Origin of the sequence: Wenyingzhuangia aestuarii (assembly GCF_011927765.1) — a bacterium.
GTDB lineage: Bacteria > Bacteroidota > Bacteroidia > Flavobacteriales > Flavobacteriaceae > Wenyingzhuangia > Wenyingzhuangia aestuarii.
Map to the genome: position 1 here is coordinate 1 of NZ_JAATJG010000018.1, position 47,572 is coordinate 47,572.

48 protein-coding genes are annotated in these 47,572 nt (G+C 32.0%); 27 read left to right on the plus strand and 21 right to left on the minus strand.

All coding sequences use genetic code 11. The features are described from left to right. Positions 1-112: 112 nt before the first annotated feature. The 7 genes from aroA to GGR97_RS14110 all read right to left on the minus strand — a co-directional run bounded on the left by aroA (position 113) and on the right by GGR97_RS14110 (position 5,239). On the minus strand, positions 113-1,342 hold the full coding sequence (gene aroA / locus GGR97_RS14080; protein ID WP_167899175.1) for a 3-phosphoshikimate 1-carboxyvinyltransferase: 1,230 nt from the start codon (positions 1,340-1,342) through the stop codon (positions 113-115). 1 nt (position 1,343) lies between these two features. Beyond that, positions 1,344-1,604 carry a hypothetical protein gene (locus tag GGR97_RS14085; RefSeq protein WP_167899176.1) on the minus strand — a complete coding sequence of 87 codons (261 nt, stop codon included), beginning with the start codon at positions 1,602-1,604 and terminating at the stop codon, positions 1,344-1,346. After that, positions 1,604-1,930, minus strand: coding sequence for a nucleotide pyrophosphohydrolase (locus tag GGR97_RS14090; RefSeq protein ID WP_167899177.1), 327 nt, complete (start codon positions 1,928-1,930; stop codon positions 1,604-1,606). The genes GGR97_RS14085 and GGR97_RS14090 overlap by 1 nt, the downstream gene beginning before the upstream one ends. Positions 1,931-2,020: 90 nt before the next feature. Further along, a complete protein-coding gene (locus tag GGR97_RS14095) occupies positions 2,021-3,025 on the minus strand; it encodes a radical SAM protein (protein ID WP_167899178.1) in 1,005 nt (334 codons plus the stop codon). 21 nt (positions 3,026-3,046) lie between these two features. Next, positions 3,047-3,688, minus strand: a complete 642-nt coding sequence (gene aat / locus GGR97_RS14100; protein WP_167899179.1) for a leucyl/phenylalanyl-tRNA--protein transferase — start codon at positions 3,686-3,688, stop codon at positions 3,047-3,049. A gap of 71 nt (positions 3,689-3,759) precedes the next feature. After that, positions 3,760-4,122, minus strand: a complete 363-nt coding sequence (locus GGR97_RS14105) for a DUF3127 domain-containing protein (protein WP_167899180.1) — start codon at positions 4,120-4,122, stop codon at positions 3,760-3,762. A gap of 82 nt (positions 4,123-4,204) precedes the next feature. Further along, positions 4,205-5,239 carry a glycosyltransferase family 9 protein gene (locus tag GGR97_RS14110; protein WP_167899181.1) on the minus strand — a complete coding sequence of 345 codons (1,035 nt, stop codon included), beginning with the start codon at positions 5,237-5,239 and terminating at the stop codon, positions 4,205-4,207. An 84-nt stretch (positions 5,240-5,323) separates the two neighbouring features. Here GGR97_RS14110 and GGR97_RS14115 point away from each other — a divergent pair, with 84 nt between their 5' ends. The 9 genes from GGR97_RS14115 to GGR97_RS14155 all read left to right on the plus strand — a co-directional run bounded on the left by GGR97_RS14115 (position 5,324) and on the right by GGR97_RS14155 (position 13,447). Next, positions 5,324-6,232, plus strand: coding sequence for a DMT family transporter (locus GGR97_RS14115; RefSeq protein ID WP_167899182.1), 909 nt, complete (start codon positions 5,324-5,326; stop codon positions 6,230-6,232). 55 nt (positions 6,233-6,287) lie between these two features. Further along, on the plus strand, positions 6,288-7,145 hold the full coding sequence (locus GGR97_RS14120) for a YicC family protein (protein WP_245229516.1): 858 nt from the start codon (positions 6,288-6,290) through the stop codon (positions 7,143-7,145). Beyond that, a complete protein-coding gene (gene gmk / locus GGR97_RS14125; RefSeq protein WP_167899183.1) occupies positions 7,145-7,717 on the plus strand; it encodes a guanylate kinase in 573 nt (190 codons plus the stop codon). Before GGR97_RS14120 ends, gmk begins: the two co-directional genes overlap by 1 nt. 3 nt (positions 7,718-7,720) lie before the next feature. Continuing rightward, positions 7,721-8,299, plus strand: coding sequence for a nicotinate (nicotinamide) nucleotide adenylyltransferase (gene nadD / locus GGR97_RS14130; protein WP_167899184.1), 579 nt, complete (start codon positions 7,721-7,723; stop codon positions 8,297-8,299). Between the two features lie 66 nt (positions 8,300-8,365). Next, positions 8,366-9,406 (plus strand): M23 family metallopeptidase, encoded by a 1,041-nt coding sequence (locus GGR97_RS14135; protein WP_167899185.1) that lies wholly within the window; start codon positions 8,366-8,368, stop codon positions 9,404-9,406. A gap of 2 nt (positions 9,407-9,408) precedes the next feature. After that, positions 9,409-10,902, plus strand: coding sequence for a GH3 auxin-responsive promoter family protein (locus GGR97_RS14140; RefSeq protein ID WP_167899186.1), 1,494 nt, complete (start codon positions 9,409-9,411; stop codon positions 10,900-10,902). 16 nt (positions 10,903-10,918) lie between these two features. Further along, positions 10,919-12,400 (plus strand): M43 family zinc metalloprotease, encoded by a 1,482-nt coding sequence (locus GGR97_RS14145; protein WP_167899187.1) that lies wholly within the window; start codon positions 10,919-10,921, stop codon positions 12,398-12,400. A gap of 51 nt (positions 12,401-12,451) precedes the next feature. Beyond that, positions 12,452-13,117, plus strand: a complete 666-nt coding sequence (rsmI, locus tag GGR97_RS14150) for a 16S rRNA (cytidine(1402)-2'-O)-methyltransferase (protein WP_167899188.1) — start codon at positions 12,452-12,454, stop codon at positions 13,115-13,117. Positions 13,118-13,129: 12 nt separating this feature from the next. After that, complete coding sequence (locus GGR97_RS14155; protein ID WP_167899189.1) at positions 13,130-13,447, plus strand: Dabb family protein; 318 nt, start codon at positions 13,130-13,132, stop codon at positions 13,445-13,447. A 3-nt stretch (positions 13,448-13,450) separates the two neighbouring features. On the opposite strand, the gene GGR97_RS14160 is transcribed toward GGR97_RS14155, so the two are convergent. Then, positions 13,451-14,269: a hypothetical protein gene (locus GGR97_RS14160; RefSeq protein WP_167899190.1), complete on the minus strand. Its 819-nt coding sequence runs from the start codon at positions 14,267-14,269 to the stop codon at positions 13,451-13,453. Positions 14,270-14,490: 221 nt separating this feature from the next. Here GGR97_RS14160 and leuC point away from each other — a divergent pair, with 221 nt between their 5' ends. Beyond that, the gene (leuC, locus tag GGR97_RS14165; RefSeq protein WP_167899191.1) at positions 14,491-15,897 is read left to right on the plus strand and encodes a 3-isopropylmalate dehydratase large subunit; all 1,407 of its coding nucleotides are present in this window, start codon (positions 14,491-14,493) and stop codon (positions 15,895-15,897) included. A gap of 12 nt (positions 15,898-15,909) precedes the next feature. Further along, entirely contained in the window at positions 15,910-16,509 is a 600-nt protein-coding gene (leuD, locus tag GGR97_RS14170) for a 3-isopropylmalate dehydratase small subunit (RefSeq protein WP_167899192.1), read from the plus strand. A 100-nt stretch (positions 16,510-16,609) separates the two neighbouring features. Here leuD and GGR97_RS14175 read toward each other — a convergent pair whose 3' ends face one another. After that, positions 16,610-17,479, minus strand: coding sequence for a hypothetical protein (locus GGR97_RS14175; RefSeq protein WP_167899193.1), 870 nt, complete (start codon positions 17,477-17,479; stop codon positions 16,610-16,612). Between the two features lie 441 nt (positions 17,480-17,920). On the opposite strand from GGR97_RS14175, the gene GGR97_RS14180 reads away from it, so the two are divergent. From GGR97_RS14180 to GGR97_RS14190, 3 genes are all read left to right on the plus strand, one after another. Then, the gene (locus GGR97_RS14180) at positions 17,921-19,438 is read left to right on the plus strand and encodes an alpha-isopropylmalate synthase regulatory domain-containing protein (protein WP_167899194.1); all 1,518 of its coding nucleotides are present in this window, start codon (positions 17,921-17,923) and stop codon (positions 19,436-19,438) included. Positions 19,439-19,478: 40 nt separating this feature from the next. Then, positions 19,479-20,534, plus strand: coding sequence for a 3-isopropylmalate dehydrogenase (leuB, locus tag GGR97_RS14185; protein WP_167899195.1), 1,056 nt, complete (start codon positions 19,479-19,481; stop codon positions 20,532-20,534). A 143-nt stretch (positions 20,535-20,677) separates the two neighbouring features. Next, positions 20,678-21,457 (plus strand): T9SS type A sorting domain-containing protein, encoded by a 780-nt coding sequence (locus tag GGR97_RS14190; RefSeq protein WP_167899196.1) that lies wholly within the window; start codon positions 20,678-20,680, stop codon positions 21,455-21,457. Between the two features lie 40 nt (positions 21,458-21,497). On the opposite strand, the gene GGR97_RS14195 is transcribed toward GGR97_RS14190, so the two are convergent. Next, the gene (locus GGR97_RS14195; RefSeq protein ID WP_167899197.1) at positions 21,498-22,580 is read right to left on the minus strand and encodes a hypothetical protein; all 1,083 of its coding nucleotides are present in this window, start codon (positions 22,578-22,580) and stop codon (positions 21,498-21,500) included. A 27-nt stretch (positions 22,581-22,607) separates the two neighbouring features. Continuing rightward, a complete protein-coding gene (locus tag GGR97_RS14200; RefSeq protein WP_167899198.1) occupies positions 22,608-23,546 on the minus strand; it encodes an endonuclease/exonuclease/phosphatase family protein in 939 nt (312 codons plus the stop codon). 144 nt (positions 23,547-23,690) lie between these two features. Between GGR97_RS14200 and hflX the strand changes: the two genes are divergently transcribed. After that, positions 23,691-24,914, plus strand: coding sequence for a GTPase HflX (gene hflX / locus GGR97_RS14205; protein WP_167899199.1), 1,224 nt, complete (start codon positions 23,691-23,693; stop codon positions 24,912-24,914). A 6-nt stretch (positions 24,915-24,920) separates the two neighbouring features. Further along, positions 24,921-25,370 (plus strand): YhcH/YjgK/YiaL family protein, encoded by a 450-nt coding sequence (locus GGR97_RS14210; protein ID WP_167899200.1) that lies wholly within the window; start codon positions 24,921-24,923, stop codon positions 25,368-25,370. Positions 25,371-25,432: 62 nt separating this feature from the next. On the opposite strand, the gene GGR97_RS14215 is transcribed toward GGR97_RS14210, so the two are convergent. The 5 genes from GGR97_RS14215 to GGR97_RS14235 all read right to left on the minus strand — a co-directional run bounded on the left by GGR97_RS14215 (position 25,433) and on the right by GGR97_RS14235 (position 28,299). Beyond that, on the minus strand, positions 25,433-25,942 hold the full coding sequence (locus GGR97_RS14215; protein WP_167899201.1) for a DUF3124 domain-containing protein: 510 nt from the start codon (positions 25,940-25,942) through the stop codon (positions 25,433-25,435). 132 nt (positions 25,943-26,074) lie between these two features. Next, the gene (locus GGR97_RS14220) at positions 26,075-26,917 is read right to left on the minus strand and encodes a DUF3078 domain-containing protein (protein ID WP_167899202.1); all 843 of its coding nucleotides are present in this window, start codon (positions 26,915-26,917) and stop codon (positions 26,075-26,077) included. A 3-nt stretch (positions 26,918-26,920) separates the two neighbouring features. Continuing rightward, positions 26,921-27,433 (minus strand): DUF2480 family protein, encoded by a 513-nt coding sequence (locus tag GGR97_RS14225; protein WP_167899203.1) that lies wholly within the window; start codon positions 27,431-27,433, stop codon positions 26,921-26,923. Between the two features lie 101 nt (positions 27,434-27,534). Beyond that, on the minus strand, positions 27,535-27,855 hold the full coding sequence (locus tag GGR97_RS14230; RefSeq protein WP_167899204.1) for a DUF59 domain-containing protein: 321 nt from the start codon (positions 27,853-27,855) through the stop codon (positions 27,535-27,537). Positions 27,856-27,873: 18 nt separating this feature from the next. Continuing rightward, positions 27,874-28,299 carry a SufE family protein gene (locus GGR97_RS14235; protein WP_167899205.1) on the minus strand — a complete coding sequence of 142 codons (426 nt, stop codon included), beginning with the start codon at positions 28,297-28,299 and terminating at the stop codon, positions 27,874-27,876. A 103-nt stretch (positions 28,300-28,402) separates the two neighbouring features. On the opposite strand from GGR97_RS14235, the gene GGR97_RS14240 reads away from it, so the two are divergent. The 3 genes from GGR97_RS14240 to GGR97_RS14250 all read left to right on the plus strand — a co-directional run bounded on the left by GGR97_RS14240 (position 28,403) and on the right by GGR97_RS14250 (position 32,127). Further along, complete coding sequence (locus tag GGR97_RS14240; RefSeq protein ID WP_167899206.1) at positions 28,403-29,323, plus strand: PfkB family carbohydrate kinase; 921 nt, start codon at positions 28,403-28,405, stop codon at positions 29,321-29,323. Between the two features lie 59 nt (positions 29,324-29,382). Further along, positions 29,383-31,257, plus strand: coding sequence for an amidophosphoribosyltransferase (locus GGR97_RS14245; RefSeq protein ID WP_167899207.1), 1,875 nt, complete (start codon positions 29,383-29,385; stop codon positions 31,255-31,257). 318 nt (positions 31,258-31,575) lie between these two features. Further along, positions 31,576-32,127, plus strand: coding sequence for a hypothetical protein (locus GGR97_RS14250; RefSeq protein ID WP_167899208.1), 552 nt, complete (start codon positions 31,576-31,578; stop codon positions 32,125-32,127). Positions 32,128-32,317: 190 nt separating this feature from the next. Here GGR97_RS14250 and GGR97_RS14255 read toward each other — a convergent pair whose 3' ends face one another. From GGR97_RS14255 to GGR97_RS14265, 3 genes are all read right to left on the minus strand, one after another. After that, positions 32,318-34,909, minus strand: a complete 2,592-nt coding sequence (locus tag GGR97_RS14255) for a phosphoenolpyruvate carboxylase (protein WP_167899209.1) — start codon at positions 34,907-34,909, stop codon at positions 32,318-32,320. A 125-nt stretch (positions 34,910-35,034) separates the two neighbouring features. Continuing rightward, on the minus strand, positions 35,035-36,330 hold the full coding sequence (gene tilS / locus GGR97_RS14260) for a tRNA lysidine(34) synthetase TilS (protein WP_167899210.1): 1,296 nt from the start codon (positions 36,328-36,330) through the stop codon (positions 35,035-35,037). A gap of 29 nt (positions 36,331-36,359) precedes the next feature. Beyond that, positions 36,360-37,643, minus strand: coding sequence for an anthranilate synthase component I family protein (locus GGR97_RS14265; protein ID WP_167899211.1), 1,284 nt, complete (start codon positions 37,641-37,643; stop codon positions 36,360-36,362). A gap of 123 nt (positions 37,644-37,766) precedes the next feature. On the opposite strand from GGR97_RS14265, the gene GGR97_RS14270 reads away from it, so the two are divergent. Together GGR97_RS14270 and GGR97_RS14275 are read left to right on the plus strand one after the other, a co-directional pair. Then, on the plus strand, positions 37,767-38,492 hold the full coding sequence (locus tag GGR97_RS14270; protein WP_167899212.1) for an NRDE family protein: 726 nt from the start codon (positions 37,767-37,769) through the stop codon (positions 38,490-38,492). A 3-nt stretch (positions 38,493-38,495) separates the two neighbouring features. Next, a complete protein-coding gene (locus GGR97_RS14275; RefSeq protein WP_167899213.1) occupies positions 38,496-39,485 on the plus strand; it encodes a DUF6695 family protein in 990 nt (329 codons plus the stop codon). On the opposite strand, the gene apaG is transcribed toward GGR97_RS14275, so the two are convergent. Beyond that, on the minus strand, positions 39,478-39,864 hold the full coding sequence (apaG, locus tag GGR97_RS14280) for a Co2+/Mg2+ efflux protein ApaG (RefSeq protein ID WP_167899214.1): 387 nt from the start codon (positions 39,862-39,864) through the stop codon (positions 39,478-39,480). The genes GGR97_RS14275 and apaG overlap by 8 nt on opposite strands. 50 nt (positions 39,865-39,914) lie before the next feature. Further along, entirely contained in the window at positions 39,915-41,147 is a 1,233-nt protein-coding gene (locus GGR97_RS14285; RefSeq protein ID WP_167899215.1) for a type IX secretion system plug protein, read from the minus strand. Between the two features lie 220 nt (positions 41,148-41,367). Between GGR97_RS14285 and GGR97_RS14290 the strand changes: the two genes are divergently transcribed. From GGR97_RS14290 to nqrF, 6 genes are read left to right on the plus strand one after another with little or no spacing between them, the layout of a single operon-like run. Next, positions 41,368-42,720, plus strand: coding sequence for a Na(+)-translocating NADH-quinone reductase subunit A (locus GGR97_RS14290; RefSeq protein WP_167899216.1), 1,353 nt, complete (start codon positions 41,368-41,370; stop codon positions 42,718-42,720). Beyond that, positions 42,720-43,862 (plus strand): NADH:ubiquinone reductase (Na(+)-transporting) subunit B, encoded by a 1,143-nt coding sequence (locus GGR97_RS14295; RefSeq protein ID WP_167899217.1) that lies wholly within the window; start codon positions 42,720-42,722, stop codon positions 43,860-43,862. Before GGR97_RS14290 ends, GGR97_RS14295 begins: the two co-directional genes overlap by 1 nt. Before the next feature lie 2 nt (positions 43,863-43,864). Continuing rightward, positions 43,865-44,563, plus strand: coding sequence for an NADH:ubiquinone reductase (Na(+)-transporting) subunit C (gene nqrC / locus GGR97_RS14300; protein ID WP_167899218.1), 699 nt, complete (start codon positions 43,865-43,867; stop codon positions 44,561-44,563). A gap of 2 nt (positions 44,564-44,565) precedes the next feature. Beyond that, positions 44,566-45,240 (plus strand): NADH:ubiquinone reductase (Na(+)-transporting) subunit D, encoded by a 675-nt coding sequence (locus GGR97_RS14305; RefSeq protein ID WP_167899219.1) that lies wholly within the window; start codon positions 44,566-44,568, stop codon positions 45,238-45,240. Between the two features lie 14 nt (positions 45,241-45,254). After that, positions 45,255-45,869, plus strand: coding sequence for an NADH:ubiquinone reductase (Na(+)-transporting) subunit E (gene nqrE / locus GGR97_RS14310; RefSeq protein ID WP_167899220.1), 615 nt, complete (start codon positions 45,255-45,257; stop codon positions 45,867-45,869). A gap of 21 nt (positions 45,870-45,890) precedes the next feature. Then, complete coding sequence (nqrF, locus tag GGR97_RS14315; protein ID WP_167899221.1) at positions 45,891-47,186, plus strand: NADH:ubiquinone reductase (Na(+)-transporting) subunit F; 1,296 nt, start codon at positions 45,891-45,893, stop codon at positions 47,184-47,186. Positions 47,187-47,572: the final 386 nt, after the last annotated feature.

Consider the following 47,572-nt stretch of genomic DNA (forward strand, 5'->3'; position numbering starts at 1 on the left):
AGTCATACATTCTTTTTTAAACTCAATACTAAACTTTACCTTTCTATACATAAAATGCCCCCAAATTGTGTCTAACTTTTTGGGGGCACTGTATTTAGCTGGCTTTTTTATGTTATTGAAATCTTTCGTAATCTTCCCAAAAACTAGGGTACGATTTTGATACCACTCCAGCATCATCAATATTAATATTCGTTTTTAACAATAGTGGAGCAAAAGCCATAGCCATTCTATGATCGTTGTAGGTAGCAATGTGTACATCACTATTTATGGTTCCGTTAAAAGCTTTTACCGTTAAGGTTTCGTCCGATGTTTCTATGGTTGCACCTAGTTTTGTTAGCTCGTTGTTTAAAGCTACAATTCTATCGGTTTCTTTAATTTTTAAGGTATGTAAGCCCGTCATATGACATTCTACACCTAACCCTAAAGCGGTTACTGCAATAGTTTGTGCAATGTCTGGAGCTTTTACCAAATCAAATTCTACACGTTTAGGAAGTGTAAAGTTTGGTGTTTTTTGTAAGGTGATGGTGTGGTCGTTAAACGTAGTAGTCACTCCAAATTCTTTGTAAATTTCTTGTAAAACAGAATCTCCTTGTAAGCTGTTTTGTTTGTATGATGAAATTTCTAAAGTTCCGTTTTCTGTTAAAGCCACAAAACCATAGGCATAAGAAGCAGAACTCCAATCAGATTCTACGGTAAAGTCTGTGTTTTTAATTTTTTGTGTAGGAGCAACGGTTATAAATTGACCTTCAAATTTTGTAGTCACTCCTAAATCATTTAATAAACTTAAAGTCATTTGAATGTATGGAATAGAAGTAATTTTTCCTTCAAATTCAATAGTTAAACCATTAGGTAGAGTAGGGGCAATTAATAATAAAGAAGAAATGTATTGGCTACTTACGCTACCATCAATCTTAACCTTGTTGTCGGTTAAAGTAGTTCCTGTAATTTTTAAAGGAGGATAACCATCATTGTTAACATATTCAATTTTGGCACCTAAAGAACGCAAAGCATCCACCAAAATTTTAATAGGACGTTCTTGCATTCTAGCAGATCCTGTTAAAATAATTTCTGAGTTAGGTTTTACGGCAAAATAACTAGTTAAAAAACGCATGGTAGTACCTGCGTGGCCTATGTTAATTTCTTTTTCTGATGAATTTAATGCGTTTAACATTAGGTTCGTGTCATCAGAATTAGACAAGTTGCTAATTTCTATACTAGGGTATAATGCTTGTAAAATTAATAAACGATTACTTTCACTTTTAGATCCTGTAATTTGAAAAGCATCGTTTACCGATCCGTTGTATTGTTTTAGGAATTTAGTTCCTATATCTGCATGTGCCATTTTATAAAGTGTTTTTAGCTTTTCTTTTGGTTAAAAAAGCCATTACAAATCCATATCCTGTAATAATTGCCAACCTAATTCCAACAAAAGTAATCCAAGTTCCATCTTTAAAACTTTGTGAAACTGCGTTTAAATTTCCGTTTCTAAATAATTCGGCAGCAGTTAATACAATTGCCAAAATAAATCCAAAAGAAATCATAAATCTAAGGGCAAGTTTCCAAATTGGAGTAATTGCTACTTTTTGTATTTTTTGATTTGCCATTATTTTAATTTTTGATTGTTGTGATGACGATCGTGATCACGTTTTGTTTTTAAGTCTAATTTAGCATCAAAAGCAGCTTGTAAATCTACTCCTGTTTGATTGGCTAAACACAAAACAACAAATAAAACATCAGATAATTCTTCACCTAAATCTTTGTTTTTGTCGCTTTCTTTTTCTGATTGTTCTCCGTATCTACGAGCAATAATTCTAGCTACTTCTCCAACCTCTTCGGTTAGTTGAGCCATATTGGTTAGTTCGTTAAAGTAACGAACACCGTGCTCTTTAATCCACTTGTCTACGTCAAGCTGTGCATTTTTAATATCCATGTTGCTATGTTTATTCTTTGGTTTTACTCTTTTGAGTTAAAAACGGCTCAAAGATAAGGGTTTGAGTTGAGAAACAAATCTCTAGAGTATTTAATTAATGTCGTAGTTTAAAGACTTGTTTTGTAGTGCTTGAATAGTAGCGTTTTTAGCGAAAATTAATCGAATCATTTGGGAAGTAAATCCTGTTCTTTTACAATATTGATTGTAGGTTTCTTGTTTCCAATTAAAGTCTTTATGCCAAAAAACTAGCGGAGAAATGTAGCAATAGGTAAAAGGTCTAATTACACTGTTCATAGACTGTTTGTAATTTAATCTGTCTAGTTTTGGTGCAATTAAAATAGTGTTGTGTTCTATTGCTTTTTTATTTACAAGGGTGTATACTTCGTTATAAACAGGAAGAATTTTTTCTAAAGAAAAGTTGTTGTATTCTGTGTTTCCAATTTTATCAATAGGTCTAATTTGTAGGTAGTCTATATTGATGTCTTTAAAAGTTTTCCAAAAGTCTTTTAGTTCTAAAAAGTTGTCTTCGTTAAAGGTGTAGTTTATTCTTAATTTAAAGTCGGGAAATTCTTTTTTAATTTCTGTTATGTATTGCAATGAAAGTAGAAATCTATCAAAATTACCTTTGCCCATAAAATGTTCATAACTCTCTTTGGTTACTCCGTGCAACGAAACCGTAATTTCATTTAATCCGTGTAGAACCCAATTTCTAAGCGTGTCTTTTTCTATTAAATTTGCATTAGTAGTCATAGATATGTATGGTACTTTTGCTTGCTGAGCTAGTATAAAAATATCATCTAAATTTTTATATAAAGTAGGCTCTGTTCCACAGCCAACTTGTAGTTTTGCAGCTCTTTTTAAAACCGCTTTAGAAAGTAGAGGAAGTTCTTCTTTAGGAAATAATCCTTTTAGTTTTTTAACGTAATCTTTGTCTGTAAAATAACACATTTTACATCTTAAATTACAGGCATTTACAGGGTCAAACTGAACTGAAATGTATCGTTTCTTTAAAATATGGAAGCATAATAAACCTAAGAATTTTAATCTAGGATTCTTAATTAGGTTGTTAATTTTAAGAAGACTGTAGTAGTTCATAGTTAAATGCTGTACTAAATGTTATTTTTTCTGCAAGATATTTAAATATTCTTGCCTAGGAATTTCATAAGCTCCTAAACTTTCTAAATGATCATTATGAACTTGACAATCTAGTAAATCATAGTTATTTTCTACTAAATAGTTACATAACCAAGCAAAAGCAACTTTAGAAGCGTTACTTACTTTGCTAAACATACTTTCTCCGCAAAATACATTGTTTTGGTCTACTCCATACAATCCGCCAACTAAGGTATTGTCTTGCCAAACTTCTACAGATTTTGCAATGCCTAATTTGTGTAATTCAATATAGGCATTTTCCATATCGTTGGTAATCCAAGTACCTAACCCATCTTGTCTATCAATAGATTTACAGTTGTAAATTACTTCTTTAAAGTTTTGACTAAAAGTAACGGTAAAGGTTTCTTTTTTAAGAGTTTGTTTTAAACTTTTAGAAGGAGTAAAATGTCTAGGATCAATAACCATTCTCCAAGTTGGACTGTACCATAAAATAGGTTCTCCTTCGCAAAACCAAGGAAAAATCCCTTTTTCATAAGCAGCCATTAATCTTTTTGTAGACAAATCTCCACCAACAGCTAGTAAACCTTCTTCGGTAGCTAAAGATGGATGTGGGAATTCTATTGAATTTGGATCTAGAAAATACATAGGTGTAAAATTAAAAAACGCTTTCAAATAAAGATTGAAAGCGTTTTAAATATGGTTGAAATTCATCTTTCTTAGAAAGGTAAATCATCTGGTTCTTCGTTTTGTGCTATAGAAGTAGTTTCAAAAGTAGCAGGTGCTTCTCCTCCTTGTGCAGCAGGTGCAGTCGCTTCAATTCTCCAACCTGTAATAGAGTTAAAATATTTAGCAACTCCTTCTGGGTTAATCCATTCTCTACCTCTTAAGTTGATAGAAACAGTAACATCTTGTCCTACTTTGTAAGCATCTAAAAGATCTACTTTATCTTGTACAAATTCAATCATTAACATCTGTGGATATTGTTCATCAGTAGTTACTACTAACTCTCTCTTTCTAAATCCGCTAGCTCCAAATGTTTGCGTTTCGTTAATTAATTTAATTTTTCCTGTTACTTGCATATCTTCATTTATTTATTGAGGTTCAAAATTAAAGAATTGTATTAAAAAAGTACCTATATGATTAAAAACTTTATTAACAAATCTATTTTAATAAAGATAAAGCTTTTTGAATGATTATTTTAGGGGCAATAGAATACATAACACGTTGGTAATTAGGAATTATTTTATTCCCGTAAACAGATGTAGGTAGCAAAGGAAATTGCTCTCTGTTGGCACAAATGCAATTTTTATCTTGTAGAAAAGGAGTAAAGCCTGCGTAAGGATGTGTAGCACCCCAAATACTAATAGTAGGAACACCAAATAATGCAGAAAAATGACCATTTCCACTGTCCATACTAATCATAAGAGCTAAGTTGCTAATAAGAGAAAGTTCCTCTTTTAATTTTACTTTTCCTGCAACGCAAAATGTGTTTTTATATTTTTTACTGATTTCTGTTAAAGCAGTTGTTTCTGATGCACCTCCTCCAAATAATAAAATTTTGTAGTTTTTAGCTAGTTCGTTAATAACTTCTTCCATTAGTTCTAATGGATACTTTTTACCCTCGTGCGCAGCAAAAGGAGCAATTCCAATAATTTTTTCTAAAGGCTGATAATCAATTAGTGCTTTTAATTCTTTAGATAATTCTTCTTTTTCTTTTAAAGAAGACGAGGTAGAAAGATTTATAGCGTAGCTTAATTTTGCAAACACATCTGCATAACGTTGATGAGTGCTTTTTAAAGGTTTAAAAACTTTGTTTTTTAACGCGGTTAATGCTTTTTTTTCGGCTCTTCCCTTGTCAATAAAAGCAGTAGGAGTTCCGTCTATTTTAAATAGAGTTCTTAACAATTTAGAACGCAAAACATTGTGTAAATCCGCAACGGCATCAATCTTTAATTTTTTTAATTCTTTGTAAAGTTTGTAAATACCAATGGTTCCTTTGTGTTTTCCGGTTGTATTGGCTGCGTAAAAATCTACATTTTCAATACCATCAAAAAGAGGTCTTAAAAAAGCTTTGGAAACTACAGTGAATTTTAGGTTTGGATGCTGAGACAACAATGTTTTAATTACAGGAACTGTCATTGCTACGTCTCCCATGGCAGACATACGAATTACTAAAAGGTGCTTTTTGTTTTGCATGCAACGAATTTAATTATTTTCTGCGGATGTTTAAGCCTAGCTATCGCAAATTTCTTAGCATCTTTGTGGTAGATTTAAATCATTATGAGTAAAAGGAATCTAGCTTTATTAGCTGTTTTTAGCACGGCAATTTTTTATGGAATAAATTATACGTTGGTAAAAGAAATAATGCCAGGTTGTATGTCTTCCTATGCTTTGGTGTGGATTCGTATTTGTGCAGCCACTCTTTTATTTTGGATTACTTCGTTTTTTATAAAATCATCACCCTTAGAAAAGAAGGATTTTTTACCCGTTGCTTTGTTGTCTATTATAGCTATTGTTATTAATATTTTGTCTTTTTTTAAAGGGCTTAGTTTAACAACTCCTATAAACGGAGCGGTTATTATGGTAACAACTCCTATTCTAGTATTTGTGTTTTCTTTATTTATTCTAAAAGAAAAGTTAAATTGGAAAAGAGCATTGGGAATTTTAATTGGTTTGTTAGGAGCTTATTCTTTAACAACTTCTGGAGCGCAAAATTCAGTAAATGCAGTAAATATTCCTTTGGGGAATTTGTTGGTGTTTGTAAATGCATCGGGCTATGCATTGTATTTAATTTTAGCTAAAAAAATGATTGCCAAATACCATCCTATTGTTTTTGTAAAATGGCTGTATACTTTTGGCTTGTTGTTTATGACTCCGTTTGTGTTTCACGAGGTTTTAGAGGTGGAATGGCAAGAGATTCCTGTAAATATTTATTGGACAATTGCTTATGTAGTAGTTTTTGCTACTTATTTTAATTTTCTGTTTAACCTTTATGGGTTAAAACAATTAAAGCCAACTACGGTTAGTGCTTTTATTTATACACAGCCTGTAATTGCTAGTTTGTTTGCATTGTCTGTAGGTGCTGATGAATTATCTATAGCAAAAGTATTAAGTTCTTTAGCTGTTTTTTTAGGAGTTTATTTGGTGAGTTCACAGCCAAAAGAAGCGCAAAAGAAACTTAGAGAGTAGCAGTAAGGCTATCCGCCTTAAAATACGTATTTTTACAGCCAAATTTTTTGGATACATGATACAGTCTATGACAGGGTATGGGAAAGCAATTGTGCAATTACCAACCAAAAAGGTAACAATAGAGGTTAAATCTTTAAATAGTAAAAATTTAGATTTAAGCGTTCGTATGCCTCAATACTATAAAGAAAAAGAAATTAATGTTCGCAAAACCATTGCTAATAGTGTGGTTAGAGGAAAGGTAGATTTTTCTATTTATGTAGAAATGACAGCGGAGGTATCTCAAACAAAAGTAAACGTAAATGTGGTGGCTGATTATATGAATCAGTTAAAACAAATTGCAACAGGTTCTGATGTTGAATTGTTAGAAATGGCTATGCGTTTGCCAGATACTTTAAAAACCGAACGTGAAGAATTAGATCCTGCAGAATGGGGAGTTATTGAAACGGGAATTAACGAAGCTTTAGAAGCTTTGGTACAATTTAGAAAAGATGAAGCGGCTTCTTTAGAGTTGGATTTTAGAGAGCGTATTCAGAATATTCAAAATTCATCTGTAGAAATCAATCAACACGATGAGGATAGAATGGCAGCTGTAAAGGCAAAATTACGCAAGGCTATTGATGATTTACAAGTAACTGTTGATGAAAATAGATTTGAACAAGAACTAATTTACTATTTAGAAAAATTAGACATTAACGAAGAAAAAGTTCGTTTGACAAATCACTTAGAGTACTTTTTAAAAGAATTGGATAATGAAGTTTCTGATGGTAAAAAATTAGGATTTATTGTTCAAGAAATAGGAAGAGAAATTAATACTACAGGTTCAAAATCTAACTACGCTCCCATGCAACAGGTTGTTGTGCAAATGAAAAATGAGTTAGAAAAAATTAAAGAACAAATTTTAAACGTATTGTAATGGCTTCAGGAAAATTAATTGTGTTTTCTGCACCTTCTGGTTCTGGAAAAACCACCATTGTAAGGCATTTGTTATCAGAAACAAATTTGCCTTTAGATTTTTCTATTTCAGCAGCTTCTCGTGAGCCAAGAGTAGGAGAAATTCACGGAAAAGATTATTATTTTTTATCTGCTGCAGATTTTAAAGCTAAGGTAGATGGAGATGCTTTTTTAGAATGGGAAGAAGTTTATAAAGACAATTTTTACGGAACTTTAAAGTCTGAAATTACAAGAATTTGGGCAGAAGGAAAGCACGTTATTTTTGATATTGATGTGGTTGGAGGATTGAATATTAAAAAACAATTTCCAAAAGAAACGTTGGCAATTTTTGTACAACCACCTTCTTTAGAAGAAATGGAACGAAGATTGAGAGGAAGAGCTACAGAAACCGAAGAGAAAATTAAAATGCGTGTTGCCAAAGCCGCTCAAGAAATGGACTTTGCAAAAAAGTTTGACACTGTTTTAATTAACAACGATTTGTCTGTAGCAAAACAAGATGCCTACAATATGGTTTCTGAATTTATAAAAAAGTAATTCATGAAAATTGGTTTGTATTTTGGAACATTTAACCCAGTGCATGTTGGACATGTAATACTGGCAAATCATATGTTGCATTATACCGATATGGACGAGGTTTGGATGGTGGTTACACCTCACAATCCTCATAAAAAGAAAAGTACGTTGTTAGAAAATCATCATCGTTTAGAAATGGTTTACAAAGCAACGGAATCTTATGAGCATGTAAAACCAACGGATATTGAATTTAAATTAAAACAGCCAAATTATACGATTGATACTTTGGTGCATATTTCAGAAAAATATCCAACACACGAATTTGCCATTATTATGGGAGAGGATAATTTAAAATCTTTTCACAAATGGAAAAACTACGAGGTTATTTTAGAAGAATATGAAGTGTATGTGTATCCAAGAATTGGAAATACAATCAAAGAAAATAGCTTAGCTACACATCCTAAGGTACATATAGTACAAGCTCCGGTAGTAGAAATATCATCTACATTTATTAGAAATGCCATTAAAAACAATAAAAGTGTAAAACATTTGTTAACACCTCAGGTTTGGGAATATATAGATTTAATGAATTTTTATAAATAAACAAGATAATAGTACATTTGCTCGTTAGAATTTTAGGGCATTATAAAAGTCTTAGATTTAAGATACATGAAAGAAAAAAGAGGAAAAATAAAAAAGAAGTTAGTTAAGAAATACCGATTGGTAGTCTTGACTGAAGATTCTTTTGAAGAGAAATTCTCTTTTAAATTAACACGTTTAAATGTTTTTGTATTTGGAGGTTTGTTTAGTCTGTTTTTAATAGTTATTACTTCTGGATTGATTATTTACACCCCTTTAAAAGAATATATTCCAGGTTTTGAATCTCCTCAATTAAAAAAAGATGCACTTTCTTTAAATTTTCAGTTAGATTCTATTGAGCAAAAAATGCACGCTTTGGAATTGTATACAGAATCTATGAAACCTATTTTGATAGGAGACAAAGCGATAGAGATGGATGCATTGCCTTATGTAACCAAAGAAGGAGAATCTGTGTATCAAACAGGAATAACCAATAACGATTCCATTCATAACAAATTGGCCAGATTATATTCTCTATTAGAACAAAAAAATAAAACCATAGAGTCTTTAAAAGAAAGATATAAAGGTTTTGAAATAGATACTATTGATGCTTTTAGTAGTATTGTTGCTATTGCAGATGAAGAAGGTTTAACGGAGGAAGAAATACAATCGTTAGAAACTTCTAGATTAGATTCTGTTTTTAGAGAAAAAGTAGAAAGAGAAGAACGCTTTAGTATTTTTGGATCCGAAGGAGCAAATACAACAAAAGTTTTTGTAGTACCAGCTATTGGTAATATTACTCAAGAATTTAATGCGGTGGAAAAACATTTTGCAATAGATGTTGCTACTGCTAAAGAAGCCTCGGTAAAAGCAACTACAGATGGAGTTGTTGTTTTTGCAGAATGGTCTATAGAAACAGGATATGTAATTGTATTATTGCATACTGATAATTTTGTATCAGTTTACAAACACAACAGCAAAATAAATGTATCTCAAGGTGAGCTTGTAAAAGCTGGCCAAATTATTGCAAACGTAGGTTCTACAGGAGAGTTAACTACCGGACCACACCTTCATTTTGAAATGTGGAAAGATGGATATCCAGTAGATCCAACTAATTTTATGAAGTTTTAAGAATGAGTATCAAATCAAAAATTGCATTGCCTTTTGCAAAGGTAATTCGTAAGCAAGTATACAAGTGGGCAAGCAACCCTGTTGAAACCCAAGAAAAAACGTTTCAGTATTTAATTAAAACGGCAAAAAATACGGCTTTTGGAAAAGATCATAATTTTGAGCAAATAAAAAATTACCAAGATTTTAAGAATAATGTTCCTGTAAACGATTACGAAGGAATTCGTTCTTATGTAGATAGAATGGTAGAAGGAGAATCGGATGTTTTATGGACAGGAAGACCTCTCTATTATGCCAAAACATCAGGAACAACTTCTGGAGCAAAATACATTCCAATTACCAAAGAATCTATGCCTACGCATATCAAAGCAGCTAGAAATGCTTTGTTGTTTTACATTGCAGAAACAGGAGATGCTAGTTTTGTAGATGGTAAAATGATTTTTTTACAAGGAAGCCCAATTCTTAAAGATTTAAAAGGAGTACAATTAGGACGTTTAAGCGGAATTGTAGCGCATTATGTACCTAAATATTTACAAAAAAACAGATTGCCAAGTTGGGAAACAAACTGTATTGAAGATTGGGAAACAAAAGTAGATGCTATTGTTGATGAAACCATAGATCAAGAAATGTCTGTAATTAGTGGAATTCCATCATGGGTACAAATGTATTTTGAGCGTTTGTACGATAAAACAGGAAAAACGGTTGCAGAGTTATTTCCAAAATTTAATTTCTTTATTTATGGAGGGGTTAATTTTGAACCTTATAAAAATAAGTTCGAGAGTTTAATAGGTAAAAAAATAGATTATATAGAATTGTATCCTGCTTCAGAAGGATTTATAGCCTATCAAGATTCTCAAACAGAAAAGGGAATGTTGTTGCAGTTAAATAGTGGGATTTTTTATGAATTTATTCCTGCTGATCAATTCTTTGATGAAAATCCGCCAAGACTATCTATTGGAGAAGTAGCGTTAGGAGTTAACTATGTAATTATCTTAAATACATCTGCTGGTTTGTGGGGGTACAATATTGGAGATACTGTGGAATTTACCTCATTAGCTCCTTATAGAATTAAAGTTACGGGTAGAATTAAGCATTTTATTTCTGCTTTTGGAGAACACGTAATTGGAAAAGAAGTAGAAAAAGCATTGAATGATGCCATTGTAGGAACAAATATTACTGTGAGTGAATTTACGGTTGCACCACAAGTAGCTCCGGAAAGTGGATTGCCTTATCACGAATGGTTTATTGAGTTTGAAAACGAACCAGAAGATTTGGAAGCATTAGCAGCTAAGATGGATAAATCTATGCAAGAACAAAATATTTATTATTTTGATTTAATTACAGGAAGTGTTTTAAAACCTTTGGTAATTACAAAGGTTAAAAAAGGAGGATTTCACGAATACATGAAGTCGATAGGGAAGTTTGGAGGTCAAAATAAGATTCCACAATTGTCTGATAACCGAAAAATTGCAGATGTTTTACAGAACTTTAAAGCCTAACACTAGAAGTTTTTTTGTGAAACAAATCCAAATTTATAAATCTGAAAAAAGTATTATAAACTGTTATACGTTTGTGTTTAAGATAGTTTCTTTGCTCTTTTTTTTAGGTGTAAATTCTGTATTTGCTCAAAATAATTCAGGTTTTAATATTATCCAAGCAAACAGTAGGGCTAAAGCAATTACAGGTTTTGTAAGGTGCGCTACAGTAGAGTACGAAAAAAAACAATCAGAAAAATATTCAAACAAACCTTCGGAAAAAGAATTTGAATCTTGGATGTCTGCTAAAGTTGCTCAAGTAAAAAAGAGCAAGGCAAATGGCAGATTAGCTGCAGAGGTCTATAACATTCCTGTGGTCATTCATATTATCCATAATGGAGATGATGTTAATAGTGTGGGGAATATTGTAGGAGAAAATATTTCAGATGTTCAGGCAAAATCACAAATAGAGGTTTTAAATCAGGATTATAGAAGAATGTTAGGAACTCCAGGGGGAATCAATTCAACAGGAGCTGCTGTAGATGTTGGAATTAATTTTTATTTAGCCAAACAAGATGTGGATGGGTTGGAAACAACAGGTGTTATAAGGCATCAAATAACCCCTTATACAAATAAAGTTCGCAATGGTTCTGGAGGTGATGATTGGGAAACCTATGAAGATGTACAGCAAGTAAAAGCTGTTACACAATGGGATTCTACTCAATATTTAAATTTATGGGTACTTAGACTTGGAGGAAAAGAAACAGACGAAGATGGTTTAAATGGTGTTTTGGGTTATGCTCAATTTCCTAGTAATTCTGGTTTACAAGGTATAGAACTTAATGGAGGAGCTGCTAGCACAGACGGTGTAGTTATTTCTTACGATGCTTTTGGAACTATAAATAAGAACGATGGATCTTTTAGTTTAAATGATGTATACAATCAAGGAAGAACTGCTACTCACGAAGTAGGGCATTGGTTAGGATTAAGACATATTTGGGGAGATACAGATACTTGTGAAAATGGAGACTATTGTTTAGATACTCCAAATGCCACAGAAGAACATTACGATTGTAACACGTATGATACTTGTTTTAATGATGGTTTAGGAGAGGATATGGTGCAGAACTATATGGATTATACCAACGATAGTTGTATGGATACTTTTACACAAGATCAAAAAAATAGAATGATTGCCGTGTTAAAAAACTCTCCTAGAAGAGTAGAGTTACTATCATCTATAAGAGCAAATAGTCCCTTGTATAGTAATAAAGATTTAAAAGATTTTGTAGTAGATGCAAATCCTGTTATCAATAAAACCTCAATAATAGGTTTTGCAGAAGGAATTGTTAAAATGACTTTGTTTAATAGTCAGGGTAAACTGATGTTTCTTAAAGAAAGCACAGATGATGATACTATTTTTACACAAGAATTAGATTTTAGTAGTTTAGCTTCAGGTGTTTATATTTTGTTGATAGAAAACGAAGGTAGAAAGATTGTGAAAAGAATTATTAAGCAATAAATTATTGACTTAACTTTACTGTTAAAAGTCAATGTAATAATATTAAGAAAGATGAAATTATACTTAGTCCCAACACCTATTGGAAATTTAGAAGATATGACTTTTAGAGCTATTAAAGTTTTAAAAGAAGTGGACTTAGTATTGGCAGAAGATACGCGTACCAGTGGTAAATTAATGAAGCATTTTGAGATTACAACTCACATGCAAAGCCACCATATGCACAACGAACATAAAACTGTAGAAAGTTTAATTCAAAAAATAAAAGGAGGAACTACAGTTGCTTTAATTTCTGATGCAGGAACTCCTGCTATTTCCGATCCAGGATTTTTATTAACACGTGCTTGTGTTCAAAATAATATAGAGGTAGATTGTTTGCCGGGAGCTACAGCTTTTGTGCCTGCATTGGTAAATAGTGGTTTGCCTAACGAAAAATTTGTTTTTGAAGGTTTTTTGCCTGCAAAAAAAGGTCGTCAAACTAGGTTGTTACGATTGGCAGAAGAAGATAGAACCATTATTTTGTATGAATCTCCTCATAAACTAGTAAAAACATTAGGCCATTTGGCGGAGTATTTAGGAGCAGATAGACAGGCCTCGGTATCCAGAGAATTAACTAAAATGTTTGAAGAAACTCGTAGAGGAACTGTTACGGAATTGGCAGAACATTATACAAACAAACCTCCAAAAGGTGAAATTGTATTAATTGTAGCAGGTAAATAAATAGCTGAAAGTATGGAAGATAAAAGATTTTATCATAGTGTGTATTTTTGGTTAAAAGAACCAGAAAACAAACAAGACTGTAAAACGTTTGAAGTTGCTTTGCAAAAGTTCTTAGATGCTTCGGTATACATCAAAACATCGTGTATTACCAAACCTGCACATACAGACAGAGAAGTGGTAGATAATAGTTATACTTACTGTTTGTTGGTGAGTTTTGAGAGTGAAGAAAAGCATGAACTGTATCAAAAAGAACCTGCACATGCTTTGTTTTTAGAAGAAGCTTCTAACCTGTGGAACAAGGTTCAGATTTATGATGCAATTGCTTTATAGGTGTTAATAGATCTCTAAGGAACCAATCATTCTATCTGTTAGTAGTTCGTAGTCTTTATTGTTGTTTGCCCAAAAAGTAATCATATAAATAAGCGTTAAATCGTTTTTAATACAGGCAACACTCTTAAAATGTACTTCATTTCCATCGCTCATAAAGGTTCCTTTTTTTAAAACAGCAGGATAATTATTTATTTGAATGGTTTCGTCATTGTAAAATAAATCAGAACCGTTTAATGCTTGGTAAGTTTGTAGAATAGCTCCATCACCAGCTCCTTTTGCATTTAATTTACCTATAGCCTTGTCGTAAACACTAGTCATAACAACTGCTCCAAATCCAGCAAAGTTGTTGTAAACATAGTAGTCCATTTCTTTAATAAGTTTTTTTACTTCTGCCGGAATAGGAATTTCATCTTCTTGTTTTTCTAACCAATAAGGAGATTCAATAGCTACTTTATTTCCCATAAAAAATTGTTTTCCCCATTCTTTGTCTAAAAGTTCGGAAACAGGAAAAGCATATTCGTAGAAAAAACTAAACACATTGGCACTGTAATTTTTTCCAAAATAAGCTCCAACCCCTATAGAAACAACAATAAAGCAAATTTGCAATACTTTTTTAAAAGTAAGTTTGTTGTTGCTTTTTTTAGTGGCAGTTTTATGAACACCTACCTCATTGGTAAAATCTTCAAAACTTTTGGTTGGGTGCTTTTTTTGCCATGTTTTGTAGTTGTTGCTAAGTTTTTTTCCACAAGCATCACAGAAAATTTGATATTCAGAATTTAACAAGTTGTCGTGTTTACAACTATCGCACTTTAAATATTTCATCATTTAGGTTTGGGTATGATAAAGGTACATATAGAATACACTTGTGAACAAATAGTAAACTATATAATTTTGAATTTTAAACAAGGATGTAGTCTTTCTTGGGCATCGTAATAATTTAGAGCCAGTCTAATAGGTTATAGTCCCTTTTTTTGTAAATTTGCCGACCTGTAATTCATTGAATTGCAACCATAATAGAAAACAATAAATAAGTCGAAAACAATATGGCAACAACATTATTTGACAAAGTTTGGGATTCACATGTAGTACGTCACGTACAAGACGGACCAGATGTGTTCTTTATCGATCGTCATTTTATCCATGAAGTTACGAGTCCAGTAGCCTTTTTAGGATTAGAAAGTAGAGGAAACAGTGTATTGTATCCAAACCGTACGTTCGCTACGGCAGATCACAACACACCAACTATGAACCAACATTTACCTGTAGCAGATGCTTTATCTGCAAATCAGTTAAATGCTTTGGAAAGAAATGCTAAAAAGCATGGAATTTCTCACTGGGGGTTAGGAGATGTTAACAATGGTATTGTACACGTAGTAGGACCAGAAAATGGAATTACATTACCTGGAGCAACTATTGTATGTGGAGATTCTCATACATCTACACATGGTGCTTTTGGAGCTATTGCTTTTGGTATTGGTACTTCTGAAGTAGAAATGGTATTATCTACTCAATGTATTATGCAGTCTAAGCCTAAAGCTATGCGTATTAACGTAAATGGTAAATTAGGATTAGGAGTAACTCCTAAGGATGTTGCTTTATACATTATTTCTAAGCAAACTACTTCTGGAGCTACAGGTTACTTTGTAGAATATGCAGGAGATGTTTTTGAAGATATGACTATGGAAGGTCGTATGACTGTGTGTAACTTATCTATTGAGATGGGTGCTCGTGGTGGTATGATTGCTCCAGATCAAAAAACATATGATTACATAGCTGGTCGTGCTCAAACTCCAAAAGGAGCTGATTGGGACAAAGCAATGAAATATTGGGAAACTTTATCTACGGATGAAGGAGCTGAATTTGATGCAGAATTTAACTACGATGCAGCAGATATTGAACCAATGATTACTTACGGAACAAACCCAGGAATGGGAATGGGAGTAACAAAAGATATTCCTACTGCAGAATCTGTAGAAGGTGGTGTAGATACTTACAGAAAATCTTTAGGTTATATGGATTTCCACGAAGGAGATACTATGATTGGTAAAAAGATTGATTTTGTATTCTTAGGATCTTGTACAAACGGACGTATAGAAGACTTTAGAGGATTCTGTTCTATTGTAAAAGGACGTAAAAAAGCAGATCACGTAACAGCATGGTTGGTACCAGGATCTCACAAAGTAGTAGATCAAATTAAGGCAGAAGGATTAGATAAGATTATTGAAGAGGCTGGATTTGTATTAAGAGAGCCAGGATGTTCTGCTTGTTTAGCAATGAACGATGATAAAATTCCTGCAGGAAAATTATCAGTTTCTACTTCTAACCGTAACTTTGAAGGTCGTCAAGGACCAGGATCTAGAACTTTATTAGCTTCTCCTTTAGTAGCTGCGGCTTCTGCAGTAGAAGGTGTAGTAACAGACCCAAGAACAATTTTAAACGCTAACGCTTAAATATAGAATACAATGGCTTACGATAAATTTGAAGTATTAACAAGTACAGCTTATCCATTACCTATTGAGAATGTGGATACAGATCAAATCATTCCTGCTCGTTTCTTAAAAGCAACTGAGCGTGTAGATTTTGATATTAACTTTTTCCGTGACTGGAGATACAATGCAGATGGAACTCCTAAAGCGGATTTTCCATTAAATCAAGAAAAATATGCAGGATCTAAAATTTTAGTAGGAGGTAGAAACTTTGGTTCTGGTTCTTCTAGAGAGCACGCAGCTTGGTCTGTGTACGATTTTGGATTACGTTGTGTAATTTCTTCTGCATTTGCAGATATTTTTAAGAACAACTGTTTAAATGTTGGAGTATTGCCTGTGCAAGTTTCAGCACCGTTTGCAGATAAATTGTTTAACGCAATTGAAGCAGATCCTAAAACAGAAATCAAAGTAGATTTACCAAACCAAACAGTTACTTTAGTAGCTACAGGTGAGTCTGAATCTTTTGATATTAATCTTTATAAAAAAGATAACATGTTAAATGGATTTGATGATATTGATTACTTAAAAAACATTGAAGGAGAAATTACTGAATTTGCAGCTAATAGACCTTTCTAAAACAAAGATATTCGAGCGTAGTCGAGAATATTCTTATCAATAAATAAAAAAGCGTTTCACTTAATTGTGAAACGCTTTTTTTATAGAAATTAGTTATCTCTTAGTCAATCAAAATTGAGCTAACTTCTTTGTCTGTATATATATATGGATCATCAGATTCAAAATAAAAATAGGCAAATTGATTACCTGAAATCGCACTGTTTAAATCATTGTATTTATAGGTGATATTAGAACCTTCAGAAGTAATTACATTAGGTTCACCATATTTATTAACTACATCTTGCATTAATATACCTCCAGTGTTAGTAAAACTACCTAGTCCATCAATATCATAAGAAAATGGGACTCCGTTTTTACTGGTTTCATTTTCAATTGTAGCTGTCCAATCCTTAGCCATTAAACGTACACTAATAACGGTGTTGTTTGAATTAAGAGAGGTGAAATAAAAACCTTTTGAGAAATAGTACCAATAATTATAGGTAGTGGACGTTGTTACTCCCGTGTTTTGATTTGTTGTTGTATTGGTAAAACTGCTTTTTCCTTCTGGTTCTCCGTGAATTAAAAATATTTTGTAGATGTTGTCTTCATCTATTTCAACTCCTTCTGTTGTTTTATAGTTTGTTCCATGTTCTAAAAAGTTTACAAAAACTTGGTCTTTTTGGGTTGTGTTATCTTGATTAGAAGTAATTTCTATAATCCCAGAACTTGCTTGGCTTGATGAGAATTGGTAAGCATTATCTGAAGATTGAGTTATTGTAATATTTGGTTCATCTGTAGTTACAGTAATACTTTCATAGCTATTGGTTTTAAAAGTTAGTGATATTTCACCATCAATAAATGAATTTTGTTTGTTAATGGAGATGTCGTAAATAATTTTATTAGCATTTGAAGAAATATCATTGTCTTTAGAACAGGATATTAATAAGGTGATGATTAAAGAGATTTTAAATAAGTTTTTTAGTTTTTTCATAATAGGATTTAATTTTTTTTAAGAATACTATAAAGCTATAAAGATTGTAAGGTGTTGATGTTCTCTTATCGCTTAATGATTTTCTTTTATCAATCATAAAAAGATATCTTATTTTGTCATTTTATTGATTTTCAGATGATGAGATATATGTTGTTGAGAAGTGTTTTGTTGAGGTATAAATTTTTAGAATACTTTTTTTTAATAGTATCTGATTAAACAGGTAGTTTTATGATGGATAAAAAAAGCTTTTATGGAGTTGATTTTGGGTTTATGTTTAGGGAATTGAGAAAGAGACTTTGTTAGATATTTTAAAAGTGTTTTACTTAATTGTGAAACGCTTTTTTTATATTTGCATTCTGTATTTTTTAGGAGGTGTTTGGTTTAAAATGATTGTAAATCAGTAATTAAAATTTTCCTTTCCTAAAAATTAGCTTCAATATTATGAGCCAAAAGAAAATAGAAATAATGGATACAACACTCCGTGATGGTGAACAAACCTCTGGAGTGTCATTTGCAGCCAACGAAAAACTAACCATTGCCCAATTGTTGTTGGACGAATTAAAAGTAGATCGTATAGAAATTGCTTCGGCACGTGTTTCTAAAGGTGAGTTTAATGCTGTAAAAAAAATTACAGAATGGGCTAGTCAAAATGGTCACATAGATAAAATTGAAGTTTTAACTTTTGTAGACAAAGGAACTTCTATTGAGTGGATGAAAGAGGCTGGAGCCAAAGTTCAAAACTTGTTAACAAAAGGTTCTATGAATCATTTAGAACATCAGTTAAGAAAAACTCCAGAACAACATTTTTCTGAAATTTCTGCTTCTGTAAAAGAAGCAAAAGAAAATGGTATTGAAACCAATGTGTATATGGAAGATTGGTCTAATGGAATGCGTAATTCTAGAGACTATGTTTATCAATATTTAGATTTTATTGCTACTCAAGGAGTCAAAAGAATTATGTTGCCAGATACCTTGGGAATTTTAACTCCTCAAGAATCTTTTGAATACATTAAAGAAATAAAAGATAAATACCCAACATTACATTTAGATTTTCACTGTCATAACGATTATGATTTAAGTGTAGCAAATGCAATGGAAGCTATTAAAGGTGGTGCTGATGGTTTGCATTTAACTTTAAATGGTATGGGAGAACGTGCAGGAAATGCTCCTTTAGCAAGTGTAGTTGCGGTGGTAAATGATTTTATGCCCGATTATTTAGTAGAGGTAAATGAAAAAGCATTGTACAAAGTAAGTAAAATGGTAGAAGCCTTTTCGGGATTTAAAATTCCAGAAAGCAAACCTATTGTTGGAGAAAATGTCTTTACACAAACAGCAGGAATTCATGCTGATGGTGACAACAAAAAGAACTTGTATTTTAATGATTTGTTACCTAAACGTTTTGGACGTAAGCGTAAATATGCGTTAGGAAAAACATCAGGAAAAGCAAATATTCAGAAAAATTTACAAGATTTAGGGTTAAACTTAAATGATGAAGAATTAAAGCTAGTAACTCAAAGAGTAATTGAATTAGGAGATAAAAAGGAGTTGGTTACACAAAACGATTTACCCTACATTATTTCTGATGTATTAAACTCTAATACAATTGCAGAAAAAGTAAAGGTAGAATCTTATGTGTTAACACACGCAAAAGGTTTAAAACCATCTACAACAGTAGCTGTTTCTTTTGAGGGTGAAACTATTGAAGAGAGTGCTAGTGGAGATGGTCAATACGATGCATTTATCAAAGCATTACGTAAAATTTATGACAAAAAAGGATTAGTTTTGCCAACGCTTACAGATTATGCTGTACGTATTCCTCCAGGCTCTAATTCTGATGCACTGTGTGAAACAGTAATTACTTGGAGTTTAAAAGGAAAAGAATACAAAACACGTGGTTTAGATTCAGATCAAACAGTATCTGCAATTATGGCTACCGAAAAAATGTTGAACATTATATAATCAAATGTCATGTATAGCATGACGACATAAATATTACAAGATGAAATTAAACATTGCATTATTAGCTGGTGACGGAATTGGACCAGAGGTAATTGATCAGGCTGTAAAAGTTTCTGATGCAATTGCTGCAAAATTTGGACATGAATTAACTTGGAAGCCTGCTTTAACAGGAGCTGCTGCTATTGATGCAGTTGGAGAACCTTACCCAGACGAAACTCACGAGATTTGTAAATCTTCTGATGCTGTTTTATTTGGAGCTATTGGTCACCCAAAGTATGATAATGATCCTACTGCAACAGTTCGTCCAGAGCAAGGTTTATTAAAAATGCGTAAAGCATTAGGGTTGTTTGCAAATGTACGTCCTACTTTTACTTTTCCATCTTTATTAGATAAATCTCCATTAAAAAGAGAGCGTATTGAAGGTACTGATTTAGTTTTCTTAAGAGAATTAACAGGAGGTATTTACTTTGGTGAAAAAGGAAGAAGAGATGGTGGAGACACTGCTTTTGATAACTGTGTTTACACAAAAGAAGAGGTAACTCGTTTGGCTAAAAAAGGTTTTGAATTAGCAATGACTCGTTCTAAAAAATTATGTTGTGTAGATAAAGCCAATGTATTAGAAACGTCTCGTTTGTGGAGAGAAACTGTACAAGCAATGGAAAAAGATTACCCAGAAGTAGAGGTGGCTTATGAATTTGTAGATGCTGTAGCTATGCGTTTGGTACAATGGCCTAACTCTTATGATGTATTAATTACTGAAAACTTATTTGGAGATATTTTAACAGATGAAGCTTCTGTAATTTCTGGATCTATGGGATTAATGCCATCTGCATCTATGGGATCTGATATTGCTTTATTTGAGCCTATTCATGGTTCTTACCCACAAGCAACAGGGTTAAATATTGCAAACCCAATGGCAACAGTATTATCTGCTGCTATGATGTTTGAGAGCTTTGGATTACAAGAAGAAGGAGCTGCAATTAGAGCCTCTGTAAACAAAGCTTTAGCTGAAGGTGTTGTTACTGAAGACTTAGCTGATGGAGGTAAATCTTATGGAACTAAAGAAGTTGGAGACTGGTTAGCTGCTAATATCTAATTTTAATCATAATTTTTTTTAAAAGCCATCTATTTATTAGATGGCTTTTTTTTGTTGATAAACATTTGTCAAATGTCAATTTTGTGTTAAATTATTCTTTTTTGTTGTGTTATTTTTATGGATAACTCAATAAAAAACTAATTATGATTAAAACATTACTAAAAAAAGCGGTTTTTTCTGCATTATTGCTATCTTCTGTTGTGGGGTTTTCTCAAGAACCTGTTGTTACAATAACAAGTGTAACTAGTCCTGCTAACATAACAAGAGGGCAGTCTTGTACTTTTGTTGTAGGATATACTACAGATAAGCCAACTACGGATCCAGATATAACAACTACATTTTCTTTTTACCTAAGAAATGGAAATAATAATATTGTAGGTGGTTTTCCTAGTGTTACAATTCCTCATACAAACGGTGTAGAGCAAACAATAGATGTTACTTTTACTTGGCCTACAGAGATTGCTGCAGATGATTTAGCCACAAACGGAGGTAATGGTCATCAAATTAGAAGTTCATCTAATTTAGCCAGTGGTTTATTTTACGAACTTAGATTTTTTAACTCTGGGGATAAAACAGATTTTGATTGGCAAACTGATAAAAGTTTAATTTACGGAGGAGATACTGCGAATATTGTACCTAATGGAGATATTAATAAAGACGGTTTTATCGGTTTAAAAGTTAATGATATTGTAATCGTTGGAGATGATACTTTAAGTACAGCAGGAATTAAAGGTAAATCTACTGGAGTAAGAGTTTCGGGAGCTTCTTTATTAGTTACAGATGCTGCAAACTACCAAATATTAAGTATTGCAGGAGCAGTTGTAGCTCAAGGTTCTGCCAGTAACAGTATTGATATTTCTGGATTAGCTTCTGGAATCTATATTTATAAATCAATTAAAGGAAATGCTAAGTTTGTTAAATAAAATAAGTGTTTTCTAATTCATAAAAAAGGTCTGTAAATATTTACAGACCTTTTTTTTGTTTTAAAATCTCGTACTCTAATAGTAGAGTAACCGTATACCCATCGCATTTAGTTCTTAAGCCTAAGAGCTTAACTAATTTATATTTTTGAAGTTTCCTAGCCCATAATTTTGGAATCATTAACGGAATAGAGGTGTAGAAATAATCTGTTGTTTTTAAAACATCATCTAGTTGATAGTTAAGTTTTGTTTTAGGTTTTATGCCCAAGTTTAACAAAGAAATGTGATAAAAAAGCTGATTGATAAAAGATTGTGGTTGTGTTAGTAGTGTTTTTATATCATCAATTAATAAATGTCTTAAAATAACAAGTTCGTTGTTTTTAAAAGGTTGTTTTATCAATCTACTTAAGTGATAACAAATTTGTGCTGTAGTTGGGTAACAAGGAGATATTAAATACGGATAATTTATATAATCTCTAGAGGCCACAGCTCTTAGCAAATAGGTAATAGAATCTTTGTCTTGTTTAATTTTGGGTAATTTATTTCTAAAAGACCATAATAAAATGTTACACAAAACACAAGCATCTGTTTCTATAGGCATATTTTTTCCAAAATATACATTGTAGGTTTTTAACTCTCCGTAATTTATTCTTTTATGAAAATTCCATTTAAGTGTACCGTTAGCATGTTTTACTAACTTTTCTTTAAGCCAATCGTGTTTGTGTTTTTTGTGATCTGTTAAATATACATACACGGTGTCATCAGAATCATCGGCCAATTTAAAAAAGTTGTAATGTCTCATTATTTTCCCGTTTGGAAAAAAATCCATAGGGTTGGTTTTAAAAAAATTATAGGTTTTTTTTCCTTTAAAGTTTTTAAAACTAGGATAACATTTAAGTGTTTTTTTTATGATTTCTTTGGCAATCAGTTGGTCTGCTTCAGATAATTCATCAAAATATTCTTGTAGTGTAAAAGCAATAGCTGTAGAGAAAAACACATTTTCATCTTCCCTAGAATATGGTGCTAAACTATGTAAGCGTTGGGAAGCAAATATCCCTTTTAAATAACCATTAGCGTGGCTATTTATTTGTTGTTGCTTTAATTTTAATAATAGAGTTGATATCAAACACTTACAGTTTGTACTAAATGTACGTTATTTTTTAAAAATAGCATATACCGGAAAATGATCGCTAAAACCACCTCGGTAAAATTTACCAATGTAAGTTCGTAAAGGTTCGCCTTTTCCTCGTCCTGTCCAGTCTGTTAAAAACTCTTTGTTGTAAATTTCAGATTTTACAAATTGAGTTTGTTCAGCTTGTGTATAAGCTTTGCTGTGTAATATTTGATCAAATAAATGCCAAACACCATTATGAACTAAACTTCCTTTTTGTAGTTGATGAAGCTTGTTCATAGGATTAATAATAGAATCTGAAACAAGGTATTTATGAATGCTTTCTGAGCTAGGATCATCGTTAAAATCTCCCATTATTAAAATGTTTGCATCAGGGTCTTGTTTTAAAATTTCATCTGTTCTTTGTGATAAAATTTTAGCTAGGGCAATTCTTTTTAAGTGTGTTTTGTCTACCCCTTTTCTACGAGATGGCCAGTGGTTAACAAATACATGTGTAAGTTCTCCGTAAAGATTTCCTTTTACATATAAAATATCTCTTGTTTCATCTTTTACTCCGTTAGGTTCAAAAACCTCAATAGGAATGGCTTCAGAATCAATAAGTTCAAAAAAATCTTTGTGATATAGTAAAGCAACATCAATTCCACGTTCATCAGGAGATTCGTAATGCACACAATCGTAATTTAAATAACGAAGTGTTTCACTATGAATAATATCTAAAGCAACTTGTTTGGTTTCTACTTCTGCCAATCCAATTAGTACGGGAGGAAAAACACAATCATCCGTTCCTATCTTAGAAATTACTTTGGCAATTTTATTAATCTTATGTTGATATCTGTAATGTCCCCATTTTTTTCTACCACTAGGTGTGTAATCACTATCTAAAGTATGGGTATCATCCTTATAATCAAATAAGTTTTCGGTATTGTAAAAAGCTATTGAAAATAAGTTGTCTTCTGCCACTTTTGGATTTTTTTTGGATGCGTAAAGATATCTTTTATTAATGATATTCTTCAAAGAAAGATTGATGAATATCTATATAAAAATCCAATATTATCAACACCAACAGATAGTATTGATAATGGGGGAATTATGTACATTTGTAACATGATAGAAGAAAAGAAAGTAACCTCGGAAAAAACAGTATTGGTGGGTGTAATTACACAGCATCAAGATGAGGATAAATCTACAGAGTACTTAGATGAACTTGAGTTCTTGGTAACCACTGCTGGTGGTGTATCTGTAAAACGATTTGTTCAAAAATTAGACAAGCCGCATCCTAAAACATTTATAGGAACAGGTAAGTTAGAAGATGTTAAGGCTTATATAGATGCGCATGATATTGGTACCGTTATTTTTGATGACGAACTATCTCCTGCCCAGTCGCGAAATATTGAGAAAATTTTAGATATTAAAATTTTAGATAGAACCACATTAATCTTAGATATTTTTGCGCAACGTGCAGAAACTAGTTATGCGCGTACGCAAGTAGCTTTGGCACAGTGTGAGTATATGTTGCCAAGATTAACCAAGCTTTGGACTCACTTAGATAAGCAAAAAGGGGGTATTGGTATGCGTGGTCCTGGAGAAACAGAAATTGAAACAGATAGACGTATTGTACGTGATCAAATAGCTTTGTTAAAAAAGAAATTACAAACTATAGATAGACAAATGGCTATCCAAAGAAAGAACCGTGGTAAAATGGTTCGTGTTGCTTTGGTTGGTTATACCAACGTTGGTAAGTCTACGCTAATGAATGTAATTAGTAAAAGTGAAGTGTTTGCTGAAGATAAGTTGTTTGCAACTTTAGATACTACGGTTAGAAAAGTGGTCATTAAAAACGTTCCTTTTTTAATGACAGATACCGTTGGATTTATTAGAAAATTGCCTACACAGTTGGTAGAATCTTTTAAATCTACCTTAGATGAGGTGCGTGAAGCTGATTTGTTATTACACGTAGTAGATGTTTCTCATCCTACGTTTGAAGATCATATTAATTCTGTAAACATTATTTTAAAAGAAATAGAAAGTGCAGACAAACCAACATTAATGGTTTTTAATAAGATTGATAACTATGTGCATGAAGAAATTGAGGAAGATGATTTAGTTACCGAAAAAACAGAAAGACATTATACGCTAGAAGAATTAAAAAGTTCTTGGATGTCTAAGTTAGAAGAAGATTCTGTTTTTATCTCTGCCATTAATAAAGAAAACATGGAGGAGTTTAAAGAAACTGTTTTTGAGAAGGTAAAAGAAATTCACGCAAAACGTTTTCCATATAACAACTACTTGTATTCTGAATACGATGAAGATGGAAATCAATTAAAATAAATACAAATGATTTTAGATACACTAGAAAATGCTAATATATACAAAGCCTTAAGTAAGCGATTAGCATTAGGTTTTGACTATATTTCTAATACAGATTTTTCTGCTTTAGAAATGGGAGTTTATAAAATTGATGGAGATGATGTGTTTGCAATTTTACAGACATACGATACTAAGGAAGAGGTTGATTGTAGATTAGAATCTCATCAAAAGTATATAGATATTCAGTACCTAGTTTCTGGAGAAGAATATGTGGGAGTTACTCCTTTAAACAATCAAGAAATAACAGAAGATTTGTTACAAGACAAAGATGTTGTTTTTTACAAAGGACAGGCAGAAAATATAAAATTATCAGCAGGTAGCTTTATGGTTTTTTATCCAACAGATGTGCATGCTCCTGGTATTAAAATAAACCAATCTTCTAAGGTAATTAAAGTAGTAGTAAAGGTTGCTGTTTGATGAAATCTTAGTTGTCTATTAAAATAAAAAATCCCGAACTTTTTAGTTCGGGATTTTTTATTTTAATGAATTTTAACACCTTGTGTGGTAAAAGATAAACCTTGTTGTCCGGAAGTAGAAATCATTACGGCTTCAAACAGAGGTTCGTTACGGTTAGGTTTTATCATCCAATCAAAAACAAAATTACCACCAGTACCTCCTTCTTTGTCTGTTTCGTCAATTACAATTTCTACAGTTTCCATGGGAATTAAATAAATAGGTTTCTTAAAATAAGATCTAATTAATTTTCCGTGAGTGTCGTAATAACTAGCGTTGTTTAAGTAAATAGTGTCTTTTCTATCGGTATTTCTAATACTTATGGTAGCAGTTAGTCCGTGTTTTTTATGCTCTGTGTAACTATAAATTTGTGAATAAACAGATAGGTGACTAGCTCCACTAACTAAATTGTTGTTTGGTTTTATGGTTGCTGTTCTTTTGTTCCAATTAATTGGATTTACAGAACTTAGTTCTTGCTCTTCTTTACAAGCAGATAAGATTAGTAAAGAGAAAATAATTATAAATATGTTTTTCATAGTCTAAATATCAGAATTCTAATGAGTTGTTAAATTAGTTAATTAGCTAGGAGTGATAAAATTTATAGCAGATATTATTGCATAAAAAAACCTCTAGAAATCTAGAGGTTTTGTAGTTATGTGCGTGTTGGTTTAGAACTTGTAGTTAAATCCTAATCCAAATACTTCTCTTACCTGTACGGCTGCAACAGCATTGTCATCGTAAATTGCTTGTGCAACAATGTTTGCAGATAAATATTCGTTAATTTTCATTACTACGTTTAAAGTGTAATCAACATCAATATTTCCTGCATTTTCTAAATAGTTAGCATATAAGTTTAAAATGTTTTCTACACTTACATTTTTAACCAAATCTAATTTGTAGTAAGCAGCTACGTTTGCCCCTAACTCAAAACGGCTTGTTTCTCCTTGTTCAACACCAAAAGAAGAACCAGTTGCTGTAAATTCACTATCTACAAAAATTGCTCTAGCAGATGCAGGAGTAATGTTAACTTTTAAATTGTTAGATTTTTTCCATAACATACCAGGACCTGCTTGTAAGTATGCTGGAGAGAAAAATGTAGAAATTTTAGTTGTTTGCGCAGGAGATTTAAATCCATCAGCAAATTGAGTTTTTAAGCTAGCGTATGCAGAGTAGTACCAGTATTTGTTAGCCTGTTTACCATATAAAGATGAAATTTCAATTTTATCATTTGTTTTTTGAAATCCATTCTCATTACCATCAATTTTAGTTAAACCATAATCTAAAATTACTTTGTTGTCCCAAACTACATTGTCTTTTTTGTAATTAAAATCGTAGTTAATACTTGCGCTTGTAGCAATGTTATTAACTCCACCACCTTGCCAATCGTTGTTAAAAGCAGATTGGTTAAACAATAAAGTGAACACTCCTCCTTTTTTCCAGTTGCTTTCTTTTTCTTGTGCAAAGTTTACAAAAGAACACAAAGCAATTGCTAAAATTGTAATTTTTTTCATAATCTAGTTTAGTTTTTGTTTTTTAAATAAAGGCACGGTAGAACAAGCTTCACCGTACATTATGTTTTTGGCAACAGGAAGCAGTTTTTGTATTAATAAAGTATAGGCAGTTTCCGGAATTGGTTTGTTTGCACATCCTTTAATTATTACAGGTTTGTCTTCAAATTGACCTATGTCAAAAATAGAAATAATTTCTACATATAAAACTGTCTCTAATAAGTTTAGGTCTCCAACCACACATTTCTTAACATATGTAGCTGCTTTAGATGTTAATAAAAGATAGGCCCAAGATGGTATAATCGCATCGGCACTACATGTAAATGCTACATACTTGTCTTTTAGCTGAGACCAATCATAAGTTTCTGCTTTTTCTCTAAAGTCTTTTTCTTTTAGAATTAGTTCTTGGAACAACCAGTCTTTAATATCAAACAAAACACGTTCTCCAGGTAGATAAAAATCTTCTAGATCTATGTTTTTAAGATTGCTATTGGCTACTCTGTTTACAATTTCTTCCATAGTTAAATTAGTCTTTAGTACACAGTCGTTAGTATATAGCATTTATGAATGCTAATAACTATACGTTATCTATGTACTTTGTACTGATGATTCAGTACTAATTACAAAAATCCTAATTCTAATTTAGCCTCTTCGCTCATCATGTCTTGAGTCCAAGTAGGATCAAAAGTTAACTCTACCTCTACGTTGTTTATTTCGGGTAAAGCAGCTACTTTATCTTCTACCTCCTTAGGCATTGTTTCTGCTACTGGGCAATTAGGAGATGTTAATGTCATTAAAATTTTGGCATCGTTATTTTCGTTTACCAAAACGTCATAAATTAAGCCTAATTCGTAAATATCTACAGGAATTTCAGGGTCGTAAATAGTCTTTAATACATTTACAATTTTATCTCCTATTTCTACAGTTTCTTCGTGTTTCATACTAGTTGTTTTATGGGGTTATGCGTTTAGTTTGCTTTGCATTCCTAAAGCATATAATTTTATTTGTTTAATCATAGACACTAATCCGTTAGCTCTTGTGGCAGATAAATGTTCTTTTAAACCTATTTCGTCAATAAAATCTAATTTAGCTTCTAAAATATCTTTAGGAGCTTGGTTGTTAAAAACTCTTAACAATACAGCCACAATTCCTTTGGTAATAATAGCATCACTATCTGCAGTAAATTGAATCTTATCTTCTTTTAATTCAGAATGTAACCAAACTTTAGACTGACATCCTTTAATAAGATTGTCATCTGTTTTAAAAGCATCATTAATCACAGGAACAGATTTTCCTAATTCTATCATATACTCATAGCGTTCCATCCAATCATCAAACATTGCAAACTCATCCACAATTTCCTCTTGTATTTCTTTGATAGTCATATTTTAAACTTATTTTTGCAGCCACAAAGATACTGAGTATAAAGCTAGGATACAACTACAACAAACATTGATTGTGGTCTAGTTAAATTTTGAAAACAAACACATGAGTAAACTATTGGTTATAGGAACAGTAGCATTTGATGCTATTGAAACACCATTTGGAAAAACAGACAAAATTTTAGGGGGAGCAGGTACTTATATAGGACTGTCTGCTAGTAATTTTAAGAATGTAGATACAGGATTAGTTTCTGTGGTTGGAAATGATTTTCCTCAAGAATATTTTGATTTGTTACACGGAAAAAACATCAATACTGATGGGATTGAAGTTGTAAAAGATGGAAAGACTTTTTTCTGGAGTGGAAAGTATCATACCAATATGAATAAGAGAGATACTTTGGTTACAGAATTAAATGTATTAGAGCATTTTAGTCCTGTGGTTCCAGAAAAGTATAAAGATGCAGAAATTGTAATGTTAGGAAATTTACATCCTTTAGTACAAAATGCAGGGTTAGAGCAAATGACCACCAAACCTAAAATGGTCGTATTAGATACTATGGATTTTTGGATGGATATTGCTTTGGATGATTTAAAAATGTTGTTAAAAAAGGTAGATGTAATTACTATTAATGACGAAGAAGCTCAACAATTAAGTGGTGAATATTCTTTAGTTAAAGCGGCTAAGGTAATTCATGAAATGGGACCTAAGTATGTGGTAATTAAAAAAGGAGAACACGGAGCTTTGTTGTTTCACCAAGATAAAATGTTCTTTGCACCAGCATTACCTTTAGCAGATGTGTTTGATCCAACTGGAGCAGGAGATACTTTTGCAGGAGGATTTACAGGTTATTTAGCACAACAAGGAGAACTTTCTTTTGAAAACATTAAAAATGCAGTTATTTGGGGTTCTAATTTAGCCTCTTTTACGGTAGAAGAGTTTGGTGTTAAGCGTATTGCTGAGGTAACTACAGAAGAGGTAGCGCAGCGTTTGGAGAAATTTAAGGACTTAACGAAATTTTCTTTGTAATTTTGCATGAAATTAACGTTCTAAGCTAGTAGTAGAACAAAATTAATAAAAGATACAATATGTGTGGTATTGCAATGGTGAGGTTGCTAAAACCTTTAGAGTATTATAAAGAAAAGTACGGAACGGCTTTTTATGGAGTAAATAAAATGTATTTACTAATGGAAAAACAGCATAACCGTGGACAAGACGGAGCTGGTTTTGCAAGTATTAAGTTTAACGTAAACCCTGGAAGCAGATACATTAGTAGAATACGTTCTAACAAACAGCAACCAATTCAGCATATCTTTAAAAAGATAAACAACCGTATTAGCGATACTATGGAAGCGAATCCGGATAAGAAGAATGATATTGCTTGGCAAGAGGAAAACATTCCTTTTATAGGAAACCTATTTTTAGGTCATACTAGATACGGAACTTCTGGAGGAAATTCTATAGAGAATGTACATCCTTTTTTACGTCAATCTAACTGGAGACATAAAAACTTAATTGTTGCAGGTAACTTTAACATGACAAACAATGGTCAGTTGTTAGACGAATTAATAGAGTTAGGGCAACATCCAAAAGAAAGTACCGATACGGTAACCGTAATGGAAAAAATTGGTCACTTTTTAGATGATCAAGTAGAATCTATCTATCAAGGAGTAAAAGGAAAGTATACTAAAAAAGAAGCTTCTCCTATTATTGCAGAAAAAGTAGATTTAGTAGAAATTTTAAAAAGAGCAACTCGCAGTTTTGATGGTGGGTATGCAATGTCTGGATTATTAGGGCATGGTGATGCTTTTGTAATGAGAGATCCTTCTGGAATTCGTCCAGCTTTTTATTTCAAAGATGATGAGGTGTTAGTTGTAGCATCTGAAAGACCAGTAATTCAAACTGCATTTAATGTAGATATAGATAAGGTTAAAGAATTAGATCCAGGACACGCTATTATTGCTAAAAAGAACGGAAAAGTTACTATAGAGCAAATATTAGAGCCTAAAGAAAAGAAAGCTTGTTCTTTTGAGCGTATTTACTTTTCTAGAGGAGGTGATGCAGATATTTATAAAGAAAGAAAAGATTTAGGAGTTAGAGTGTTTCCACAAATTGCTAAAAGCATTGATGGAGATATAGAAAATACTGTTTTTTCTTACATTCCTAACACAGCAGAAACATCTTATTATGGAATGTGTGAAGCTGCTGAAGACTTTTTAAATGGTCAAAAAACAGAAAAGATTTTAGCAGGAGGTAAAAATTTAAGTGCCGAAGAGGTAAGTACTATTTTATCGCAAAGACCACGTTTTGAAAAATTGGCGATTAAAGATGCTAAGTTAAGAACGTTTATTACTTCTGATGATAGTCGTGATGATTTGGTAGCACACGTATATGATATTACTTATGGTGTTGTTAAAAAAGACGATAATATTGTTATTATAGATGATAGTATTGTAAGAGGAACTACCTTAAAAAAGAGTATTATCAAAATATTAGATAGAACTCAACCTAAGAAAATTATTGTAGTTTCATCTGCTCCACAAATTAGATATCCTGATTGTTACGGTATTGATATGGCTAAGCTAGGTGATTTTATTGCTTTTAGAGCTGCTATTGAATTGTTAAAAGAAACAGGTCAGTATCAAATAGTAACAGATGTGTATAATAAATGTATCAAGCAACGTAGTAAAGAGGATGCTGGTATTACCAACTTTGTTAAGGAGATTTATAAGCCATTTACTGCAGAAGTAATCTCAGCTAAAATTTCTGAAATGTTAAAGACCTCTGATATTGATGCAGATGTTGAAATTATTTTCCAAACAATAGAAGGATTACATAAAGCCTGTCCAAATCATGCAGGTGATTGGTATTTTACAGGAGATTATCCTACTGATGGAGGTAAACGAGTTGTAAACGAGGCTTTTATCAACTTTTACGAAGGAAAAAATAAGAGAGCTTATTAAATTAATAGCTAACTTGTTCAAAATAAGAGGGAAACCCAATGCTTTAAGCATTGGGTTTTTTGTTTGTTAACATTAAATTAACATTGTATTGCTTTGTTTTTGCTTCCTGTTTTTTAACAGTCTACAGATAATTTAAAAATACAGATGATAAATTATCAAATATGTAATAAAAAAAATAAGGAGTCGTTTTTGCTATTTATTTAACCTCCTAAATTTATCAACTTCACTAAAATGCTTACTTACTTCTTATTTTACATTAAGTTAAGATGAAGGTTGTAGATGTTCTCTAACTTTGTCTCAAACATAAATGTTATAATTATGAAAAAATTTATTTTAATCGCAGTATTGTTGTTGGTAGGTACATCTTATGGACAAAACTATAGCTCATTAGGGTTGAGTTATGGAGCTTTAAACGGAATTGATGCTTCTTTGTTAGCACCAGCTAACGAAGTGGGAACAGATTATACTACAGTAGCTAAAACTAGAAGAGGGCAAGGTTATAATTACCAAGGAAGTATATATAGTTACGAATCTTTATCTGGGTTAAAAGATATTGATAGTGATGCTGATTTTATTAAGAAAAAAGCGAAGACAAAAGCAGAATTATATGCTGAGACTATGAGAAAAGATAGTGATGCTTCTAGAAAAAATATTGTTATTAGAAAAGCAAAAACGGAAGTTTTAGTTAGATATAACGGAACATATTCTAGTATTAAATTGGTAGATTTTAATGGTAATGAGGTAAAAGCTAACTTTAGTAAAAAATACAGAGGTTTAATTGTGCCTAGAGCTAAAGAAGTAAAAAATTACTTGTTAAAGGTAACTAGTGATAAAAACGAAAAAACATATTATCACCAAGTAGCTCTATAATGTTTAGGTAGATCTATTATATAAAAATAAGGATTATTTTAAAAGAGCTGTAACAATTTGTTACAGCTCTTTTTGGTTTGGGTAAGTATTGTTTTAATACTTGTTTAGGTATAATTATTATGTGTGTAAAAAAAAGCCTTTCTAATTAATAGAAAGGCTTTTTAAATAGGTAAGTGAAACTAAGCTTTTATTATGCAGAGTTTCTACTTGCGTTTGTATTTCCAAATAATGAACGAGTTACAATTTTCTCGAAAGTCTCTAAACGCGTAGGGTTAGGAACTCCTTCTCTGTTCATAATTTGTACTTCTCTAAGAGCGTACTGTTGTATAGTTAACAATGGTAATACAATAGAATCACGAACTGCAATAGATGCTTTTCCGTCAGGATAGTTCTGCATTAACTCTTTGTGACCAGTTAGTTTTAATAACAATCTCTTAGTTAATTCAAATTCATCGTGAATAATGTTCCAGAATTCACCAAACTCAGCATCTTTAGCCATATATCTAGTTAAATCAAAGAAAGATTTTTCCATAGACATTACACTGTTTTCTAACAATGTTTTAAAGAAGTTAGAGTTGTTGTATAAGTCTTGAACCTTATCAAACTCTCCAGCATCTTCGTATTTCTTAAATGCAGTACCTACACCAAAGAAACCAGGAACGTTTTGTTTTAATTGTGACCAAGATCCTACAAAAGGAATTGCTCTTAAATCTGAAAAGTTTAATTTATCAGATTTTGAACGCTTAGATGGACGAGATCCAATGTTAGCTTTACCATAGAATTTTAAAGTACTCATTCTTTCTAAGTACGGTACAAACATTTCATGGTTTTTAAAGTCAGAGTAAGCTTTAAAGCTAGACTCTGCCAAATCTTCTAACAATTCTTTTTGTTCGTTAGTTAAAGAGGCATTCATAGGATCGTTAAAAATCTTATTGGTAATACCTGCACCTAACAATTGTTCTATGTTGTATTGAGAAGAATCTAAGTTTCCAAAGTTAGAACTAATAGTTTGTCCTTGAATTGTTAACTGAATTTCTTTGTTTTCAATATTATCACCTAAAGAAGCGTAGAATTTAGAAGTTTTTCCTCCTCCACGTGCTGGTGGTCCACCACGTCCGTCAAAGAATATTACTTTAATTCCAAATTCACGAGATACTTTGGTTAATTCCTCTTTGGCTTTGTAGATTCCCCAGTTAGCCATTAAGTATCCACCATCTTTAGTACCATCAGAGAAACCTAACATAATGTTCTGTTTGTTATCTCTACTTGCTACGTGAGCACGATATTCTGGATTAGAATATAATTGTCTCATTACTTCAGGAGCAATTTCTAAATCGTCTACTGTTTCAAACAAAGGAGCTACATCTACATTTAATCCATTGTCAAAACCAGAAAGGTTTAACATAGCAAATGTTTCCATTACGTTTAAGGCTGTTTGGTTGTTACTAATAATGTAACGGTTCGCACCTTTTTCTCCATTCTCTTTTTGGATAGTTCCAATAGCTCTAATAGATCCTAAAGTTCTAACAACCATTTCTTCAGAGAACTGATCTGGATTGATGTTTCCTTTTACCTTTGCTAATACTTCAATTTGCTCGTCTGGAGACATTTCTAAGTAATTTGCAGGGAAAGTAGTATCTCCTTTTTCTTGCAATTCTTTTACAATACCCGTAAATACGTCGTGGTGTACACGGCTATCTTGACGAATATCCATTGTTGCAAAGTGGAATCCAAATACTTTTACTTTGTTAATAAAGCTATCTACTTCATCAATAAATAAATTACTTTGCTCTTCTTTTAATGTTTGTTTAATAGAAGTCATTTTGCTTAACAGTGATTCTACAGAAATTCTAATAGGAGAATTTTCTGTAATACAGCTATCGTATAAAGCAGATTCTATTTCATTCATTAATTCAAAAACTCCAGGGAATGTTAATCTACGTTTTAACTGACGTACATCTCTGTAGTAATTTTTAAGAATGGTTTGTCTTAATTTTCTAGCTACTTTTAAAGTAGTTTCTGTAGTTACAAACGGGTTACCATCTCTATCTCCACAAGGCCAGAATCCTAAGTTGATGATTTCGTTATCAATATCATCACCATCAAATAAGTGAGATTGAATATAATCGTAAATTTTACTAATTGAATGGTAGAATACATTCTCTAAGTACCAGATTAAGCTAATTGCTTCGTCATAAGGACTAGGCTTTTTATCAGCAAAGAAAGTAGTTCTACCTAATTGTGCTAATAGTTTTTTAATTAAACTTAAATCGTCGTTTTTAATTGCTTCTTGTAAATCCGTTAGAATAGTTAAAACGGTTCCAGGATAGAATTGAGTAGGGTGAGCTGTTAATACTAAACGAGTTTTAAATTCATTTAAATATTGTCTTAACTCTTTTCTTACACGTTTAGAGCTAGCTTCTTCCTTAATGTTTCTCATGGTACCTACACCGGCCATGTTATTTACAATTGGGAATGCAGCATCTTCTATAGCATCAAATAATACTACTTGACGTTCAATATATTGAATGAACTTGAATAAGAAACTGATTTTTTCTTCTTCCGTAGATCCAGTTTTGTACTTGTCAAAGAATTCGTCTACAATTTCTGTGGGAGTTTTACCACTTTTAAAACCTTCAATACAATATTCGTTAAATAGAGGTAAAAGTGTTCCTGTTTTGCTTACGCTATCAAAAGGTAAGGTAGAAAAAACACTATTGTAAACCTGGTATTTAGCAAGAACGTTGTCATTGAATCTTGTTAATTTGGTTTGTTTAGACATGTTTTATTAGATTAATTTGTATAAAGATACAACATGGCAGTGTACTGTGAAAAAATATAGTAAAAAATATACAGTTCTATTTAAATAGTTAAAGAGTTAACAAGGTGGGCTAGTACTGAGAAATGTCATTGTTTTTTTAGATAAACTAGGTTTTCTTTCTCGGTGTTTTCGGTTTGTGTTCTGTCTGCTCTGTGTCCAATTACCCAAATAATTTTATCCTGACTATTACATAGCAACCAACATGCTTCTTTTTCTAAAGTAGATAATTTTAAATCTTTAAAATATTTGCTGATTTTTTTCTTCCCTCTCATTCCTGTTGGGTAAAAATAATCGCCTTCTTGCCATTTTCTCAGTACTAAAGGAAATTGAATTTTATCCAAATTCAATGCAATGGTTTTAGGTGTTAATGCTGTTTTTGTTGATGAAATACTTAGTTGAATAGGTAGTTCTTCTAATTCTTTAAAATTATGGATTAAATAGCTTTCCTTTTCCTGATGTCTATTTGGATGTAAAAGAATTACATCTCTGTTAACAAGAAGGGTATGTGTGTTTGATGAGGTTTTTTTACCTGTTTGTGCTTGTAGAATTTTTACAATTTCTGAAGAAGAAGAAAATCCATAAGGCTTAAACAATTCATAAATTTCAAAATTACTTAAAGTTTCTAATTTTGATTTTTGAATATTAATGATGTCGTTTTCAACTTTAAAAAAACTTGTTTTTAAGGCTAGAATTTTAGCCTCAATAAACTCTTTGCTTTGGTGGATGTTGGCAATGGTTGTTTTAAAATTCTCTTCAAAATTTGGGGTTAATTTATAAAGTTCAGGAACAATACGATGACGAATTTTATTTCGTAAATATTTAGTTTCTGCATTACTTTTATCTTCTCTCCAAGCAATGCTATTATCAATAGCAAATGTTTCAATTTCTTTTCTAGAAAAAGGAAGTAAAGGTCTAATAATATTTTTGTTAATAGGAGGGATTCCTGTTAATCCATCAATACCTGTTCCTCTAGATAAATTGATAAAAAAGGTTTCCATAACATCATTCAGGTGGTGTGCTGTTAAAATATAATCGTAGTTAAAATCTGTGCACAGGCTTGTAAACCAATTGTATCTTAATTCACGAGCACCAATTTGCGTAGAAACTTTGTTTTGTTCACAATATTCTTTGGTGTTGAATTTGATTACATGAAAAGGAATGCTGTTTTCTGTTGCAAAATTTTCTACAAACAATTCATCACCATCACTATCTTTAGCTCTTAATTGAAAGTTACAATGAGCAATTCCAATATTATAACCTAGTTTATTAAATAAATAGGTTAACACAATGCTGTCAATTCCACCAGAAACGGTCATCAATAATTTTTGATCCTTTAAAAAAGGGAAATTGTTAGCTAGATGGTTTTGTAGTTTTAGAAGCACGTAATTGTTTTTGTTAAAATTAAGAAATCTTATTGTGTTAGTACTTCTCGCATGGCTTTAGCTTTTAGCAAGCATTCTTCGTATTCCTTTTCTGGGTTTGCTTTGGCAGTAATAGCGCTACCTACAGAAAACGATACGTGTTTTTTTGTTTGATTGTATACAATGCTTCTAATAACCACATTAAAATCAAAATCTTGATTAGGTGTAAAGTAACCAACCGCTCCAGAATAAATTCCTCTTTTGCTAGCTTCTAATTCTTCTATAAAATTCATAGCTGCAATTTTAGGAGCTCCTGTCATACTTCCCATTGGGTAGCAGGCTTTAATGGCATCTACAGCGTGAATATTCTCTTTTATGTTGCAGGTTATAGAAGAGATCATTTGATGAACTTGTTTAAAAGTATAAATCTTACACAATTCATTTACTTTAACACTTCCTTTTTTAGCTATGTGAGATAGGTCGTTTCTAACCAAATCTACAATCATTATGTTTTCTGCAATTTCTTTGGTGTTGTTTTTTAACAATTTAATTTGTTCTATGTCTTTTTCGGGTGATGTTCTTCTTTTTGCCGTTCCTTTTATAGGTTCAGAAAGTAAGGTTTCTCCATGTTTTTTTAAAAATCTCTCTGGTGATCCAGATAGTAGAAATAAATCATTCAACTTTAAATAGCTAGCAAAAGGAGCTGTAGAAATACTATTTAATTTAAAATAGGTTTCTAAAGGAGCAATACTTGCGTTTTCTGCGTAAAATTCCTGACAGTAGTTTAGTTCATAAACTTCTCCTAAATGAATTTCTTGCAATGCTTTTTCAACTTGTTTTATATAAGTATTTTTATCAACTCTACTTTTAATAGTTAAGCTGTTTTTGGTGCAAGGAATGTGTTTGGCTTGTAAAATTTCGTTCCAATCGGTTTCAATTTCATCTTGTAAATAATCGGGGTATCTAAATAAAACACCGTCTTTGGTAATTTCTATTAATTTTTCGGGCTGAAAAAAATACAAATCAGGAAATTCACTAGCATCAATATTGTTAGAGCTTAACGTTTCTACATCGTTCTTTAAATCGTAGCTTAAATACCCAAAAGCATAATCATGTATACTGTTAATGTATGTTTTTAATTGATCAAATGCATTTTTATGGTCAGTTTTTAAAATGCTAATGGCCTGTACGGCTAAAAATCCTTCGGTGGTAGATTTTGAATTTTCATTAGAGTCTAACCAAGCTACCATGCTGTGTTTGTTTCCCCAAATTAAGATTTGCTCTTTAATTTTAGAAAGAATATCAACAGAAAAATGCTTTTGTATGCGCTGCATGCTAGTTATTTAAGATTGCAAATTTAACAATCTTAGGAAAGCACCACGCTCTAAATGTTAAAGAAGTGTAATTTTTAATAGATTTACAGACAAAAGTGATGATAACTATATTATGAATTGCCTATGTGTACCGTAACTTATATTCCTACAACCAAAGGATTTATTTTTACATCTAATAGAGATGAGCAGCCTAAAAGGGTTACTTTACCACCTGCCTATTACCAAGAGTCTGGAGTAAATTTGTTTTTTCCTAAAGATAAAATAGCTGGTGGAACTTGGATTGGTGTTGCTGAACAAAAACGTTTGGTTTGCTTGTTAAATGGAGGGTTTGTATATCACGATCCTACTATAAAATATCCAAAAAGCAGAGGTGTTGTGGTTACGGCCATGTTAACTACTCACAATTTAGAACATACGTTAAAGACTATAGATTTAGAAGGTGTGGCTCCATTTACGTTAATTGTAGTAGATTGGAAAAACAATCATAAAGCTTACGAATTAATTTGGTGTAATAAAACAAGACATGTTACGGAATTAGATGTAGATGAATCTTATATATGGTCGTCTTCAACTTTGTATACGGATGAAATAAAAACCGAACGTAAAAAATGGTTTACAAAAGATGTGTTATCTCAGTCAGGTACTACTAAAGAAAAAGTTTTAGAATTTCATCAAAACGAAGATTTAGGTGATGTAGAAACCGCTCCTAAAATGAAAAGAGATTTAGTAGAAACTATTAGTACTACTATGGTAGTTAAAGATGGTTTGGAGCTGTCTATGGAGTATTATGATTATACAGTTGATGAAAAGCGTAGTTTTTCTAATCTTTTTTCAGAAGTGAACGCATAGCTTATGGAATCCAATGGAATTATAGTTGTGTTGTCGTATCCAGATACTGTTGTTCGTCCTGCACACACGGAGTTTTCTAGTAAAATTTGGCCTTTAATTGGAGTGGGTAGTAAAAATGCGGTGCAAGCTGGTCATGCTGCTTTGTTGTTGATAAACAAGCAATCTGGAGCAGTTGATTATTATGATTTTGGAAGATATATTACGTCTTATGGAATGGGACGAGTACGATCTAAAGAAACGGATGTAGAATTAGAAGTACCGTTAAAAGCAATTATTGATAATAAAGAGTTAAAGAATATTGATGAGTTGTTGTTGTGGCTAGATAAACATCCTGAAAAAACACATGGAGAGGGGAGATTGGTGGCTAGTATTAACAATCAGATTGATTATAATAAAGCTAAAGTTTTTATTGATGACATGATTGCTCAAAAAGAAATTCCATATGGAGCATTTGTAAAAAACGGAAGTAATTGTGCTAGGTTTGTAACCGATACAATTATCAATTCCTGTGCCTGTACATCTGTAAAATTAAAATTAAAAACATCTAATTTATTAACTCCAAGTCCTATAGGAAACGCTATAAAAGGAACTACGGAAGATGCTGTTTTTGTTGTAGAGAATAAAGAAGTAAAACATTATGTAAATAGATCTGTTTTAAAAGAATATTTTACGTGTTTTACCAATAAGTTTGATGTGGAGTTAAATAAAATAGGAACAGAACTGCCAAATAAAGACTTATTTAATTTAGAAAATGCAACTTGGTTAGGTGGTATTGGTAGTGGAGCTTGGTTTAGGATAGAATTGGCTACAGAAAATCAGTTTCAAATAGCTAGATATACTGCAGGTGGAAGTAAAGATTATCAAGGTAATTTTAGTTGTGAATCAAAAGGTTTTGATCTAAATGAATTTTATTGCTTTGTGCATCCAACCAATTGTAAAGAAGCTTTTGTTTATCAAAACAATCAGCAATTTGTGTTCAAAAGAATTAATTAAGAATTGAGTCTGTTTGTAACTGAAATTTAGGAACTTCTACTTTAAATGTTGATTTTTTATCAAGATTTAACATGGTGTAATAACCTTTCATTGATCCGCAGTTAGAAAGCAAAATACAATGAGATTTATAAGCATGCCTTTCTCCGCTTCTTAATACAGGCTGAATTCCAATAACTCCTTCACCTTCTACAACTTCTGTTTGGTTTAAAGAATCGTAAATTTCCCAATGTCTAGAAAATAGCTGAACCGTGTCGGGAGATAAATTTTCAATAATTATATAGTAATCAAATAAATAATGCTTTTGTTGATTGCGCTCTTGCACACCACAAAAAACAGAATTTACAGATATTTTAATCCCTTGAGTAGTTGCTTCGGTCATTACTTCGTATTCGTTTATTTAAATATAAATAATAGAAAATTAGGAAACAACTAATTTTCTATTTGTTGCTTACTATTTGCAATTCCGTACCCCACTACTTGATAATAGATAGAGTTAATGGGTTGAAAATAGACCAAGCATTCGTAGTTGTTTTCTGTTTCATAAAAAGAGCCACTAATAGTATGTCTATCAATACCATCGCTTTTAATTACATAATCATAGTTGTAGAAACCTTGTTTTAAAAATAAATCAGTGGTTAAATAAGTTTCTGTAGGATCTAATTTTAATTTGTTTTCTTCTGTAAACTGATAATTATTAAAAGCTCCATAAACGTATATGTCTTCATTGCTAAACTCATTGTTATTAACCAAAGAAAAATGAACTTTGCTGTAGTCAGATTCTGTATCTGTGTTTTCTGAATTAAACGTTCTAAACACAAAACTTCCGTTAATGTCTGGGTTGTAGGTGTATATACTGTTTGCTCTGCTTTTGTTTGGGAATAATATAGAGTGATAATGATTATCTTCCCTGTAGGTTCTGGCTACAAATCTTGAGTTTTTTAAAATTTCGTTATTGTCAAAATAGTAAAACTCGTTACCTGCATAAAATTCAGTTTCGTCTGTAGGTCTATAAGTGTAGGTGTTATTGCTTGTAAACGTAGGTTTTAAAAAAGGAGTTCTAAGTTGTCTGTCTCCGTTTTGATAAATAAAAGTTTTAATCTCTTGGTTTGGGTAGTTAACGTTAATATTGTTGGTGTAAATAACTAAAGAAATTGCTTGTTTTTTGTTAAAGTTAGCCAAATCTCTAGTCTCTGAAATTTTAATACTAACAGCTGTTTTTTCTTCGTAAAACGTTATTCGTCTTTCACAAACAATAGTTTCGTTAATATCTAAAATTTGAAACAAATAGTTTCCAGATTTTGTAATTCTAGTGTCGTCATTTGGTATGTTAAAGCTGTAGTGTGTGTAGTTTTGTAGGGTTCCAAATGAGTTTTCAAAATTGTTGATTTGTAAATTGTTAAATCCATCAATATAGTAAGAAATAGGTAGGTCAGAGGGAGTCCAGTCAACTTCGCAGTGTGTAATTAAATAATAATATTCTTCTTGATTCCCTGTAATATCATCAAAGCTAAATGTTAGGGTGCTGTTTAAAGGGTGTACGGTGTGTGTAAAGTCACTTTTATTGTTTTTTGTTTTTACACTTTTAATAAAATCAGCATCGTTTATTTGTGAAAACAAAGATGTTGAGATAAAAAGTAGTAAGAAGGTGATTTTGTAAAACATTAAATATTTTTTTTGGTTAAAATACTGTTTTGTAATAGATTGATGTCTTTTTTTAAATAAGTTTTTATTTTAAACGAAGTAATAAAAATAAAATTACTTAGAATTATTATAAATAAAACAAAGCTCTTAAATAAAAGGGACTTTTGTATGCCTATCAAGAATCAATTTATTTAAATTTGTTCCATATTTTATACGTACAAAATAAATTAAATTTATAAATATGTCACAAGACATTAGGGTAAAAAAAGGCTTAAATATTAAGCTTAAAGGACAAGCAGCTCTGACTACAGCTGCATCTTCTCGTTCCGCTTTCTACGCTATTAAACCTACAGATTTTCATGGTATTACACCAAAACTTGCTGTTAAAGCAGGTGAGGAAGTTGCTGTTGGTGACGTGGTTTTCTTTTCAAAAGGAAATGACAGGATTAAGTTTACTTCTCCTGTGAGTGGAATTGTGAAAGAGATTAAGAGAGGGGCTAAGCGTAAAGTGTTAGCTATTATTATTGAAGCAAAATCAGAAGATCAGTTCAAAGATTTTGGAACAGCCAATCCGTTAGATTTGGATAAAGAGGCTGTTTTAGAAAAAATCTTAGAAAGTGGAAGCTTTGCATATGTAAAACAACGTCCTTACGATGTGATTGCAAATCCAGCTGATTCTCCTAAAGCTATTTTCGTTTCGTCATTTGACACCGCTCCACTAGGACCTAATTATGCGTATGCATTAAAAGGAAAAGAGGAGGCTTTTCAAGCAGGAATCAATGCCTTAACAAAATTAACTGAAGGAGCTGTAAATTTAGCTGTTGATGGTAGTGAAGCCACTTTCTTTAGTAAAATAGAGAATGCTAACATTGTAAACGTGTATGGGAAACATCCTGCAGGAAATGTTGGAACTCAAATAGCTGAAATAAGCCCAGTAAACCAAGGAGATAGAGTTTGGTCAGTAAGTCCACAAGGAGTTGCTGTTATTGGAGAACTTTTCTTAACAGGTAAATACAATGCAACAAAATTAGTTGCTTTGGCGGGTTCTCAAGTAAACAATCCTCAATACTATTCTTTAGCGGCAGGTCAAAATATCCAGTCTTTAATTTCTGAGAATGCAGAAGTTAATGGTTCTCGTGTTATTTCTGGAAATGTATTAACAGGTACTCAAATTGGGGCAGATGACTTTTTAGGATTCTACGACAATGTGATTTCTGTAATTCCAGAAGGAAACGAACACCGTTTCTTTGGATGGTTACCTTTTGTAGGTAGTAAATCTATCCACAGTGCTTCTAAAACTTCTTTTGCATGGTTAAATCCAGGTAAAGAATACACTTTAAACACAAGTTTAAATGGTGAAGAAAGAGCATTGGTTGTAACAGGTGAAATGGAAAAGGTAGTGCCTTTAGACATATACCCGTTGCAGTTATTAAAAGCTTGTATAGCAAATGATATTGAGAAAATGGAAAATTTAGGGATTTACGAAGTAGCTCCTGAAGATTTTGCTTTAGTTGATTATATCAACACTTCAAAAATTGAAGCTCAACAAATCATCAGACAAGGATTAGACTTAATGATAAAAGAAGTAGGATAATGGATTTTTTAAGAAAGAAATTTGACGAAATAAGAAAGCCTTTCAATAAGGGAGGTAAATTCGAAAAATTTGCTCCAGCAATCAATTCTATCGACACTTTGTTGTTTGTGCCTAAGCACAATACACATGGAGGAGCGCATATTAGAGATGGAGTAGATTTAAAAAGAGTAATGGTAACTGTAATTTTTGCATTGTTACCAGCTATGTTCTTTGGAATGTATAATATAGGATTTCAACACTTTTCTCAGTTAGGAGAGAGTACAGCTATTTTAGACTGTATGATTTTTGGAGCTTGGAAGTTTTTACCAATGTTATTGGTTTCTTATGGTGTTGGTTTGGCTATAGAAATTGCTTTTGCAGTTTATAATCAACACGAAGTAAACGAAGGATATTTAGTTTCAGGAATGTTAATTCCTTTAATTATGCCTATTGATTTTCCTTTATGGATGTTAGCTGTTTCTGTTGTTTTTGCCGTGTTTATTGGTAAAGAAGCATTTGGAGGAACAGGAATGAATATTTTTAACCCAGCTTTAATAGCTCGTGCTTTTGCATTTTTCTCTTACGCTCCACAAATGTCTGGAGATAAAGTATGGGTTGCAGATGCAAGTACAATTGATGCTGTTTCTGGAGAAACTATTTTAGGTCAATTAGCTGCGGGTACAGATACTAGTTGGTCTGTGTTAGATATGTTTTTAGGATTTATTCCTGGATCTGTAGGAGAAACATCCGTATTAGCTATTTTAATTGGTGCTGCTATTTTAATTTTTACAGGAGTAGGTTCTTGGAAGATTATGACAGGTACTTTAATTGGAGGAGCTGCAATGGGATTAATTTTTAATGCACTTGGAATAAACGAATTAATGAATTTTCCTTGGTGGCAACACTTATTAGTAGGTGGTTTTGCTTTTGGTGCTGTATTTATGGCTACAGATCCTGTATCTGGAGCTCAAACAGAAAAAGGAAAATGGATCTATGGTATCCTAATTGGTTTCTTTGCAATTATGATTCGTGTATTTAACGGAGCATATCCAGAAGGAATGATGATGGCTATTTTATTAATGAACGTTTTTGCTCCAACTATTGATCACTATGTGGTTGCAGGGAACATTAAAAAACGTAAAAACCGTTTAAAAGCTGCATAATTATGAACAAGAATAGTAACGCATATACGTTTATCTTCGCAATCATTATTGTAACAATTATTGCAGGATTATTAGCATTTACTGCCACAAGTTTAAAGCCTTTACAGGATACAAACGTAAAAGCAGAAAAAATGCAAAATATATTAGGTACCATTGGTGTAACTGGTGTATCAAGAGAAGAAGCAGAGGTTGAGTTTAACAAGTACATTAAAGAGCAATTAGCTTTAACAAACAATGGACAAGTAGACAAAGGAACTGAAGCTTTTAAAATTGGATTAAAGAACGAAGTAAAGAAAGATGTTGAAAAACAACGTTATCCTTTATATGTAGCAGAAAAAGATGGTGAAACTTTTTATATTGTTCCTTTGTATGGAGCAGGTCTTTGGGATGCTATTTGGGGATACATTGCTTTAGCTTCTGATAAGAACACAATTGTAGGTGCTAACTTTGACCACAAAGGGGAAACTCCAGGTTTGGGTGCAGAAATTACTACAGATTGGTTTCAAGCTCAATTCACAGGGAAAAAGATTTTAGATGAGTCAAACAATTTTGTTTCTGTAACTGCTGTTAAAGGTGGTGCAAAAGCAGGAGATGATCATGGAGTAGATGCTATTTCTGGAGGTACTATTACTTCTAATGGAGTGTCTGATATGATTGACGAACGTTTGTCACATTATTTACCTTATTTTAAAAATAACTAGTCATGGCAGAAGGAAAAGAAGCATTATTTTCAAAGCAAAATAAAGCGTTATTATCAGATCCATTAAATGATAATAACCCAATTTCAGTTCAGGTATTAGGTATATGTTCAGCATTGGCAATTACTGTGCAATTAAAGCCGGCAGTTGTAATGTCTTTAGCCGTATTATTTGTGGTTATAGCATCTAACGTAATCGTATCATTAATACGTAACTTAATTCCAGGACGTATTCGTATCATCGTTCAATTATTAATTGTTGCCTCTTTGGTAATTTTAGTAGATCAGGTGTTAAAAGCATATGCATACGACGTAAGTAAAGAACTATCAGTATTTGTTGGATTAATTATTACCAACTGTATTGTAATGGGACGTTTAGAAGCTTTTGCTTTGGCAAACGGACCTTGGAAATCTTTCTTAGACGGAGTAGGAAACGGTGCAGGTTATGCATTAATCTTAGTTTTAGTAGCTGTATTTAGAGAGTTATTAGGATCGGGTAAATTATTTGGAATTGAAATTTTAGGTCATAAAGCTAAAACAATTGCAGATTCTACAGGATTGTATGCTCTAGGATATGAGAACAACGGATTTATGTTATTGTCTCCAATGGCATTAATTACAGTTGGACTTATAATCTGGGTACAACGTTCTAAGAACAGAAAATTAATTGAACAACACTAAAATCTATAGTTACGATGGAATATATTAACATCTTTGTAAAAAGTATATTTATTGATAACATGGTATTTGCATATTTCTTAGGAATGTGTTCTTACTTAGCAGTATCAAAAACAGTAAATACGGCTGTAGGTTTAGGAGCAGCAGTAGTATTTGTATTATCTATTACAGTTCCTGTAAACTTCTTAATAGATACGTATTTATTAAGACCGGGAGCGTTATCTTGGTTAGGAGAAGAGTATGCAAGTATTGATTTATCATTCTTAAGTTTTATCATGTTTATTGCAGTAATTGCATCTATGGTACAGTTAGTAGAAATGATTGTGGAGCGTTTTGCACCAGCATTATATGGAGCATTGGGTATTTTCTTACCATTAATTGCAGTAAACTGTGCTATTTTAGGAGGTTCTTTATTTATGCAACAAAAAGATTTTGCCAACGTTGGAGAGTCTGCTGTATACGGATTAGGATCTGGAATAGGATGGCTGTTAGCAATTGTAGCTATTGCTGCTATCAGAGAAAAAATTGCCTACTCTCATGTTCCTGGACCTTTAAAAGGATTAGGAATCACTTTCATCATTACAGGTTTAATGGCGATTGGATTTATGAGTTTCTCAGGTATCAAATTATAATAATAAAGAACAGATATAATTATGAATGTAATTGCAATTAGTATCGTTGTTTTCTTGATTATTGTTTTAATCTTAGTAAGTATTTTATTAGGAGCTAAAGCAAAATTATTACCATCAGGAAAAGTAAAAATTACGATCAACGGAGAAAAAACAATTGAAGTAGATACAGGAAGTTCTTTATTGTCAACTTTAGGTAACGAAAAAATATTTTTACCATCAGCTTGTGGTGGAGGTGGAACCTGTATTCAGTGTGAATGTCACGTACATTCTGGTGGAGGTGAAGCTTTACCAACAGAAACGCCTCACTTTACTCGTAAAGAGTTAGCTGCGGGTGCTCGTTTAGGGTGTCAGGTAAAAGTTAAAAATGATATGGAAATTTCTATTCCAGAAGAAATCTTTGGAATTAAGAAATGGGAAGCTACTGTAGTTCGTAACTACAACGTAGCATCATTTATTAAAGAGTTTGTTGTAGAAATTCCAGAAGATATGGACTACAGAGCAGGAGGGTATATTCAAATTGAAATTCCACCATGTGAAGTAAAGTTTTCTGATATGGATATTACAGCACACCCAACAGATCATCCAGGTGAACCAGATAAATTCCAACAAGAATGGGAGAAATTTGGATTATGGCCATTGGTGATGAAAAATGATGAAACAATAGAACGTGCTTATTCTATGGCCTCTTACCCTGCAGAAGGAAGAGAGATTATGTTGAATGTACGTGTTGCTTGTCCTCCTTTCGATAGAGTAAAAGGTGGATGGATGGATGTGAATCCAGGAATTGCATCTTCTTATGTATTCAACCAAAAAGTAGGTGATAAAGTTACTATTTCAGGACCTTATGGAGAATTCTTTATTAACGAAGAATCAGACTCTGAAATGATTTATATTGGAGGTGGAGCCGGAATGGCACCAATGAGATCTCATTTGTACGAACTATTCCATACTATGAAAACAGGACGTAAAGTTTCTTATTGGTACGGAGGTCGTTCTAAACGAGAGTTGTTCTATATTCACTACTTTGAAGACTTAATGAAAAAATTCCCTAACTTCCAGTTATACTTAGTATTGTCTGAACCGTTAGAAGAAGACAATTGGAAAGTTAAAAAAGATATTCACGACAAAGAAGGAGACGGATTCGTAGGATTTGTACATCAATCATTAATTGATAATTACTTATCTACACACGAAGCTCCTGAAGATGTAGAATTCTATTTCTGTGGACCACCAATGATGAACCAAGCAGTTGTTAAAATGTGTGACGATTTTGGAGTGCCAAAAGAAAATGTACGTTTTGATGATTTCGGAGGATAATCATTATCTAAATTATAAAAAAAGCTTTCTAGAATTTTCTAGAAAGCTTTTTTTATGGACTTTATTGTAATTTCTTTATCCTATTATATAGTTAAATAACCTGTAAAATTATTTTTTATAGCGTTTCCTTCTCAGGTCGGGCTGTCGTTACTCGCTTTTTCTATAAGATCTAAAGGGTCTTTAGATCTTATAGAAAAGAGCTCAAACAGGCCTCTCCATCCCTAACGCGTTAGTATATAATAAGGAATAGTTTTTTTAAAGCATAAATTTAACTTTTAACCTACGTAAAATAAGGTAGTTACGTAAAGTTGATAAAAAAGATAAAAAAAAGGTTAAAAAAGATAGTTGAAAAAGGATAAAGGTTGTGTATCTTTGCACCCGCAACA

Bases quoted from the DNA above. Each gene is read 5' to 3' on its own strand.
- aroA (WP_167899175.1), bottom strand. From the start codon at position 1,342: ATGGCACATGCAGATATAGGAACTAAATTCCTAAAACAATACAACGGA.
- GGR97_RS14085 (WP_167899176.1), bottom strand. From the start codon at position 1,604: ATGGCAAATCAAAAAATACAAAAAGTAGCAATTACTCCAATTTGGAAA.
- GGR97_RS14090 (WP_167899177.1), bottom strand. From the start codon at position 1,930: ATGGATATTAAAAATGCACAGCTTGACGTAGACAAGTGGATTAAAGAG.
- GGR97_RS14095 (WP_167899178.1), bottom strand. From the start codon at position 3,025: ATGAACTACTACAGTCTTCTTAAAATTAACAACCTAATTAAGAATCCT.
- aat (WP_167899179.1), bottom strand. From the start codon at position 3,688: ATGTATTTTCTAGATCCAAATTCAATAGAATTCCCACATCCATCTTTA.
- GGR97_RS14105 (WP_167899180.1), bottom strand. From the start codon at position 4,122: ATGCAAGTAACAGGAAAAATTAAATTAATTAACGAAACGCAAACATTT.
- GGR97_RS14110 (WP_167899181.1), bottom strand. From the start codon at position 5,239: ATGCAAAACAAAAAGCACCTTTTAGTAATTCGTATGTCTGCCATGGGA.
- GGR97_RS14115 (WP_167899182.1), top strand. From the start codon at position 5,324: ATGAGTAAAAGGAATCTAGCTTTATTAGCTGTTTTTAGCACGGCAATT.
- GGR97_RS14120 (WP_245229516.1), top strand. From the start codon at position 6,288: ATGATACAGTCTATGACAGGGTATGGGAAAGCAATTGTGCAATTACCA.
- gmk (WP_167899183.1), top strand. From the start codon at position 7,145: ATGGCTTCAGGAAAATTAATTGTGTTTTCTGCACCTTCTGGTTCTGGA.
- nadD (WP_167899184.1), top strand. From the start codon at position 7,721: ATGAAAATTGGTTTGTATTTTGGAACATTTAACCCAGTGCATGTTGGA.
- GGR97_RS14135 (WP_167899185.1), top strand. From the start codon at position 8,366: ATGAAAGAAAAAAGAGGAAAAATAAAAAAGAAGTTAGTTAAGAAATAC.
- GGR97_RS14140 (WP_167899186.1), top strand. From the start codon at position 9,409: ATGAGTATCAAATCAAAAATTGCATTGCCTTTTGCAAAGGTAATTCGT.
- rsmI (WP_167899188.1), top strand. From the start codon at position 12,452: ATGAAATTATACTTAGTCCCAACACCTATTGGAAATTTAGAAGATATG.
- GGR97_RS14155 (WP_167899189.1), top strand. From the start codon at position 13,130: ATGGAAGATAAAAGATTTTATCATAGTGTGTATTTTTGGTTAAAAGAA.
- GGR97_RS14160 (WP_167899190.1), bottom strand. From the start codon at position 14,269: ATGAAATATTTAAAGTGCGATAGTTGTAAACACGACAACTTGTTAAAT.
- leuC (WP_167899191.1), top strand. From the start codon at position 14,491: ATGGCAACAACATTATTTGACAAAGTTTGGGATTCACATGTAGTACGT.
- leuD (WP_167899192.1), top strand. From the start codon at position 15,910: ATGGCTTACGATAAATTTGAAGTATTAACAAGTACAGCTTATCCATTA.
- GGR97_RS14175 (WP_167899193.1), bottom strand. From the start codon at position 17,479: ATGAAAAAACTAAAAAACTTATTTAAAATCTCTTTAATCATCACCTTA.
- GGR97_RS14180 (WP_167899194.1), top strand. From the start codon at position 17,921: ATGAGCCAAAAGAAAATAGAAATAATGGATACAACACTCCGTGATGGT.
- leuB (WP_167899195.1), top strand. From the start codon at position 19,479: ATGAAATTAAACATTGCATTATTAGCTGGTGACGGAATTGGACCAGAG.
- GGR97_RS14190 (WP_167899196.1), top strand. From the start codon at position 20,678: ATGATTAAAACATTACTAAAAAAAGCGGTTTTTTCTGCATTATTGCTA.
- hflX (WP_167899199.1), top strand. From the start codon at position 23,691: ATGATAGAAGAAAAGAAAGTAACCTCGGAAAAAACAGTATTGGTGGGT.
- GGR97_RS14210 (WP_167899200.1), top strand. From the start codon at position 24,921: ATGATTTTAGATACACTAGAAAATGCTAATATATACAAAGCCTTAAGT.
- GGR97_RS14215 (WP_167899201.1), bottom strand. From the start codon at position 25,942: ATGAAAAACATATTTATAATTATTTTCTCTTTACTAATCTTATCTGCT.
- GGR97_RS14220 (WP_167899202.1), bottom strand. From the start codon at position 26,917: ATGAAAAAAATTACAATTTTAGCAATTGCTTTGTGTTCTTTTGTAAAC.
- GGR97_RS14225 (WP_167899203.1), bottom strand. From the start codon at position 27,433: ATGGAAGAAATTGTAAACAGAGTAGCCAATAGCAATCTTAAAAACATA.
- GGR97_RS14230 (WP_167899204.1), bottom strand. From the start codon at position 27,855: ATGAAACACGAAGAAACTGTAGAAATAGGAGATAAAATTGTAAATGTA.
- GGR97_RS14235 (WP_167899205.1), bottom strand. From the start codon at position 28,299: ATGACTATCAAAGAAATACAAGAGGAAATTGTGGATGAGTTTGCAATG.
- GGR97_RS14240 (WP_167899206.1), top strand. From the start codon at position 28,403: ATGAGTAAACTATTGGTTATAGGAACAGTAGCATTTGATGCTATTGAA.
- GGR97_RS14245 (WP_167899207.1), top strand. From the start codon at position 29,383: ATGTGTGGTATTGCAATGGTGAGGTTGCTAAAACCTTTAGAGTATTAT.
- GGR97_RS14250 (WP_167899208.1), top strand. From the start codon at position 31,576: ATGAAAAAATTTATTTTAATCGCAGTATTGTTGTTGGTAGGTACATCT.
- GGR97_RS14255 (WP_167899209.1), bottom strand. From the start codon at position 34,909: ATGTCTAAACAAACCAAATTAACAAGATTCAATGACAACGTTCTTGCT.
- GGR97_RS14265 (WP_167899211.1), bottom strand. From the start codon at position 37,643: ATGCAGCGCATACAAAAGCATTTTTCTGTTGATATTCTTTCTAAAATT.
- GGR97_RS14270 (WP_167899212.1), top strand. From the start codon at position 37,767: ATGTGTACCGTAACTTATATTCCTACAACCAAAGGATTTATTTTTACA.
- GGR97_RS14275 (WP_167899213.1), top strand. From the start codon at position 38,496: ATGGAATCCAATGGAATTATAGTTGTGTTGTCGTATCCAGATACTGTT.
- apaG (WP_167899214.1), bottom strand. From the start codon at position 39,864: ATGACCGAAGCAACTACTCAAGGGATTAAAATATCTGTAAATTCTGTT.
- GGR97_RS14285 (WP_167899215.1), bottom strand. From the start codon at position 41,147: ATGTTTTACAAAATCACCTTCTTACTACTTTTTATCTCAACATCTTTG.
- GGR97_RS14290 (WP_167899216.1), top strand. From the start codon at position 41,368: ATGTCACAAGACATTAGGGTAAAAAAAGGCTTAAATATTAAGCTTAAA.
- GGR97_RS14295 (WP_167899217.1), top strand. From the start codon at position 42,720: ATGGATTTTTTAAGAAAGAAATTTGACGAAATAAGAAAGCCTTTCAAT.
- nqrC (WP_167899218.1), top strand. From the start codon at position 43,865: ATGAACAAGAATAGTAACGCATATACGTTTATCTTCGCAATCATTATT.
- GGR97_RS14305 (WP_167899219.1), top strand. From the start codon at position 44,566: ATGGCAGAAGGAAAAGAAGCATTATTTTCAAAGCAAAATAAAGCGTTA.
- nqrE (WP_167899220.1), top strand. From the start codon at position 45,255: ATGGAATATATTAACATCTTTGTAAAAAGTATATTTATTGATAACATG.
- nqrF (WP_167899221.1), top strand. From the start codon at position 45,891: ATGAATGTAATTGCAATTAGTATCGTTGTTTTCTTGATTATTGTTTTA.